Source organism: Allobosea sp. 05T438, from assembly GCF_056396025.1.
This window is the reverse complement of sequence record NZ_JBFTKQ010000017.1, coordinates 1-56,114: the sequence shown is the minus strand read 5'-3', so window position 1 is coordinate 56,114 and position 56,114 is coordinate 1. Positions and strand designations below refer to the sequence as shown.

Below are 56,114 nucleotides of genomic sequence, written 5' to 3'. Positions count from 1 at the left end.
CATATCGCAGCCGGCGAGGCCGACGCGGTTGAACAGGAAGGCGATCTTGCTGCCCGCAGTGCCGAGCCTGAGGTCGGATGCCATCGCGACGATGGCGCCGGCGCCGGCGCAGACGCCGTCGATGGCCGCGACGATCGGCTGCGGGCAGGCCCGCATCGCCTTGACCAGATCGCCGGTCATCCGGGTGAACTTCAGGAGGTCCCTGGTCTCCATCGCGACCAGCGGGCCGATGATCTCGAAGACGTCGCCGCCCGAAGAGAAATTGCCGCCGGCACCCGTCACGACGATCGCCTTGATCTCTTCTTCCTTCTGCGTCGCAAGGAAGAAATCCGTGAGTTCGCGGTAGCTTGCGAAGGTCAGCGGATTCTTCTTCTCAGGCCGGTTCAGCGTCACCGTTGCGACCTTGCCGGAGACGGCGAGGGCGAAATGCTGCGGCGTGAAGCCCGCCAGCGGCAGGGTTGTGGCATTGGCGGTGGTCATCAGGCGTCTCCCTTCGCGGCCCCGTCGGCTGCGTCCTTCGCCCGGCCCGCGATGGCGCGATGCAGCGAGGTCTTGGTCTCTCCGAGCAGCCGGAAGAGCTGCCCGATCTCGGGCTGGTCGAGCCCGGCGAACAACTCGGCGATCCAGCTTTCATGGCGCTCGGCCATGGCCCGGAAGGCCTTGCGGCCCTGCGCCGTCAGAGTGAGGATCTGCACGCGCCGATCCTGCGGCGCGGAGCGCTTGTCGACGAGCCCGTCCGTCACGAGCCCGGCGACGACGGCAGTGACGTTGCCGTTCGAGACCATCAGCCGCTGCGAGACTTCGCCGACCGTCATGCCGACTGCGGTCTTGTCGAGCTGGGCCATCAGATCGAAGCGCGGCAGGGTGGTCTTGAACTCCTCGCGCAGCCTGTTGCGGATCTCGGTCTCGATCAGCGTCGAGCAGGTCAGCATCCGCAGCCACAGGCGCAACTCGTCCTTGTGGTCGCCGGGGCGTTCGCTCGCCTTGGTTTCTCGGTCGAGCATCAATGTGGAGGAGGGCGTCTCCATCTCAGAACTCCCCGCCATTGATCAGAAGCGACTGGCCGGTGACGGCATCGCTGCCCGGCCCGCATAGATAGAGGACGGCAGCTGCGACCTCCTCGGGAGCGATCAGGCGCCCTTGCGGATTGTCCTTGACCATTTCGGCCAGGGCCTGCTCACGGCTCTTGCCGGTCTTGGCCGTGATCGTATCGAGCCCGCCTGCGACCATGTCGGTGTCGGCGTAGCCGGGGCAGACGGCGTTGACGGTGACGCCGCTGCGAGCTGTTTCCAGCGCCAGCGACTTGGTGAGGCCGATCACGGCATGCTTCGCAGCCGCATAGGCGCTGACGTAAGGGTAGCCGCGATGCCCGGCCGTCGAGGCGATGGCGACCAGCCGCCCGCGATGGCGCTCCAGCATGCCCGGCAGCACGGCATGGAACAGGTTGACCGTGCCGATCAGGTTGATCTCGACCATGCGGCGGAAGCGCTCGCTGTCGCTGCGCATGAACGGGCCGGTCTCGACCGCGCCGGCATTGGCGATCGCGATGTCGAAGGCGTGCTCACGGGAAAGCTGGTCCAGAGCGGCCGAAACCGAGATTTCGTCGCGCACGTCGCAGACGGCGAAATCGGCGGCGGCCCCGGCTGCGACAGCGTCCCGCAGCGCGGCTTCGTCACGGCCGAGGATGCTGACCCGCGCCCCGGCCTGCGTCAGTGCGGCGGCGATGGCTCGGCCGATGCCGCGTCCACCCCCCGTCACCAGCGCGTGCTGTCCCTGCAGAGTCATGACCGTTCGACCTCCGTCCTCGAATATATTTTAAACCTCAATCAATTTGCAAGCCTGTTGGCTTTCGCCGGTCGACGGACCGCAGATTTTGCAGCGCGGCACGTAGCTTATGTGAGCGCGTGGCTTTTTCAACGGCGCCTCGCGCTGAGGTCGTCAAAGGCTCTTGAGTTCAAAATCATTTCAGGTTTAAAATATTTTCCAGACCGGATCGGCCGGTTCCCTGATGGAGGCGTCGATGCGTATCGCGGTTGTTGGCGGAGGGCCGGCAGGGCTCTATTTCGCGCTGCTGATGAAGCGGGATTGGCCGGAGATTTCGGTTGACGTCTTCGAGCGCAACCAGGCGGACGACACCTTCGGCTTCGGCGTGGTCTTCTCCGACCAGACGCTCGACACCTTCAAGGCGGCGGATGTCGAGAGCTATGCCGCTATCCGCGACAACTTCGCCTACTGGGACGACATCGAGATCCACTTCAAGGGCGACAGCTACCGCGTGCCCGGCAACGGCTTCTGCGGTTGTTCGCGTCGCTCGCTGCTGATGCTGGTGCAGGCGAGGGCGCGCGAGCTCGGCGTCAACCTGCATTTCGGCGATGACATCGCCGATGTCGAAACACTGAAGCGTGACTACGACCTGGTCGTCGCCGCCGATGGCGTCAACAGCCGCCTGCGCGAGAACTGGCGCGAGCGCTTCCAGCCGGAAACCGACCTGCGCCCCAACAAATTCGCCTGGATGGGCTCGACCCGCCCCTTCGACGCCTTCACCTTCTTCTTCAAGCAGACCGAGCACGGGGTCTTCATCGCCCATTGCTACCAGTATGAGGCCGGGCGCTCGACCTGGGTGCTGGAGACCGACCCGGAGACCTTCGAGAGGGCCGGGCTCGGTGCCATGGATGAGGCGCAGTCGGCCGCTTTCCTCGAGGGCGTCTTCGCCGAGGAGCTTCAGGGCCACAGGCTCGTCACCAACCGCTCGCTCTGGCGTAATTTCCCGATGATCCGCTGCCGCCATTGGGTCGTCGAGAACGTCGTGCTGATCGGCGACGCCAAGGCGACGGCGCATTTCTCGATTGGCTCCGGCACCAAGCTCGCGATGGAAGATGCTATCGCGCTGCACAAGGCGATGGGGCAGGCGAAGCTCGACGTCGCCGCCGGGCTCAAGCTGTTCGAGACGCAGCGCCGCGAGGAGGTCGAGAAGACCCAGCACGCCGCCGATGTCTCGCTCGTCTGGTTCGAGGAGCTCCGGCGCTTCTGGGATTTCGAGCCGTTGCGCTTCGCCTTCGGCCTGATGACCCGCTCCAAGGCGATCACCTACGACAATCTGGCGCTGCGCGCCCCGGAAATGGTCTCAGCCGTCGATAGGCTCGTCGCGGATGGGCTGGGTCCGTTGGCGAAGCGGCGCAAGGACGGCTCGCCCGTCCCGCCGGCCTTCCAGCCCTTCAAGCTGCGCGAGATGCGGGTCGAGAACCGCATGACGGTCTCGCCGATGTGCCAGTATTCCGCGCAGGATGGCATGCCCGGCGACTGGCATCTGATGCATTACGGCTCGCGCGCCATCGGCGGTCCCGGGCTGATCTTCACAGAGATGACCTGCGTCGCCCCGGATGCTCGCATCACCCCCGGCTGCGCCGGCCTCTGGAATGACGAGCAGGAGGCCGCGTGGAAGCGCATCGTCGGCTTCGTCCACGGTCATTCGGCCGCGAAGATCTGCCTCCAGCTCGGCCATGCCGGGCGCAAGGGAGCGACCAAGCTGATGTGGGAGGGCATGGACCGGCCGCTGTCGGAAGGCGCCTGGCCGATCGTCTCCGCCTCAGCCTTGCCCTACTACCCGGAGAGCCAGGTGCCGCGCGAGATGACTCGCGCCGACATGGATCGGGTGACGGCCGAGTTCGTTTCCGCTGCCGAGCGTGGGGAGCGTATCGGCTTCGACATGCTGGAGCTGCACTGCGCCCATGGCTATCTGCTGGCGAGCTTCCTCTCGCCGCTGACCAACAAGCGCACGGACGACTATGGCGGCTCGGTCGAGAACCGGCTGCGCTTCCCGCTGGAGGTCTTCCGGGCACTGCGCGAGTCCTGGCCGCGTGAGAAGCCGATGTCCGTGCGCATCTCCGCGACCGACTGGGTCGAAGGCGGTCTGTCGGCGGCAGATTCCGTCGCGATCGCCGAGGCCTTCGCGGCCGAGGGCTGCGACCTCGTCGACGTCTCGACCGGCCAGACCGCGAGGGAATCGCGCCCCATCTATGGCCGCATGTTCCAGACGCCGTTCTCGGACCGCATCCGCAACGAGGCCGAGGTCGCGACCATGTGCGTCGGCAACATCACCACGGCCGATCAGGTCAACACCATCATCGCCGCCGGCCGTGCCGATCTGGTCGCGCTCGGGCGCCCGCATCTCGCCGATCCGTCCTTCGTGCTGCGTGCGGCGGCCTGGTACGGCGTCGATGTCGCCCAGCCCGTGCAGTACCAGCCCGGCAAGGACCAGCTCATGCGCAACACCCCGCGCGAGCGCGAGGAGCTGCAGGAGCTGAAGCTCAAGGCCAAGCCCAGCCGCCATGCTGTCCAGGCGTAGCGTTCGTTCCGCCTCCCCCGAACAACCGCCGTCATCGCGGGCTTGACCTGGAAGCCATGCCGGAGCGTGTCCGAACCACGCTCAGGCGTGAAACCCGGCCGTCCGCTTCGCTGCGGCCGGATTGACTCGCGTTTCAGCCAGGCGATGGAACGCTGTCCTATTTGCCGCCCTGAGAGCGCCCGGAGGGCGAGACGTCGGGGATGGTCGGCGCAGTGGCCGGGCGCTCCCCGAAGGGATTGGCCGAAGGCGGGTTGCGCCGCAGCCGGAAGGCGAGATAGGCGCCCGCCGCCGCCGAAAGCAGGCCGAGATAGGCGAGCAGTCCGTTCGGTCCGACCACCTGCATGAAGGCGGTCGAGACCAGCGGGCCGATGGCGGAGCCTGTAGCCCAGAGGAACAGGAGCTGCGCCGAGAGGCCGAGCGCCCGCTCGCGGCCGAGCCGGAAATAGGCATGGGCGACGGCGACCGTGTAGATCGGCATCGAGCCCGCGCCGATCAGCGCGAACAGGCCGAACAGCCAGAAGCGGGCATGGGGCAGGGCTAACCAGAGCACTGCGCCCAGCGCCAGCGAGCAGAGCACCACCGAAAGCGTGGCGCTCAGCATGATGATGCGGCTCTCGACCCGGTCCGCCAGCAGGCCGAGCGGCCACTGCAGCACCAGTGCGCCGATCTGGATGCCGGCGGTGAGCAGGATCGCCCAGGCCTGGTCGAGACCGATCAGGATGCCGTAGGCCGGTGCGACATTGGTGAGCGCGCCACCCATCAGGCCGACATAGAGGCAGCCGATGACCGAGGCCGGCGCGTATTGCCAGATCGTGTTGAGCCGGACGGAGACGACCTCGCCCGATTCCGGGCCTTTCGCCTTCGTCATGCCGACGGGGATCAGCGCGATCGAGAAGGCGGCGCTCGCCAGCAGGAAGATGTCGTTCGACTGCAGCGAGACGTAGCCGACGCCGATCTGCGAGCCGATCAGGGCGAGGCGGTTGAGGATCTGGTAGAAGCCGAAGACGCGGCCGCGCTGGCCGGCCTTGGCCTGTCCGCTGATCCAGCTCTCGATGCAGATGGCGTGGCCGGCGCCAGCGAAGCCCATCCCCAGCCGTGAAATGCCCCAGACGTCGAGCGGCGTCACCGAGAAGCCCAGCGTCAGCACGGCCTGCAAGGCCGCGAAGACGGCAAAGGCGCGGATATGCCCGACACGGCGGATGAAGGCGGGGATGACGAAGCAGCCGGCGAGGAAGCCGACGGAATAGGCCGAGCCGACGAGGCCGATCAGCAGCGGGGCCTTCTGCTCCAGCGCCATCTTCAGCGGCACCGCCGTGTTCACGATCGTGGCGGCGACCTGAAGGATGAGCGCGCCGCTGACGATGGCACCCAGCGCCGCGACAGAGCTCGTCCTCGGCTCGGTGGCTGCTTCGGTCACGTCGGTCCCGCCCCCCTGCGCAGCCGCCATGAAGGCCTGAGATTCTCGAGGCGACAAGCCCTGCGGCTGCGATGCTTGCGACATATCCGATTCGAGAGCCGGGTTGGGAGAAATGGACTGACACGCCAGCCTTGCCCGAAAAAAATGGGCCAATCGCGGCGGCCAGGTAAAAATCTTTGTCTCCGTTCCTCCATCCGGCGGCCTTGATCGCGCCGCCTTTGCATCGTCTTGCGGCGCCGCGGCGGCGTGACAACCGCAGCTTCCTCATCCGCAAAATTATCGATGCGGTTCACCGGCGATTAACCAACACAGCGCCTTATCGAAGCAGAAAGAAGTTTGGGTTCTCCCGGCATACTCGGCCACATCGCAACGCACATCGCGCCTCCCTCGACCGGGGCGCGAGCGGCGAAGCCGTGTCCGCCGCGGGGCGTGGCGTAAGCGTATCGAGAGTGCGGCGGATGACCTATGCGACCTATGTGCGGGAAGGCGGCGTGCCCTATGTGCGCTCGCGCCGACGCCGCCGGCCTTTGCTGAAAGGGTTCTTCCTCGCCGCCGCCCTGAGTTGTGGCGCCATGTCCGGCTTCTGGATGTTGGGGCAGGGCGCACCGGCGCCTGACGCCGGTAGTGTTCCTTCTGCAGCTGCCCGCAAGGCGCCTGCCGGCCGCGCCGCGACGCAGCCGGCCCCCGCCTATAGCGGCCTGCTCGATCCCGCATTGTCCGGCGGCAAGGCCGCGTCCTTCGCCCAGGGTACTCCCGCCCGTTCCGCCTTCCAGCCGGCGAAGCCGCCCGCGTCGTCGTCCTCCATCGCGGCCGCCGAGCCGGTGTTACCTCTGCCGCCGCAGCCACCGGTCACGCTGGCTGAGAAGGCGGCGCCGATGCCCATGCCGGTGCCGCGGCCCTTGGACCTGCTGCCGAAGGCTGAACCTCAGCCTCAGCCGCAGCCGCGAGTGGCGCAGCCGACTTCGCCTCGCCGCAACCGCACGGCTGCTGCGGCGCCGACGCCGGAGGACAACCGCAGCTTCTTCGAGAAGCTCTTCGGCGTGCAGAAGCAACAGCCGACAGGCACGGCGCTGGCCTATGCCGCGCCGCAGGACGACGTCATCGACCGCGGCCGCGTCGCCCGGCTCAGCCCCTCGGCCGGCACGCCGCCGCGCACCGCCGAGGCGGGCACCGCGATCTACGACATCAGCGCCAAGATGGTCTACATGCCCAATGGCGAGCGGCTCGAGGCGCATTCCGGCCTCGGCGAGATGATGGACGACCCGAGCTACGCCCACGTCCGGATGAAGGGCGTCACGCCGCCGCACACCTATACGCTGACCGAACGCGAGGCACTGTTCCACGGCGTGCGCGCCATCCGCCTGAACCCGGTCGGTGGCAGCGGCGCCATCCATGGCCGTGCCGGGCTGCTGGCGCACACCTATCTGCTCGGGCCGCGCGGCGATTCGAACGGCTGCATTTCCTTCAAGGATTACGAGCGCTTCCTGCAGGCCTTCCTGCGCGGCGAGGTGCGGCGCATCGTCGTGGTCGCAGGAAACGCCTAACTTCCGGCCGGCGCATCCGCCGCCGGCCGAGACCCGCGTTTTCATCACAACGCTGCATGCCGCAGGGCGTCCGTCTCACGCTACGCCGATAAAATATCCCGAGACCGATCACCGATATCGCATCCGATAGGATGCGCGGCGATCTAGGATGGGTGGCTGAAGCTCGCCAGCCGCGCATCCTTCATCAGGCTGAGGAAGTCGGCACCGCTGACATGCACCAATGTCCGGTGGTCGCCGCCTTCGAAATAGACCTCCTTGGCGTCGCCGAGGCTCTTGTCGAGGATCACCGGTACCTCATAGGCCGACCCGACCGGTGGGACGGCGCCGATGTCGCAATCGGAGAATAGCGAGCCGATCTCGTCCTCGGAGGCGAGGCCGAGCCGCCTCTCCATCACATCCTGCAAGCGCGAGAGCTCGATCCGGTGCGTGCTCGGCACGACAGCGAGGACATAGCCGGTCTCGTGATGGACGACGACCGATTTGGCCAGCTTGCTACCGGGAATATGGGCCGCCTGCGCCGCCTGGCTGCTGGTAGCCGTGCGATTATGGGCGACGGTGTCATAGGCGATGCCTCGGCCGTCGATATAGCTTTGGAGCTTTTTGGCGATGGTCATGATAGGCGCCCCTCTCTTGCGTGGTGACGCATCAGTGTTGCTATCCTCCTCCCATCGCTGGCGAAGTCAACGGCGTCGGGCGAGCCTGTTTAGCCAAATCCTGCCCGCGAAAGTCGCGACGCAGAGGACCGCCCCGCTTCCCAACAGGAGCCAGGTTGCCAGGCGCATGGCTCCGCTCTCCGCCGCCGGTGGCGCAGGTCAGCCCGCAGCCTTGGCCTTGGCCTTGCTCTTGGCTGGCGCCTTTTCTGCCTTCTCGGCCGGCGCCTTCTTGGCGGCCGCCTTCTTCGCCGGAGCCTTGGCTTTCGCGCCGGCGGCGGCCTTGGCCTTGCCCTTGGCGCCGCCCTTCGTCTCGGCCTTGGCGTTCGCCAGCTCGATCGCCTGCTCTAGCGTGATGCTCTCGGCCGCCATCGTCTTGGGCAATGTCGCGAAGATCTTGCCCCAGGCGACATAGGGGCCGTACTTGCCCGCCTTCACTTCGAGCGTGCCGCCGGCCGGATGCTCGCCGAGCGCCCGTCCCGGCGTCGCCGCGCCACCGCGCCGGCCACCTCCGCCGCTCTCCTTGGCGACGATCAGGTCGATGGCGCGGTTGCCGCCGAGTTCGAGGACATCGTCGTCCTTGTCGATATTGGCGTAGGTCTTGCCGTGCTGGACATAAGGTCCGTAGCGGCCGATGCCGACCAGGATCGGCTCGCCCGACTCGGGATGCTTCGCCACCTCGCGCGGCAGGGCGAGCAGCGCCAGCGCCTTCTCCAGCGTCACGCTGGCCGGGCTCATTCCCTTGGGCAGGCTGGAGCGCTTCGGCTTCTCGCCCTCGCCGAGCTGGATATAGGGGCCGAAGCGGCCGTCGCGCAGCGTCACTTCGAGGCCGGTCACCGGATCGGTGCCGAGCACGCGCACGCCGGGCGTGCCCTGGCCGCCCTCGGCGGAAGCCTCTCCCTCAGCCGCGGGGACGGAGAGCGGACGGGTGTAACGGCATTCGGGATAGTTCGAGCAGCCGACGAAGGCGCCGAACTTGCCGAGCTTGAGCGAGAGCTGGCCGTTGCCGCAATTTGGGCAGACGCGCGGATCGGAGCCATCGGCCTTCTGCGGGAAGATATAGTCACCGAGGATGCCGTTCAGCGCCTCCAGCACGTCGCCGACGCGCAGGTCCTTGGTCTCGCCGATGGAGGCGGTGAACTCTTCCCAGAACTGGCGCAGCAGCGCCTTCCAGTCGATCTCGGCGTTGGAGACGCGGTCGAGGTTTTCCTCGAGGTTCGCGGTGAAGTCGAACTCGACATAGCGCTTGAAGAAGCTCTCCAGGAACGCCGTCACCAGCATGCCCTTGTCCTCGGGCACGAGGCGCTTCTTCTCGATGCGGACATATTCGCGGTCGCGCAGGGTCGAGAGGGTCGCGGCATAGGTCGATGGCCGGCCGATGCCGAGCTCTTCCATGCGCTTGACGAGGCTGGCTTCCGAGAAGCGCGGCGGCGGCTCGGTGAAATGCTGGTCGGCGGCGATGGCGCGCTTCTCCAGCTTGTCGCCCGCCTTCATCGCCGGCAGCTTCTTGGAGTCCTCGTCTTCCTCGTCGTCGCGACTCTCCTGATAGAGCGTCAGGAAGCCGTCGAAGAGGACGACCTGTCCGGTGGCGCGCAGATCGAGATGGCGCGCGCCGACCTTCGCCGCGATGTCGACCGTGGTGCGCTCCATCTCGGCGGATTCCATCTGGCTCGCGATGGTGCGCTTCCAGATCAGCTCGTAGAGCTTCGCCTGCTCGGGTTCGAGCTGGCGCGCGACCATCGCCGGCAGCCGGCCGAGATCGGTCGGGCGGATCGCCTCGTGGGCCTCCTGCGCGTTCTTGGCCTTGACCGTGTACTTGCGGGGCACGTTGGGCACGTAGCGGTCGCCGAATTCCTTGCCGATGACGCGGCGGGCGGCGGCGATGGCCGACCCGTCCATGTCGACGCCGTCGGTTCGCATATAGGTGATGAGGCCGACCGTCTCGCCGCCGATGTCGACGCCTTCGTAGAGGCGCTGGGCGAGCTGCATCGTCCGCGCTGGAGCCAGGCCGAGCTTGCGCGAGGCCTCCTGCTGCAGCGTCGAGGTCTGGAAGGGCGGGTAGGGGTGGCGCTTGACCGGCTTGGCCTCGACCTCGCTCACGGTGAAGAGAGCCGTTTCCAGCGCTTCCTTGAAGGCCTTGGCCTCCTCGGCGTTGCCGATGTCGAGCCGGGCGATCTTCTTGCCGTCGGCGCCGACGAGCCGGGCTTCGAAGGTCTGGCCGGATTCTGTGGCGAGCGTCGCCACCAGGGACCAGTATTCGCGCGCCCGGAAGGCCTCGATCTCACGCTCGCGGTCGCAGACGAGGCGCAGGGCCACCGACTGCACGCGGCCGGCCGAACGGGCGCCCGGCAGCTTGCGCCAGAGCACCGGCGAAAGGGTGAAGCCGACGAGATAGTCGAGCGCGCGGCGTGCCAGATAGGCATCGACCAGCGCCTGGTCGATGGCGCGCGGATTGGCCAATGCCTTCTGCACTGCGTCCTTGGTGACGGCGTTGAAGGTGACGCGCTCGACCGGGATGCCCTTCAGCACCTTCTTCTGATTGAGCGCCTCCAGCACGTGCCAGGAGATGGCCTCGCCCTCGCGATCCGGGTCGGTGGCGAGGATGAGCTTCTCGGCGCCCTTCACGGCGCGCGCGATCTCGGAGACCTGCTTGGCGCCGCGGCCCTCGATTTCCCATTTCATGGCGAAATCGTTGTCGGGCTCGACCGAGCCGTCCTTGGCCGGCAGGTCGCGGATATGCCCGAACGAGGCGATGACCTCGTAGTCGGAGCCGAGATATTTATTGATCGTCTTGGCCTTGGCCGGCGACTCGACGACGAGGAGCTTCATGATTTTCGTGTCTCGATAACGGCTCTGATCAGAGCGCGGAGCCGGCCCTAACGGACGGTTCCGCGACCCGCAAGACCGCTGCGGTTCGGATGATGCGCGCGAAAGTGGTTCAGCGGGCGGGCCGTGTCAAACGGCGATTGCGCTTTGCGTGTTGCACGGGACCGTTTAGGGCCATTCTCCGGCTTGGGCTACGAAATGGGGAGGCGAGCGTGTCTTCGCAAGCACAGATCAGGCGCCGGACGGCGTTGGACATCCGCAACCGCAAGGGGGCGGAGCCGATCGTCTCCCTGACCGCCTATACGGCGCCGATGGCGGCGCTGGCCGATCGCCATTGCGATTTCCTGCTGGTCGGGGATTCGCTCGGCATGGTCGTACATGGCCTCGACAGCACCGTGCCGGTCACGCTGGAGATGATGATCCTGCACGGACAGGCGGTGATGCGCGGCTCGCAGCGCGCACTGGTCGTCGTCGACATGCCGTTCGGCAGCTATGAGGAAAGCCCGGAGCAGGCTTTCCGTAACGCAGCCCGCGTCATGCGGGAGACCGGCTGTGGCGCGGTGAAGCTCGAAGGCGGGCAGCGCATGGCGAAGACCATCGCCTTCCTGGTGGAGCGCGGCATCCCCGTGATGGCCCATGTTGGGCTGACTCCGCAGGCGGTCAACGTGCTCGGCGGCTTCAAGGCGCAGGGGCGCAGCCGGGCCGAGTGGCCGGCGATTGCCGCCGATGCCGCGGCGGTGACGGAAGCCGGCGCCTTCGCCGTGGTGCTGGAAGCGGTGGCCGAGCCGCTTGCGGCCGAAATAGCGGCCAGAATCGCGATCCCTACCATCGGCATCGGAGCCTCCGCCGCCTGCGACGGCCAGGTGCTCGTGCTCGACGACATGCTCGGCCTGACCGGGCGCGTGCCGAAATTCGTCAAGCTCTTCGGCAGCCTTGCCGAGGATGTCGACAAGGCCGTGGCGGATTACGCTGCCGAGGTTCGGGCCCGGCGCTTTCCGGGGCCCGAACACGTCTATTCGGTGAAGGATTGAGCGCGAACCAGGCGAACGCGGCGCGCTCTCAGCTTTGCGCCGCCAGCAGGCGGTCGATGAAGCCTTCGGTCGAAGCTCCGTTGATCCAGCGCAGCACGGCGACGATGTCGCGCTCGGGCTCGACCCAGATCACGTTGCTGCCGGCGCCGAGCGCCGAGAAGGCGGTCTCGGGAACCCCCGGTCGCGCGGCCGGGCCGCGCGCCAGCCACCAGAGATAGCCGTAATTGCCCAGCGTCGGGGAGGGGCTCAGCATCCGCTCGACCCAGGCCTGCGAAAGGAGCTGGCGGCCGTTCCACGCGCCCTTGCGGCCGATCAGCAGCCCGAAGCGGGCATGGTCGCGTGCGCCGATGTAGAGCCCGCCGCCCCAATGCCCGCCTCCAGGCACCGACTGGATCTCGCGTCCGTCGATCGTGACGGTGGATGTGCTGTAGCCCTGCCACTGCCAGTCCGGCGAGGCGCCGATCGGGTCCATGATCCGCTCGCGCAGCACCTCCGGCAGCGGCCGGCGGAAGCGCTGGAGCAGGGCGTAGCTCAGCACGTTCACCCGCACGTCGTTGTATTCGTAAAAGCTGCCGGGCTCGCGCAGTTCGCGGCGCTGGCCCTTGCGGCTGTTGTCGGCACCGGGGCCGATCTGGCGGTTGTGATCGACCTGGTCGGACTTGCCGAATAGCTCGCCCTGCCATTCGCTCGACTGCTGCAGCAGATGGCGCCAGGTGATGGCGCCATTGTGGGGGCCAGCGAAGGCGGAATCGTCGACGCTCTTGCCGACCGGCTCCTCGACGTCCCGGATCAGCCCATCGTCGAAGGCGATGCCGGCGAGTACGGACAGATAGCTCTTGGCGATCGAGAAGGTCATGTCGGTGCGGCTGGTGTCGCCCCATTCGGCAACGATGCGCCCACCCTTCAGGATGAGCCCAGCCGGGCCGCCGCGCTCGCGGACCGGCCCGACGATCTCCGTCCAGGGACCCGTCTCATTCCACTCGACATTTCCGACATAGCTGCCGTCCGGATAGTAGAGGCTGCGGGGCCAGGGGCTTTCGTGATCCTGGGCAAAGGCGACCGCTGCCGCGAGCCTGCTGACGTCGAGGCCGGCCTCGGCCGGGGGGAGGGCTTCCCATTCGATGCCGTGAGACGCTGGAACAAAGGCGGTCGTGGAGGCGGACAAGGCTTGATCCCTTCGGCAAAACGTGGGGAGCGAACGGCGAGGCATCTGACCTAGCGCCAATCGGAAGCAAGCTCCACCGCTGCACACGGCATGACTGCCTTTCTCTATTCGGGCGGCTTGCGCCGGGGGCGAGTCGCGCCTAAACAGCGACCTTCAAATGACATCGCCAGCCCCGCTCTATCCGCACCGCCACCTGCTCGGCATCGAGGGGTTGTCCCATCTCGACATAGAGGGGCTGTTGGACCGGGCCGAGGCCTATGTCGCGCTCTCCCGGCAGGTCGAGAAGAAGACGGCGACGCTGCGCGGCCGCACCCAGATCAACCTGTTCTTCGAGCCCTCGACCCGCACGCAGGCCTCCTTCGAGCTTGCGGGAAAGCGACTGGGCGCCGACGTGATGAACATGTCCGTCGCGTCGTCCTCGGTGAAGAAGGGCGAGACGCTGATCGACACTGCCGCGACCCTCAACGCGATGCGGCCGGACATCATCGTGGTGCGGCACCACGCTGCCGGCGCGGTCAACCTGCTCGCCCGCAAGGTGAGCTGCTCGGTGGTCAATGCCGGTGACGGCGCTCACGAGCACCCGACGCAGGCGCTGCTCGACGCACTGACGATCCGCCGCAACAAGGGCCGCATCCAGGGGCTGACCGTGGCGATCTGCGGCGACATCCTGCATTCGCGCGTCGCCCGCTCCAACATCATCCTGCTCAACGCGCTCGGCGCCAAGGTGAGGCTGATCGCGCCTTCCACCCTGATGCCGGCGGGCATCGAGCGCATGGGCGTCGAGCTCTATACCGATATGAGCAAAGGGCTCGAAGGCGCTGATATCGTGATGATGCTGCGTCTGCAGCTCGAGCGGATGCACGGTGCCTTCGTGCCATCCTCGAAGGAGTATTTCCGCTATTACGGCCTCGATCGCGAGAAGCTCGAGCGCGCCGCGCCCGATGCGCTGGTGATGCATCCGGGACCGATGAACCGCGGCGTCGAGATCTCGTCGGAAGTGGCTGATGGCGCGCAGTCGCTGATCCGCGAGCAGGTCGAGATGGGTGTTGCCGTCCGCATGGCCGTGCTCGATGCCCTCGCCCAGCATCTGCCGAATATCTGAGCGTGGCGGGACCGAACATGGCTGAAACGCAGGATATCGCGATCGTCAACGCGCTCCTCATCGACCCGGCGTCCGGGCGCGAGGGCAAGGGTTCCGTCTTGCTGAGCGGCGGCGCCGTCGCCTCGGTCGCATGGGGGGCTGACCCCGCGACGGGCGAGGGCGTGCGCCGCATCGACGCGAAGGGGCAGGTGCTGACGCCGGGCCTGATCGACCTGCGCGCTTTCCTCGGCGAGCCCGGCGCCGAATTCCGCGAGACGCTCGGCTCGGGCTCGCAGGCGGCTGCCGCGGGCGGCGTCACCACCATCGTCTGCCGGCCGGATACGGACCCGCCGATCGACGATCCCGCCATCATCGACTTCCTGAAGCGCCGTGCCCGCGACAAGGCGATCGTCAACGTGCTGCCCTGCGCCGCCTTGACCAAGGGGCTGGAAGGCCGGGAGATCACCGAATTCGGCCTGCTTCTAGAGGCCGGAGCGGTCGCGTTCGGCGACGGCGCCAGGGCCTTGCGCAACCCGCAGGTGATGCGCCGCGCCATGATCTACGCCCGCAACTTCGACGCGCTGATCATGAACCATGTCGAGGACCCGGAACTGCGCGGTTCCGGCGTGATGAACGAGGGCGAATTCGCCAGTCGCAAGGGCCTGCCCGGCATCCCGCTCGAGGCCGAGACGGTGATGCTGGAACGCGACATCCGCCTCGCCCGCGCCACCGGCGCCCGCTATCACGCCGCGATGATCTCCTGCGCGGAATCGGCTGAACTCGTACGCCGCGCCAAGCAGGACGGCGCCCGCATCACCTGCGGCGTCTCCATCAACAATCTCACCCTCAACGAGAACGACGTCGGCGACTACCGGACCTTCTGCAAGGTCTCGCCGCCGCTTCGCCGCGAGGATGATCGCCTCGCTCTGGTCGCCGCGCTCGCCGAAGGCGTGATCGACGCTGTCGTCTCCGACCATGATCCGCAGGACGTCGAGACCAAGCGCCAGCCCTTCGCCGAGGCAGCGGACGGCGCGCTCGGCATCGAGACCATGCTTTCGGCCGCGCAGCGGCTGGTGCAGGCGGGCCATATCGGGCTGCCCCAGCTTCTCGCCGCCCTGTCGGCGCGGCCGGCCGCCTTGCTCGGCCTGCCATCGGGCCGGCTTGCTCCGGGTGCTCCTGCCGACCTCGTCCTGTTCGACCCCGAGGCGCCGTTCGTCGTCGACAAGCGCAAGCTCAAGTCGCGCGCCAAGAACTCGCCCTTCGACGAGGCTCGCCTGGAAGGCATCGTAGCCGCGACGATCGTCGCCGGGCGGGTGGTGTATGAGGGCGAGCCGGGCTAGATCGCCGCGCGTCCTTCCGGACTCAAAGTGGCAATCTATCTCTTTGCCGTAGCATCGGATTTGCCCGAAAAGTGGATTCCACTTTTCGGTCCGATGTTCTAGGCTGCCCGTGGACTGTGGGGAATAGGGCGGTATGACCGATGTTCTGAACTGGAGCCTTTCCGGCTCCGCAACGCTGATCGCGCTCGTCGTCGGCTATCTCTTCGGCTCGATTCCCTTTGGCATCATCCTGACGCGGCTGGCGGGAGGGCCGGATCTGCGCAGCATCGGCTCCGGCAATATCGGCGCGACCAATGTCCTGCGTACCGGCAACAAGAAGCTCGCGGCCGCTACCCTCGTCGGCGACATGCTGAAGGGCACGGCGGCGGTCATCGTCGGCGCGCGCCTGCTCGGCGGGCCGGAAGCGGCGCTGGCGGCGGGCATCGGCGCCTTTCTCGGCCATCTCTTCCCGGTCTGGGTCGGCTTCAAGGGCGGCAAGGGCGTGGCGACCTATCTCGGCGTGCTGATCGGCGTGAAGGCCTCGATTGCGCTCGTCTTCGCCGCGGTCTGGCTGAGCGTCGCCTATCTCTCGCGCTACTCCTCCCTCTCGGCGCTGGTGGCCAGCCTGCTGACGCCGCTGCTGCTCTGGTTCTGGGCTGGCATGCACCAAGCGGCCATCGTCATGGCCATCCTGACCGTGCTGCTCTGGATTATGCACCGAACCAATATCGCCCGGCTTCTGGCCGGGCGCGAAGGCAAGATCGGCCAGAAGGGCTGAGAGCTGAACATGGCTGGCATCGTCCTCTCCGATCGCCAGCGCCTCGATTGGCTGAGGCTGATCCGCAGCGAGAGCATCGGCCCGCGCAGCTTCCGTTCCCTGATGAACCGTTTCGGCGGGGTTGGTGCTGCGCTCGAGGCCTTGCCCGACCTCGCGCGACGAGCAGGCCGTCCAATCCGCATCTGCCAGCCCGCCGAGGCGGAACGCGAGATCGAGGCGCTGCGACGTCTCGGCGGCTGCCTGATCGCGCTCGGCGAAGCGGAGTACCCCGTACCGCTGCGGGCGATCGATTCGGCGCCGCCGCTGATCGCGGTGCTCGGGCAGGTGTAGTCTCTCCAGAGGCCGGCGGTCGCCCTCGTCGGTTCCCGCAATGCCTCCGCGGCAGGAATGAAGTTCACCGGCCGGCTGGCGCGCGAGCTCGGCGAGGCCGATTTCGCCATTGTCTCGGGGCTCGCCCGCGGCATCGACACGGCAGCCCACCAGGCCAGCCTCGATACTGGCACGATCGCCGTGCTCGCTGGCGGGCTCGATGAAATCTATCCGCCGCAAAACATCCCTCTGGCGGAACGCATCGCCGAGCAGGGCGCCATCGTCAGTGAGATGCCGCTCGGCTGGGTCGCAAGGGCGCGCGATTTCCCCCGGCGTAACCGGCTGGTTTCCGGCCTCTCGCTCGGCACTGTGGTGGTCGAGGCGGCACGTCGCTCTGGCTCGTTGATCACGGCGCGCTTCGCCAACGAGCAGGGCAGGTTGGTCTTTGCCGTGCCGGGCTCGCCGCTCGATCCACGTGCCGAAGGCGGGAACCATCTGATTCGGGAGGGAGCGACGCTTTGCGCCGACACGGCGCATGTCATCGAGGCGCTCGCGCCGTTGCGCCGGCAGGACCCGGCCTCCTGGCTGGAGCGCTCGGCGCTGCGGGAGGCCGCCGGCGAACCGGCGAGCGAGGCGATGTGGGATGAACTCGATCTGCCGGAGGTGGCGCCGGCGCCGGGGTTCATCCGACATGAAGGGGATTTCGATCCCCCGCCATCGGCCGAGAAGGTCAAGAGGGCTGCCTTGCAGCCAGGTCTCGGGCGCCTCGTGCTGGAATTGCTGGGACCGACGCCAATCGCGCTCGATGACCTCGTCCGCGCGAGCGGTCATGCCGCGCGCGAGATCAACCGGGTACTGGTCGAACTGGAAATCGAAGGGCAAGTGCGCCGTCACCCCGGAGGGGCGTTGTCGCGGGCGCGCTTCTGACCTGCTTCGTGTTCGGATGGCTGAGGTCTACCGGTCCTTGCCGTTCGATTTGATCAGGCGCTCGATTTCGGCGGACGCCTCGATCCGCGTCATCTCCAGGAAGTAGGACAAGGTCTCGAGCTTCGTGCCGCGCGCCATGCCTCGCAGCTCGGCTGCCATGCTCTCGATGAAGGATGCAGCCTCCAGCGCGGTCATCGGTCGATCGGGAATGGTGTCGTCCTGCTCGTCGAGGTCCGGTTCGGGCGGAACCAGCTTTCGCGCCTTCGGCTTCATGCGCATGGATTCCCTCGTCTGGCAGGCACGGAACTCGTTCGCAGGCGTTCCCTTACGATATGCAATTATAAATTGTATTCTCTTGAAAATTTCAAGCTCTGCTTGCTTACGTCAGCAGGAGTACGGCGACTGGAAGCGTTGCGAGCGCCAGCAGGGTTTGAAGGGTTGTGATCTCGGCCATGAGCGGTGCGTCGCCGCCGAGATCGCGGGCGAGGAAATAGGCGGCTGTCGCGGTAGGGACGGCGCCGGCGACGATCGTCATGGTCAGGGCCGGGCCGGTGACGCCGAACCAGCCGGCATAGAGCCACGCCGCCAGCGGCATCACCGCGAGCTTCAACCCGGCCGCGACCCAATGGGCCAGGCGAGGGCGCGCAAGGCGATTGAGATCGAGCGCAGAGCCTACGACCAGCAGGCCGATGCCGAGGGAAGCCCGCCCCAGGACGTCGAGATAGCCGGTGAAAGCCGAAGGCAGCAGCCACTGGACCTGATTGAGGGCAAGGCCCACGGCAGAGGACCAGATGAAGGGGTTGTACAGGATCGAGCGCACTGTGCCGCCAACGCTCATTGGTTTGCCGTTGGCAAAGCGCGCGAGGACGACGACGCACATGACGTTGAGCAAGGGGATCATCGCGGCGACGGCGATCGCCATCAGAGTCGCGCCGTTGCGGCCTTGCAGACCGGCGGCGAGCGCCAGTGCGACGAAGGTGTTCCAGCGGACCGAGCCTTGGAAAATCGAAGTGAAGGCGGGCCCGCCGATGCCCGCTCGGGCCAGGAGCGGCCGAGTCACGAGCAGAAGCGCAGCGACGCTGAGAATGGCAAGGACGAGGCTCGCCCCCATGGCAACGACCGGGACGCTGCGCAGATCGGCCATGGCGAGGGTATGGATGACGACGGCCGGGAAAAGGACCTGATAAGTCAGGCGCTCGACGCCCAGCCAATGCGAGGGCGAAACGAGGTTACGGACTTTCAGGACCCACCCTGTCGCGATGACAAGGAAAACGGCGATCAGGCTATCGAGCATGGCAGGCCGGCAAAGTGGGGCAGGAACAACGGAACCCGTCATCGGTTGAAGCGACAAGGATCAAACGATCCTGTTCCATGGCGGCCCACAGCCGGCAAGGGTGTTGACGGAGAGGCGTTGTGTCCGTGCCGCAATGCTGCCGCGATTGGTTCAGGTCGCATTCAACCGGATCGAGCGAACCTGTCTTCATGGTTCGGGGCGGTCCCGAGAAAGGAGATGCCGTCATGATCTCTCTGGGTAAGAAGTTCGCCGTCGCGCTGGCTGCCGCAGGTTTGGCGGTGAGCAGTTACGCGGTTCCCGCTATGGCGAAGGAGCAGCGCCTCTTCGATGCGGCGCGGCTCGACAAGGCGCAGGCCGGATATACCCAGTATTACCGCGGCTACCGCGGTGGGTACCGCGGCGGCTACTACGGCTATCGCGGCCCGTCGCGCGGCGCTGCGATCGCGGGGGCCGTTGGCCTCGGTATCCTCGGCGCGGCGGCTGTCGCGGCGAACAACCGGGCCTATGCGGCACCGTACTACGATGAAGGCTACTACGCGGCTCCGCCGCCGCCGGTCTATGCTTATCCGCAGCGCTACTATGCGCCCTACGGCTATTATGCGCCGTATGATTTCCGCGATCATCGCTGAGGTCGCGGCCTGAAGTGCCTTGCAAGGCCCGCGCAATCTGCGCGGGCCTATTTTTGTGGGGTTGTCAGGGAAATCTTCGCGATTGAACGCCAGAACGACAGCGTCACATATGTTTGGAAGGCTGAGGTATCACTGAAATGGCGTCCCTTCGAAATGCTCTGATCGCCGGGCTGGGGTTGGCGATGGTCGGCTGGGCCGGTGTTCAGCCCGCCGCAGCGCAATATTACGCCGGCCCGAACTATGATCGCTCCTATGAGCGTCGATCCGGCGATGGCTATGGGCGCCGTGGCTACGGGCGCAACGACGCTCGCACGGATTGGCGCGACGACCGCCGCGGTTCCGGCCGCGACGATGCCCGCGGAGACTGGGGCAATGATCGCCGGCCCAGCTTCGACGGCGGCCGCCGCCAGCAGGACCCGATGGCGGGCATGACGATGGAAGAGCGGAAGCGCGCCATCAAGAACGAGCGCGAAGCGCAGAAGAAGGCGTTCAAGCGCGGGATTCTGTTCAACTGAGCTGTCCGGGAAGCCGCCTCAGTCTTCGTCGAGGCGGTTTTTCAATGGAGCTCGTCTTGCTCGCCTTCGAGCGGAGCGAGCCGGCCCAGCCTGTCGAGCGCTCCCTGCAGGATGTAGGCGGCTGCCATCTTGTCGACGACCGCCGCGCGCTTGGCGCGCGAGGCGTCGGCATCGAGCAGCGTGCGTGTCACGGCCATCGTCGACATCCGCTCGTCCCAAAACACGATCGGCAGATCGGTGAGGGGGGCGAGGTTGCGCACGAAGGCGCGGGTGGACTGCACGCGCGGCCCCTCCGTGCCGTCCATGTTGAGCGGCAGGCCGATCACCAGCCCCGCGATCTGGTGCTTTTGAGCAATCTTCAGCAGCGCGGCTGCGTCGAGCCCGAACTTCACCCGCTGGATTGTCTCCAGCGGCGTCGCGATCTGCCGCTCCAGATCGGAGAGCGCCAGACCGATCGTCTTGGAGCCGAGATCGAGACCGAGCAGGCGCGCATGCGCCGGCAGGTCGAGGAAGGCTTCGAGTGGGACTACGGCGCTGGTCATGGCATGGCGGTATCACGCGCCGGGCTGTCTCGCGAGCGATACCTGTTTCGATGCATGCGAGGAATGGCGGGTTTCCGCTTCCTGTAGCGCGGAAGTCATCGCGCATCGTCGGCCGTCGCGCTATACGCGCCGGCTATCGGATTTTTCCGAAAAAGGATGCCTCCCGTGCCGGCGCGGATCTCGCTGCAAGTTCCCGACAAGTCCCTGCTCGACGCCTATCAGGCGGCCTTGCGCGGCGGCTGGTCGCCGAACACGACGCGCAACGTCGCACCCGAGCAACTCGCCGCGATCGCTGCCGATCCCGACGCCTTCCTCGCTGAGACTCGTGGAGGCCCCGGCCGCGTCAAGCTGCCGGATGGCCGCGAGGTCGATCGCATTCCCGGCCCGACACGCTGGATCTTCGCCGAGGACCGGCCGGAGCGGCCCTTCATCGGCTCGATCAACCTGCGCTGGCAGGAGGATGCCGAAGGCAGGGCTGTGTTCGCCTTGCCCGAGCATGTGCTCGGGCATATCGGCTACGCCATCCTGCCGGCCTTCGCCGGCCGTGGTTATGCCACCGCCGCGCTCGCTGCGATGCTCAGCGTCGCGCGCGAGGCCGGGCTGCCGGAAATTTCCATCACCTGCGACGTCGAGAACCACGCCTCGCGCCGCATCATCGAGAAGAACGGCGGCCGGCTGGTCGAGACTTTCGTCGCGCCGCTCTATAGCCCCGATCCACGCCTTCGTTTCATCGTCAGCACCGCCCCATGACCGACATCGTCATCACCGAATTCATGGACGACACCGCTGTCGCCAATCTCAAGGCGCGCTTCGCGGTCCACTACGATCCCGAGCTCTATGCCAGCCCGGACGAGATGGCGCGGCTCGTCGCCGACGTCCCGGCCGTGATCGTGCGCAACCAGACTCAGGTCCGCGGCAAGGTGCTGGAGGCGGCGAGGGCGCTGAAGGTGATCGGCCGCCTCGGCGTCGGCCTCGACAATCTCGACATGGAAGCCTGCGCGGCTCGCGGCATCCGCGTCTTCCCGGCGACCGGCGCCAACAGCCTGTCCGTCGTCGAATATGTCATCGGTACGACAATGACCCTGCTGCGCGGCGCATATTTCGCCAATGCCGCGATGGTCTCCGGCGAATTCCCCAAGACCAAGTTGATCGGCCGCGAGATCGCCGGCAAGCTGATGGGCCTCGTCGGCTTCGGCGCCATCGCACGCGACGTCGCTCATCATGCCCGCGCTGTTGGAATGGAGGTCGCCGCCTTTCATCCGCGCCTGCCTGCCGACGACCCGGCCTGGAGCGGCGTCCGGCGGCTGGAACTCGACGAATTGCTGGCAGAGGCCGACGTCATCAGCCTGCATGTCCCGCTGACCTCGGAAACCCGCGGCATGATCGACGCGAAGGCCTTCACCCGCATGAAGCCGGATGCCATCCTGATCAACACCGCGCGCGGCGGCATCATGGACGAGGTGGCTTTGGTCAAGGCCCTTAAGGCCGGCAAGCTCGGCGGCGCGGCGATCGATGTCTATGAGCAGGAGCCGCTCGGCAAGGACGCGGCCAAGGTCTTCGCGGGTGCGCCCAACCTGATCCTGACCCCGCATATCGCCGGCAACACGGTGGAATCGAACGGCCGCGTCTCCGGCCTCGTCGCCGAGAAGGTCATGGCGGCGCTGGAGGAGAGGATCTAGCGGCGGGTTGGTGTCATTCTCGGGCGCAGCGAAGCGCAGACCCGAGAATCTCAGGACGGGAAGACGGCGGTTTCCAAGATGCTCGGGTCAAGCCCGAGCATGACGTCGCGAAGCTTCACACGAAATCGAAGCGATCGACATCGACGAGCCCCTTGTCGGTGATCTTGAGGTGCGGAATCACCGGCAGCGTCAGGAAGGCCACCTGCAGGAAGGGCTCGGCCAGCACGACGCCGAGCGCCTTCGCCGCGGCGCGCAAGTCTTCCAGATCGTGGCGCACAGCCTCGAAGGGCTGCTCGCTCATCAGCCCGGCGACCGGCAGCGCCAGCTCCGCGGTGACCTTGCCATCATCCGCCACGGCGAAGCCGCCGCCGATCTCGATCAGCCGGTTGGCCGCCGCCGCCATCGACGCATCGTCCACCCCAACCACGCAGAGATTGTGGCTGTCATGCCCGACCGAGGAGGCGATGGCGCCGCGCTTCATACCGAAGCCGTGGACGAAGCCGGTGGCGATGCCGCCGTTCTTGCCGTGACGCTCGACGACGGTGACCTTGATCGCATCCAGCGCGAGATCGGGCAGCGCTTCGCCATCGCGCGAGGGCAGGGACATCGACAACCGCTCGGTGATGATCCGCCCCGGCACCACCCCGATCACCGGCGTCTCGCCGTCCCGGGCCTGGGCCCGGAAGGATGCCGGCGTGACAGGCCGGCACTTCACGCTGCCGAGCCCGACCGGCGCGATGCTTCTGCGATCCGCGAACAGCGCCTCCTCCACCAGCCGGCCGCCCGTCAGAACCTGCTTCACCGAGCAGGCGGCGAGGTCTTCGACCAGCACGATATCGGCGCGTTTGCCCGGCCCGATGAAGCCGCGGTCGAACAGCCCGAAATTCCGCGCCGCCGAGAGCGAGGCGATGCGGTAGGTCGCCAGCATATCCGCGCCCTCCGCGATGGCGGTGCGGATCATGTAGTCGAGATGGCCTTCCTCGCCGATGTCGAGCGGGTTGCGATCATCGGTGCAGAAGGCGAGGAAGGGCGAGGCATCGCGCGAGATCAGCGGGATCAACTGATGCAGGTCCTTCGAGACCGAGCCCTCGCGGATCAGGATTGCCATGCCCTTGGCGAGCTTTTCGCGGGCTTCGTCGGCGGTCGTCGTCTCGTGGTCGGTGCGGATGCCGGCGGCGAGATACGCGTTGAGGTCCATGCCGCGCACCAGGGGTGCGTGGCCGTCGATATGGCGATGGGAGAAGGCCTCCAGCTTGGCGAGGCAAGCGGGATCGCGATGGATCACGCCGGGGAAGTTCATGAACTCGGCGAGCCCGATCACCTTCGGATGGTCCATCATCGGTGTCAGATCGCCGGCCTCGAGCCGGGCGCCGGCGGTTTCCAGATGGGTGGCCGGCACGCAGCTCGACAAATTGACGCGCAGATCCATCCGCATCGCCTCGGCGCAGGCGAGGAAATAGCGGATGCCCTCGGCTCCTAGCACGTTCGATATCTCGTGCGGATCGCAGATCGCAGTGGTGACCCCATGCGGCAGGACGCAGCGTTCGAATTCGAGCGGCGTCACCAGCGAGGATTCGATATGCAGATGCGTGTCGATGAAGCCGGGCACGGCGATGAGGCCCTTGGCGTCGATGACGCGCTTGCCTTCGTAGTTGCCATAGGTCCCGACGATGGTGTCGCCGCAGATGGCGATGTCGCTGTCGACCAGCGCACCAGTGACGAGATCGAGAAGCTTCGCGCCCTTGATGACGAGATCGGCCGGCTCGTCGCCATGGCCCTGGGCGATCCGGCGGGCGAGTGTGGCGGCGTCGGTCATGGGGATATTTCTGTCTGGCATCATCGCACGAACCTGCACGGGCTGTTCCAGCTTGTCGATACTTCCTCAACGCGGGTCATCCCGGGCAAGCGGCGAAGCCGCGCCGACCCGGGATCCATGCCGGAACCTTCTGAGTTGTCTGCCGAGCCCGTTCTTGTCAGATTCCGGCATGGATCCCGGGTCTACGCTTCGCTGCGCCCGGGATGACCCGCATGTGGGGTGGGGATGTGGTTCTATATTCTCGCAAGCCAAAAGAACGGCACGCTCTATGTCGGTGTGACCAATCAACTATCCCGCCGCGTCGAGGAGCATCGGGGCGGCCGCGGTTCAGAATTTGCGAGACGTTATGGCGTCACGCGCCTGGTCTATGCTGAGCACTACGACGATCCCGCGGAAGCCATTGCCCAGGAAAAGCGCGTCAAGCATTGGCAGCGGAATTGGAAGGTCGCTCTCATCGAACGTGCCAACCCCGATTGGAATGATCTATATCCGATCACGCATCTTGATTGACCCGTACGTTTCCGGAGCCTTCGCATGAAACTCACCTGGTACGGCCACTCCGCCTTCCGCGTCGACATCGACGGCGCCGCCATCCTGATCGACCCGTTCTTCACGGGGAATCCAGCCTTCGAGGGCGATATCGCCGCGATCTCCAAGGGCGTGAGCCACATCGTCGTCACCCACGGCCATGGCGACCATGTCGGCGATACGCTCGACATCGCCGGCAAGACCGGCGCGACCGTCATCACCAACTACGATCTCGCCATGCATCTGGCCTCGCAAGGGCTGAAGAGCTTCCAGCCGATGAATACCGGCGGCACGGTCGACCTCGGCCCGTTCAGCGTCACGCTTGTCCGCGCCGATCACTCGGCCGGTATGGGCGAGGGCGGCGTCAACGTTCCGGTCGGCAGCGCCAACGGCGCGATCATCAAGGCCAGGGGTGAGAAAGCGCTCTGGCATATGGGCGACACCGACATCTTCTCCGACATGGCCCTGCTCAGCGAGATCCATGGCGTCGAGGCCTGCATCTGCCCGATCGGCGACCGCTTCACCATGGGCGGCAAGGTCGCCGCGCTCGCCATGACCCGCTTCGTCAAGCCGAAGGTGGCGATCCCCAGCCATTACGGCACCTTCCCGATCATCGACCAGAACGCCGACACCTTCGTCGCTGGCATGCAGGGCAGCGGCATCGAGGTCGTCCTGCCGAAGAAGGGCGAGGCTTTCGCGATCTGATCTCGCCGTCGTTCTCCGCCGGAGCGCAACGGAGAGCCAAGAATCTCTGAATAGAGAGATGGTCGGGGCAAGCCCGACCATCACGCGCTTCGTCTTAGCCCTTACTTACGCGCCGCCATCTGCTATAGCGCGGCGAACCGTTTCCGGCGCCAGCAGCGCCTTTGTCAGGAGTCCGCCATGTCGGTCGATCTCGCCACCGTCAAACGCGTCGCGCATCTCGCGCGCATCGCCGTGCCGGAGGCCGATCTGCCCAAGCTGCAAGGCGAGCTCAACGCCATTCTCGGCTTCGTCGAGCAACTCAACGAGGTGAATGTTGACGGCGTCGAGCCGATGACCTCGGTGACGCCGATGGCGATGAAGCAGCGCGAGGACGTGGTGAACGACGGCGAGATCGCCGACATGATCGTCGCCAACGCCCCGGTTTCCGAGGACAACTATTTCATGGTGCCGAAGGTGATCGAATAAGCGCGAGGCGCGCCTGTTCGATCATCCCGGAGGCGAAGCGCCATCCGGGATCGCCATCCGCATGCAGAACGGAATTGAAACCGTGACCGATCTCACCCGCCTGACGCTGACCGAGGCCCGCGACGGCCTGAAAGCCAAGACCTTCTCTGCGACCGAGCTCGCGAAGGCCCATATCGCCGCCGTCGAGAAGGCGCGCGCCCTCAATGCCTATGTGCTGGAGACGCCGGAGCATGCCCTGAAGCAGGCCGCCGCTTCCGACGAGAAGCTTGCCAAGGGGCAGGGCGGACCGCTCGAGGGCCTGCCGCTCGGCATCAAGGACCTGTTCGCGACCGAGGGCGTGCGTACCACCGCCTGCTCGAACATCCTCGGCAATTTCGTACCGGCCTATGAGTCGACCGTCTCCAGCCAGCTCTGGCGCGACGGCGCGGTGATGCTCGGCAAGCTCAACAACGACGAATTCGCCATGGGCTCGTCGAACGAGACCTCGGCTTTCGGCAATGTCGTGAACCCGTGGCGCCGTGAGGGCTCCAATGTCGGAGCCGGGCAGGGTGGGGCCGTCGAGGGCAACCACCTCGTGCCGGGCGGCTCGTCGGGCGGTTCGGCCGCGGCCGTCGCCGCCGATCTCTGCCTTGCCGCGACCGCGACCGACACCGGCGGCTCGATCCGCCAGCCGGCCGCCTTCACCGGTACGGTCGGCATCAAGCCGACCTATGGCCGCTGCTCGCGCTGGGGTATCGTCGCCTTCGCCTCCTCGCTCGACCAGGCTGGGCCGATCGGCAAGAGCGTGCGCGACTGCGCCGTGATGCTGCGTTCGATGGCGGGACATGATCCGAAGGACACGACCTCGGTCAATACGCCTGTGCCTGACTACGAGATGTCTGTCGGCCGCTCTGTGAAGGGCATGAAGATCGGCATTCCCCGTGAATACCGGCTCGAGGGTCTGAACCCCGAGATCGACGCACTCTGGCAGAAGGGCATCGAATGGCTCAAGGCCGCCGGCGCCGAGATCGTCGAGATCTCGCTGCCGCATACGAAATACGCGCTGCCGGCCTACTACATCGTCGCGCCGGCCGAGGCCTCCTCGAACCTCGCCCGCTATGACGGCGTCCGCTACGGCCTGCGCGAGCAGGGCAAGGACATCGTCGAGATGTACGAGAAGACCCGCGCCGCCGGCTTCGGCGCCGAGGTCAAGCGCCGCATCATGATCGGCACCTATGTGCTGTCGGCCGGCTATTACGACGCGTACTACGTCCGCGCCCAGAAGATCCGCACGCTGATCAAGCGCGACTTCGAGACGGTCTATGCGCAGGGCATCGACGCGGTGCTGACGCCTGCGACGCCTTCCGCCGCCTTCGGCATCGGCGAGAAGGGCTCGGCCGATCCGGTCGAGATGTATCTCAACGACGTCTTCACCGTGACCGTGAACATGGCTGGCCTGCCCGGCATCGCCGTGCCCGCCGGCCTCGACGCGCAGGGGTTGCCGCTTGGCCTGCAACTCATCGGCCGCCCCTTCGACGAGGAGACGCTGTTCTCGCTCGGCGAGGTGATCGAGCAGGCTGCCGGCCGCTTCCCGGTTTCCGAGCGCTGGTGGGGCTGAGGGGCGCCGCCGTCATGTTCGGGCTTGACCCGAGCATTTCGGGCCTAAGGAGGCTCTTCGCCGTCTCGTCATGAGATTCTCGGGTCTGCGCTTCGCTCCGCCCGAGAATGACGCCTCAGGAAAAGAAAAAGGGCCGCGCGAGCGGCCCTTTTTCGTGTCTGCCGTCGGGGTAGGGCGGCGGCTGGAAAGCCGCCGCCGTCACCTTCAGCCATGCGCTCTGGTCGGCTGCTGCTGTGCTGCCTGCGCCTTGCGCTTCTTGCCACCCAGCTCCGCCAGCCAGCGCACCATCACGTAGAACACCGGCGTGAAGATCAGGCCGAAGAAGGTGACGCCCAGCATGCCGGAGAACACCGCGATACCCATTGCCTGACGCATCTCCGCGCCGGCGCCGACCGAGATCGTCAGCGGCAGCACGCCGAGGATGAAGGCCATCGAGGTCATCAGGATCGGCCGTAGGCGGGTGCGGGCGGCGGCGATCGCCGCATCGCGGCGATGCATGCCTTCGTCCTCTGCCTGCTTGGCGAACTCAACGATCAGGATCGCGTTCTTGGCGGCGAGGCCGACGAGCACCACGAGGCCGATATCGACCAGGATGTTGCGGTCGAGATTGGCGTAGTTCACCCCGAACATCGCCGCCAGGATACACATCGGCACGATCAGGATGACCGAGAGCGGCAGGAGCCAGCTCTCGTAGAGCGCCGCGAGCAGCAGGAAGACGAACACCACCGCGAGGCCGAAGGCGATGATCGCCGTATTGCCCGCGAGCTTCTCCTGCAGCGCGATCTCCGTCCACTCGAAGCCGAAGCCCGCCGGAAGCCGCTCCGCCGCGATCTTCTCGACCGCCGCGATGCCCTGGCCGGTCGAGAAGCCATGCGCCATCGAGAGCTGCACTTCGGCTGCCGGATAGAGGTTGTAGCGCGGCACGCGATAGGCGCCGGTCGTATCGTGGAAGGATGCGATCGAGCCGATCGGCACCATCTCGCCATCCGCGTTGCGGGTCTTGAGATTGGCGACGTCGCGCGTGGTCAGGCGGAAGGGGTTATCCGCCTGTGCGGTGACGCGATAGGTGCGGCCCAGCAGGTTGAAGTCGTTGATATAGGCCGAGCCCATATAGACCGACAGCGTCTCGAAGATGCGTGTGATCGGCACGCCGAGCATCTCCGCCTTGGTGCGATCGATATCGGCGTAGATCTGCGGCGTCTTGGTCGAGAACAGCGTGAAGGGCTGCTGGATGCCCGGGACCTGCCCGGCCGAGCCGGCGACGATCCAGGCGGCGCCTTCAAGTGCGGCGAGCCCGCGTCCGCCACGATCCTGCACATAGCCCTTCAGGCCGCCGCCGGTGCCGATGCCCGGGATGGCCGGCGGCTCGATCAGCAGGGTGAACGCTTCCGAGATGCCGAACATCTGTTGCCGGAGGTCGGCGAAGATGCCCTGCGTCGTCAGCCCCTGTTTCTCGCGGTCCTTGAACGGCGCGAGTGTGACGAAGGCCACGCCGGTGTTCGGCGCGATGGTGAAGGTCGCGCCGTCGAGACCGGCGAAGGCGACGGTATGGGCGACGCCCGGTCGCGACAGCAGGATCTCGTTGGCCTTGCGCAGCACCGCGTCCGTGCGCTCCAGCGAGGAGCCGGGCGGCAGCTGGATCACGGCGATGAAATAGCCGCGGTCGAGCTGCGGCACGAGGCCGGTCGGCGTCCGGCGGATGTCCCAGACGGTCGCCGCGATCAGGCCGGAATAGACGATCAGCAGGATCACCGCGATGCGGATGAGCCTGGAGGTGACGCGCCCATAGGTGCGCGACAGCCAATCGAAGCCGGCGTTGAAATAGTGGAAGAACCAGCGGACCGGTGCGCCCAGCTTGTAGAGGAAGCCGTGCTGCTCGTGCTCGTCATGCTTCTTGTGCGGCTTGAGCAGCACCGCCGACATCGCCGGCGAGAGCGTCAAAGAGACGAAGCAGGAGATCGCGGTCGAGGCCGCGATCGTCACCGCGAACTGCTGGTAGAAGGTGCCTTGCAGGCCGCTGATGAAGGCGGTCGGGATGAACACCGCGCAGAGCACGAGCGCAATCGCCAGCAGCGCGCCGCCGACCTCGTCCATGGTCTTGTGAGCGGCTTCCTTGGGCGTGAGGCCCTCGGCAAGATAGCGCTCGACATTCTCCACCACCACGATCGCGTCGTCGACGACGATGCCGATGGCCAGAACCAGCGCCAGCAGCGAGATCGTGTTGAAGGAGATGCCGACCGCGCTCATCACCAGGAAGGTGCCGACCAGCGAGACCGGGATCGCGACGATCGGGATGATCGCGGCACGCCAGGTCTGCAGGAACAGGATCACCACGATGACGACGAGCACGATAGCCTCGAGCAGCGTATGCACCACCGCGTCGACGGATTCGCCGATGAACTCGGTCGGGTTGTAGATGATGCGGTGCTCGAGGCCGACGGGGAATTGCTTGGCCATCTCGCCCATCGTCGCGATCAGCTTGTCCGAAGTCGCAAGCGCGTTGGAGCCCGGCCGCTGGAAGACGCCGATGGCGACGGTGTTCTTGTTATCCAGATAGGCGTTGGTGGTGTAGTCCTGCGAGCCGAGTTCGACGCGGGCGATGTCACGCACGCGGATCGTGCCGCCATCGGCATCGGAGCGCACGACGATGTTTTCGAATTCCGAGACGTCGGTCAGGCGGCCGAGCGTGTTGACCGAAAACTGGAAGGCCTCGTCCGACTTCGCGGGAGGCTGGTTGAGCGCGCCGGCCGCGACCTGCACGTTTGCGGCCCTGAGCGCTGCGACGACGTCGCCCGCCGTCAGGTTGCGTGCTGCGACCTTGGCGGGATCGAGCCAGATGCGCATCGAGAAGTCGCGCGCGCCGAAGACCTGCACGTCGCCGACGCCGTCGACGCGGGTGAGCACGTCCTTCACGTAGAGCGAGGCATAGTTCGAGATGTACTGCGCGTCGCGCGACCCGTCCGGCGAGATCATGTTGATGACCATCAGGAAGTCGGGCGAGGCCTTGCGAACCTGGATGCCGAGTGCGCGTACGTCTTGCGGCAGGCGCGCCTCGGCCTGCGAGACGCGGTTCTGCACCAGCACCTGCGCCTGGTCGACATCGACGCCGGCCTTGAACACGATGTTGATCGTCACTCGCCCGTCGCCGGTCGACTGCGACGTGATGTAGAGCATGTCGTCGACGCCGTTGACCTCCTGCTCGATCGGCGTCGCCACCGTGGCGGCGACGACCTCGGCCGAGGCGCCGGGATAGGTCGCGGTGATCGAGACGGTCGGCGGCGCGATCTCGGGATATTCGGAGATCGGCAGCGAGCGCTGGGCGATGGCACCGGCGATCGTCAGCAGCACCGAGAGCACGGTGGCGAAGATCGGCCGGTCGATGAAGAAATGGGCGAAGCGGAACATGGAAATGTCCTGTCCGGATAAAGGCGGGCGGGCGCCCGGTGGCGCCCGTGTTTCAATGTCGGGCGTGGTTGAGGCGCCAGAAGCGGGCGCCGGCTTTCGGGAAAGTCGGCGCGGGAGGCATTCAGTTCGTCGTCGCGACCTTGATCTCGCCCGGCTGCGGCGTCACCGCGACGCCCGGACGGACCATCGGATTGGCGTTGCCGCCGACGATGACCTTGTCCTCGGTCGACAGGCCGGAACGGATCACCCTGAGGCCCTCGCTGATCGGTCCGAGCACGACCGATTTCGGCACGACCTTGTTCTCGGGGCCGACAGTCAGCACGATCTTGTTGGCCTGGTCCGAGGCGATCACGGTGTCGGGCACGAGCAGCGCATCGGATTCACCGGCGAAGAAGCGCAGGCGGCCGAACACGCCGGGCGTCAGGAACTGGTCCTTGTTGTCGAAGACGGCGCGGCCGCGGATCGTGGCCGAACGCGCGTTCACGGCGTTGTCGACGAAGTTGACCTTGCCGCGGCGGCCCCATTTGGTTTCGTCCGACAGCTTCACTTCGACCGGGACGCCGGCATCCTTGCCCGAGCCGTCGCGCAGGCTGGCCATGCGGGAGTAGCGCAGGAAGTCGGCCTCCGAGACGTCGAAGGTGAAGTAGATCGGCGAGACCGCGACGATGGTCGTCAGCAATGTCGCGCCCGACTGGCCGCCGGCGATCAGGTTGCCCGGGTCGACGCGGCGGTTCGAGATGCGGCCGGCCAGCGGCGCGCGCACCTCCGTCCATTCGAGGTTGAGCTCGGCGTTCTTGAGATTGGCCTCGGCGCCCTGAAGCGATCCGACCGCACTGTTGAGGTTGGCGCGGCGCTGGTCGACGTCGCGGGCCGTGATGGTGCGGTTCTGGGTCAGGCCCTCGGCGCGATCGACCTCGTTCTGCGAGAGCTCGACCTGGGCCTTGGCGCGGGTGACGTCGGCGCGGGCCACGTCGACGGCCAGTTTGTAAGGCCGCTGATCGATGGTAAAGAGCAGATCGCCCTTCTGGACGAGCGAGCCGTCAGGGAAGTGCACGCTGTCGATGAAGCCGGACACGCGGGCGCGGACCTCGACCTGCTCGCTCGCTTCGAAGCGGCCGGTGAACTCGTCCCAGTTGGTGATGCGCTTGGCGAGAGGGGTCGCGACCTGAACCGGAGGGGCCGGCGGAGCTCCCTGGGCAGCGACGTCGAACGTGGTGAGGACAGTCGACGTAGCAATAGAGGTAAGCACCAGGCCGATGAAACGGCTGCGTGACATGACGGAACTCCGAATGACAGGCGGCGCAACCATAGCCGGTTTTGCGACCTTTGGCGCTAAAAGGGATGATGGCTGACGAATGTCAAGATCCATCACCCGTCAAGAAATGCGATATTGCGCCAGATAAGCCATATTCCCGCCATCTGGTTGCAGGAGCGCAACGGCGCTGCACCATGCCGCGGGGTTTCAGGGCGGCCATGCGAGGCAACGGATGCTTGCCGCAAGGCCGCCGACATCGTAACGCGTAGGCGACCATTTCAGCCGGAAGACCACAGATGAACGTGCATGCCCGCCCCGCCGACCCGAAGAAGCTGATCAAGGGCGCGACTGGTGATTGGGAAGTTGTGATCGGCATGGAAATCCATGCCCAGGTCACCTCCAACGCCAAGCTGTTCTCCGGCGCCTCGACCGGTTTCGGCGCCGAGCCGAACGAGCATGTCAGCCTCGTCGATGCTGCCATGCCCGGCATGCTGCCCGTGATCAACGCCGAATGCGTTCGCCAGGCGGTGCGCACCGGCCTTGGCCTGAACGCGCAGATCAACAACCGCTCGGTCTTCGACCGCAAGAACTATTTCTACCCCGACCTGCCGCAGGGCTACCAGATCAGCCAGTACAAGAGCCCGATCGTGGGCGAGGGCGAGATCGTCGTCGATCTCTCGCCCACCGAGCAGATCACCGTCGGCATCGAGCGGCTGCACCTGGAGCAGGATGCCGGCAAGTCGATCCACGACCAGCATCCGACGATGAGTTTCGTCGATCTCAACCGCTCGGGCGTGGCGCTGATGGAGATCGTCTCGAAGCCTGACCTGCGTTCATCGGAAGAGGCGAAGGCCTATGTCTCGAAGCTGCGCACCATCCTGCGCTATCTCGGCACCTGTGACGGCGACATGGAGAAGGGCAATCTGCGCGCCGACGTGAACGTCTCGGTGCGCAAGCCCGGCGACGCTCTCGGCACGCGCTGCGAGATCAAGAACGTCAACTCGATCCGCTTCATCGGCCAGGCGGTCGAGACCGAGGCGCGCCGCCAGATCGGCATCATCGAGGATGGCGGCACCATCGACCAGGAGACGCGCCTCTACGATCCCGGCAAGGGTGAGACGCGCTCTATGCGCTCCAAGGAGGAGGCGCACGACTACCGCTACTTCCCAGACCCGGACCTGCTGCCGCTCGAATTCGACGATGCCTTCGTCGAGAGCCTGAAGGGCGCGCTGCCGGAGTTGCCGGATGCCAAGAAGGCCCGCTTCATCGCGACCTACGGGCTCTCGCCCTATGATGCCTCGGTGCTCGTCGCCGAGCGTGACCAGGCCGATTATTTCGAGGCGGTGGCCAAGGGCCGCGACGGCAAGGCTGCGGCCAACTGGGTCATCAACGAGCTGTTCGGCCGCCTCAACAAGGAAGGCAAGGACATCACGACCTCGCCGGTCTCGGCCGCCCAGCTCGGCGGCCTCGTCGACCTGATCGGAGAGGGCGTGATCTCGGGGCGCATCGCCAAGGATCTGTTCGAGATTCTCTGGACCGAGGGGGGCGATCCGCGTGCGATCGTCGAGGCCCGCGGCATGAAGCAGGTCACGGACACCGGCGCCATCGAGAAGGCGGTGGACGACCTGATCGCCGCCAATCCCGACAAGGTCGAGCAGGTCAAGGCCAAGCCGACCATGCTCGGCTGGTTCGTCGGTCAGGCGATGAAGGCCTCGGGCGGCAAGGCCAACCCGCAGGCACTGAACGAGATCCTGAAGAGGAAGCTCGGAATCGAGTGAGCCGCATGCGGGAGCGCCCTAAGGCGCTCCCGCCTTTCCCGATCAGCCGCAATCCGGGCATGTCTGCAGCAGGACGCCGCCGGCCTGCTTGCGCAGCTTGCGGGCGGAGTCCTTCGCGTCTGCGACGATCTTGGCAACGTCATAGCCCACCAGGCGCCCGGCGCGCTTGACGATGCGTCCGTCGACCATGACCGTATCGACATTGGATGGATCGGCCGATTGCACCACCGTGGTCTCGATCTGGCCGAGCGGCGCCATGTTGAGGTCGTTCGCCCGCAGCAGGATGATGTCGGCCCGCTTCCCGGGGGTCAGTGAGCCCGTGACATCGCCCAGGCCGAGGCTGGTCGCGCCGTTGATCGTGGCCATCCGGATCACCTCGGCGAATTCGATCGGCTTCTGGCCGGCCGATGGCGTGCCCTGCCAGGGAACGCCGAGATTCCAGGTCATGCGCATGATCTCGAACATGTTCGGCGTGCCGATCAGGCTCGCGTCGACCGAGAGCGACAGCATCACGCCGGCCTTGCGCATGAGCATGAGAGCAGCGCGGTAGTCACCGGCGCGCCCCAGCCGCATTTCCGATATCGTCGCAAAGCTGAGAGGCGTTTTCGTCCGCGCCAGGACTTCGAAATCCGCCTCGGTGCCGGGCACATAATGGCAGAAGAGGAAGTTGGGCCCGAGATAGCCGCGCTGCTCGAAATCGGCGGCATTGTTGAGGTTCGGCGGCGATTGGCCGGCATGGGTGGCTACGCGCAGGCCGTTCTTCAGCACCCATTGCATCTCTTCGTGGAAGGTCTCGGGCTTGCTCGGACCCATTCCGCGCAGGTTGACCGCGAAATGGACGAGCCCGTCCATCTGTGAGCCGGCGCCGAACCACTTGTCCCGCGTGCGCAGGATATCGTCATAGGCGAAGGGCTTGCTGGCATCCAGCAGATCGGGGTGCCCGTAGGCGAAGCGCGCCCGAAGCAGCGAGTCGCGATGTGCCGTCAGCTCGGCATCGGCATGAGCGGCCGAGCGGGTATTGTTCGACCAGTTATGGACCGTCGTGACGCCGTTGTTGGCGAGCTCGACCAGCCCGAGCATGACGCTGTTGTAGCCGTCCTGCGGCGAGAGGTGCGGAGAAATGGCGTTCTTCGCGGGAAAGTAGCTGAAGCCGTTGTCACCCGGAAAGTTGCGACCGAGCGCGCTCCACATGTGGTAATGCGTATCGATCAGGCCGGGCATCACGATCATATCGCTGGCTTCGATGATCTCGGCTCCGGGTGCCTCGAGCCCCTGGCCGATCCTTTCGATGACGCCCTCACGGACCAGGACGTCTCCTTTCGGCAGCGTGCCGAGCGCGGGGTCGACGGTCATTACCGCGCCGTTGCGGATGAGGTACGTGCCGCGCCGGATATCCGGCCGGTTTGAGGAGATGCTTTGCGCTCGGGCGGACCCGATGATGGCAGGCGATACGATCTCGGTGCAGGTCAAAGCCCCGAGGGTCAGCCCCCGGGTGAATGTGCGTCTCGTCAGCTTCATATTGCGAAATCCCCTCATGGCCATTTGGCCTGTTGCTGTTTCCCTCCTCTGCGCCCTCCCGGCGTCGGATATCCGGCTGGCCGTCCCCGCCCGTTTCCGCGGGCTTGTCGACCATTTATAGCCCGTCATTCTTGCGTGGAGGGGCTAGTGTTGCGGGGCCTTCCGAGCAACTGACGATCTTGTGAAATCGATCAAGAATTGGATTGCGTCATGGACGCGCTCGCATCCTCGATCAGAACCGGGCATTCTCGCCGTCGTCGAGCCAGGTGGCTTCTCCGCGGCCGCGCGTCGCCTGTCGCGTGTGCAGTCCGCCGTCTGACCTATGCGATCGGGATGCTCGAGCGGGATCTCCGCCTGTTGCTGTTCGAGGGCGGGGGCGTCCGAATGCGAAGAGCGCGATTGCTCGTCGACACTCAGTCCGTGCCGATGCGAAAAAGCCGGTTCGCACGTCTTCTCGCGATGCTCTAGGCTCCCGCGGCGCAGGCGATTCCCGCGACATGGCGGGAAGGCCGAGCGCGTCTGCGAAGGAATGCCCCGTGACGCCCGCAGGTCTCGTCATCCGCGACGCCGAAGCCGCCGATGTTCCGGCCGTGAGGGCGCTTTTGGTCGAGACCTGGCATGCCACCTATGATGGCATTTATGGCTGGCAGCGCGTCGCCGAGATCACCAATGCCTGGCATTCGCTGGAGAACCTGCGCAGCCAACTCGGCCGCGACGAGGGAATATTCCTCGTCGCGTTGATCGGCGAGGAGATCGTCGCCACCGCCTCGGCCCGGCAGGAACGCGATGGTGCCGCCCTCCTGACGCGGCTCTATGTCCTGCCGACCTGGCAAGGCGTCGGCATCGGGAGGACATTGCTGCAGGTCGCGCTCGCCTGCTTCCCGAAGGCGCCCGTGGCGCGGCTGGAGGTCGAAAGCCAGAACGAGCCGGCGATCGCCTTCTACGAGCGCATGGGTTTCTTCCTGCAACGCCAGGCCCGCTTCGACGGGCGGGAGGATACCCCGAACACGCTGCTGATGGCGAAGCGGCTCTTCGCCGAGTGACCCTGTCCCCGCCATCACCACTGCCCGAGCCGAAAGCCGAAGCGATGACCCGCACGCCCGTCTCCGCCACCGAAATCACCATTCGCCGCGCCAGGGCGGGCGATGTGGCCCGTATCGTCGAGCTGATGATGCTTGGCGCCCCCACACAGACGATGACGCCGGAGGAAATCAGAGCCGAGGCGCAGAATCCCGGCTATGCAGAGGCCTTCGCCGAGGTCGATGCCAGCAAGGACAGTGAGCTCTTCGTCGCCGAAAGAGCGGGCGCGGTGGTCGGTACCTTCCAGGTCACACTGATCCCCGGGCTGATTTCGCGTGGACGCAAGCGTGGCAAGATCGAGAGCGTTCATGTCGCGCCCGAGAGCCGCAGCCTCGGCATCGGCGCTTTGATGATCAAGCATGCGCTCGCCTTCGCAGCGGAAAACCGCGTCGGCCTGATCGAGCTCAGCTCGCACAAGTCCCGTGTCGACGCCCATCGCTTCTATCGCAACCTCGGCTTCGATCAGAGCCATGAGGGCTTCAAGAAGGTCGTCTCGCCCTGAACGACGCCCGCCGTCACGGCATGGCGAGGTCGCGCTGCAGGCGGGCTCGCGGCACTTCCTGCCGTTCGGTGGGCTGCTTAAGTTCCGGCCGAGGCCTTACGCCAGGAAGGAAGAGACTGATGTCCGAAGCGCCCGCTAACCCGATCGACCTCTATTACTGGCCGACGCCGAACGGCTGGAAGATCACCATCATGCTCGAGGAATGCGGGCTGCCCTACAACATCGTTCCCGTGAACATCGGCAAGGGCGACCAGTTCAAGCCGGAATTCCTCGCGATCTCCCCGAACAACCGCATGCCGGCGATCGTCGATCCCGACGGGCCGGACGGCAAGCCTATCTCCGTCTTCGAGTCAGGCGCCATCCTGCAGTATCTCGGTCGCAAGACCGGCAGGTTCTATCCGAAGGACGAGCGCGCCCGTGTCGCGGTCGATGAATGGCTGTTCTGGCAGATGGGTGGTTTCGGCCCCATGCTCGGCCAGACCCATCATTTCCGCATCTATGCGCCGGAAAAGATTCCCTACGCGATCGAGCGCTACACCAACGAGGCCAACCGCCTCTATGGCGTGCTCAACAAGCGCCTCGAAGGCCGCGATTACATCTGCGGCGAATACTCCATCGCCGACATGGCCTGCATCGGCTGGGCGCGCGGCTGGGAGAAGCAGGGCCAGGATCTCAAGCAGTTCCCGAATGTCGCACGCTGGCTGGAAACGATGCAGGCGCGCCCGGCCGTCCAGCGCGGGCTGAAAGCCGCGGAGGAGCTGCGGAACCCCGCGGGCATCAGCACCCCCGAAGAAAAGGCGATCCTCTTCGGCCAGAGGGCGCGCTAAGGCGAAGCGCGATCCTTTCGTTGAAGCGAAGGCGTCATGGTCGGGCTTGTCCCGGCCATCAACGTCTCGGCAGATCGAAAGCAGCGTTCAAGCGTGGATGCTCGACACAAGGGCGAGCATGACGGCAGAACTCAGTTCGCCCGATTCCACTTCACCGAGCGGCAGATCAGCCCGCCCATGACGCAGCCGGCCGTGGTCAGCGAACTGCCGGTGAGCGTCATCGTGCCGGAATAGGTCTTGCCGTCCTCCGGGTTGAAGGCGCTGCCGCTCCACTTGTTCTCGCCGTTCGGCTTCATGTCGTAGAAGATGCGCTGGCCGACCTTGGCCGGCCCGTTCTGGTCCTTGAGCCAGGAGAGCGAGCCGCAGAGCGCTTCGCCGCATTTGCTGAAGCGCACGCGCGAAGCACCCGTATCCCGCTCCCAGACGCCGACGACCTCCTGGGCGCGTGCCGTCGTGATGCCCGCAAGCATGCCGAGCGCGGCCAGGGCTGCGAGTTTCGATCCGGTCCCGTGATTCATCCGATCCTCCCTTATCCGACCAGCTATGCCTGCATGGTTCAGATATGAACTATATCGACGTTTCGGCGTCGCTCAAGCTGTCGCGAGGGAAGAGGCTGCCCGCGTTTCCCGTGCGCAAGGTGAATCCAATCTCAACGACGGGTGCGAAGCTGATCTACCGGATCGTTGAAATCGCTTCTATTTTCGGGATTATGAAGTGAATCCTTGGTTGCTTTAACCAGGCGATTACGTCTCGTTGAGACTCGATTCATCGCAAAATTTAGCTCGCATTTTAAAGGTCGGGCTCACTCTCGCACTCATCGCCGAGGCCTTGGACGGGTGGTCGGCACAACGACAAGAGGGTGGTGTCATGGCACGCATGGAGATGAGCGCAGTCCCCGCTTCGTTGGTGATCCCGGCGGAGGTTTCGGCCGAGGCCTACTACGAACTCGGCCTGATGCATGCTTCGGGGCGGGCAGGAGCCGTCGATGTCGTCGTGGCGCAGAAATGGTTCAACGTCGCCTTTGCCCGCGGCTGTGCCCGGGCGGCGCCGCACCGCCAGGAGCTGGCGCGGGAGATGAGCCGCGATCAGATCGCCGAAGCGCTGCGCGAGGCTCGTGCCTTCCTGACGCGGCACTGAGAACAGCGCGGCCACGAGCCTTGTGGGGCAGKGAGGCGGCGGCTATAAGCGCGCCGCATTCCCCTTTTTGCACCGCATCCAAGGATCATTCGATGGCTGTCCAGCGTACCTTCTCCATTCTCAAGCCCGACGCGACGAAGCGCAACCTCACCGGCGCGGTCAACGCTGTCATCGAGAAGGCCGGCCTGCGCATCGTCGCGCAGAAGCGCATCCAGATGACCAAGGCTCAGGCCGAAACCTTCTATGCGGTCCACTCGGCGCGCCCCTTCTTCGGCGAGCTCGTCGAGTTCATGACCTCCGGCCCGGTCGTCGTGCAGGTGCTGGAAGGCGAGAATGCCATCGCGGCTTATCGCGACGTGATGGGCGCCACCAACCCGGCGAACGCCGCCGAGGGCACCATCCGCAAGCTCTTCGCCCTGTCGGTCGGCGAGAACACCGTGCACGGCTCGGATGCGCCGGAGACTGCGGCTGTCGAGATCGCCCAGTTCTTCTCGGGTAACGAGATCGTCGGCTGATCCCAGCCGCAAGCTGAGCTGAAAAGCAGCAGGGCGGACCGGTCTCCCGGTCCGCCCTTTTCTTTTGGATCCGCCAGCCATGGCCGGAGCAAGCCCTGCCGTGGCTTGCGGCTTCTCAGAGCCCGAAGGAGTAGTTCGACCCGGTATCGAAGGAGTAGCTCGCCGAAAGGCCGATGGTGATCGAGTCGCGCGAGCCGAACGGCCTGACGATCGGAGAGCGTGCGGCGTCGCCGACGAGGTGCTTGTACTCGACATAGGCGGTGGTCTGGAGCTGATCGGACCAGTGATAGGTCAGCTGCGCCAGGGCGCCGACGGTGTGGACGCCGGCATTGAAGCGCTGCAGGAAGCCGCCGGTGCCGGGCATCGCGCCATAGGTGCCGAAATAGGTCCGCACATAGTCGGCCGAGGCGATCCGCATGCGCGGGCCGACGCCGAGGGTCCAGGGGCCGAGATTGGAGAAGGCGTCGAGCTTGAGATCGGCGACGACGCCGTCATGGGCGACGATGCCGCGGCGCAGATCGGCGCGGGCGCGCAGCCAGGAGGTCGGATAGAACTCGACGAAGCCGCCGGCTTCGGCGCCGAATTTGGTTTCCGGCATGGCGACGAGCGCCGGATTGACCTTGGCGCTGCGCTTCCAAAGCAGATCGCCGGAGAAGCCGATGCGCCAGCCCTGTCCGGAGAAGAAGCCGATGCTGAGCATCGCATCGTCTTCGGCGCTCCACCAGGTGCTCTTCAGGCCCTTGCCGAGCGAGATGATCGGCCGGACGCGGAAGATATAATCATCCGAGCCGGTGTAGTCCGGCTGATAGCGCACGCCGGCGCCGAGCGTCAGGTACCAGTTCTGGGCCGGCTGGGGTGAGGTGAGGGTCGAGTAGTCGCTCGACTGCGCCTGGGCACTGCCGGGCAGCGAGAGGGAGAGGCAGGTCGCCAGACCAGCCAGATACGCAACGCAACGCATAGTCCAGAACTCCGACGCGACGGCGCGTCCGATCGATTGAATGAGGGCAATCTGAGGGAAGGGGATTAATGCACGGTTAAGGTGAGTTTTTCGTTATCGCAGGAATATCAACGTGTTGGATCAAGGTCGGCTTTCTTTTTGCCAGTCTGGTCCCCGTGAGCCCCCTGCGGCCGGGCGGTGGCGCTTTCACGGCACGAGGCCGGGAACCGGTCGTTAATCGATGGTCGCCAGAGTGCGCTTGTGGGCCGGAAGACTCCGGCCGGCGGGGGCGCAGGAGGCGGCGATGATTATGGAAGTGGCGATCGTCTGGCTGCTTTGCGCCGCCATCTTTCTCGAGCTGGCGGACCGGGCTCCGGTCATCGACGAGCCCGGGTTCGGAATCGAACCCGGTGTCCGGTCGGTTACCGGCGACAGCCAGTCGGAAAACGTCACAGCGGAAGCACTATCCTTGAAAACCGCAGTAAGAGACCGCGCGTCCTCTTGACGCTGACCTAGCTCTATGGCCATGCCGAAACGTGGGCGCAGCATGGTGATCGCGATGTGCCCCGTTCTCGAAGGGCAGGCGAAATCATGATGATGCGGCGGATGGGTGCGGTCGTGCTGGCCGGTGGACTGTCGATCCTGGCGAGCGTCTCGGCCTATGCCGCAAGCAGCTCGACGGCGCTGCCGCCGCCGGACCCGACCGCGAAGAACCTCACCCCTTACATGATCCAGCTGCGCGCCTTCGACGCCTGCCTGATCACGCAGTCGCAGCTCCTCGGCACGACGCGCGAAGCCGTGCATACCCCGTGCAGCTGCTACGCCAAGGGCACGGTCAACGCCATGACCAAGGACGAGATCCAGGCGTTCAGGGACACCGGCTATTTCAACGACTCGGCCCGCGAGAAGGGCCTGCGTTTCATCGACCAGTGCAAGCTCAAGCGGCCGTTCTGAACGGCGGTCCGACCCTCTAGAGGCGTCATTCTCGGGCGAAGCGAAGCGCAGACCCGAGAATCTCGATCTGAAGGAGGCGCGGGAGCCTCGTCCGATGAGAGATGCTCGGGGCAAGCCCGAGCATGACGGCCGGTTCCCCGTTCGGCGCTCGTTCCGTCTCCAGCCTTGCTGCTGACACGCTCCTGACAGAAGCTGTCACCCCAGCTGGGCCATGGTGCCTCAGCTACGAGGCCGGGTAGGGAGACGACGCCGTGCAGCGCGCCGAACGATTGCTCGACATGATTCAAAGCCTGCGTCGCCGCAGGCGCCCCGTGACCGCCGAGACGCTGGCCTCCGAGCTCGATGTGTCCGTGCGCACGGTCTATCGCGACATCGGCGCGCTGGTGCGACAGGGCGTTCCCGTGCGCGGCGAGGCTGGCATCGGCTATGTGCTCGACGCCGGGTTCGACCTGCCGCCGCTGATGCTCTCGCCCGACGAGATCGAGGCCGTGCTGGTCGGCATGCGCTGGCTGAGCGAGCGCGCCGATCCTGTGCTTGCACGCGCTGCCGAGGATGTGGTCAGCAAGGTCGCCGCCGTGCTGCCGCCGCATCTGCGGCCGATCCTGCTCGATGGTGCGCTGTTCGCGGCGTCCTATCCCGGCGACGTGCCGGTCGATCAGGTTGACGTCGCCGCCGTGCGTGCCGCCATCCGCAATGGCCGCAAGCTCTCGATCCACTACAGCGACGAGAGCGGCCACGCGACACAGCGCATGATCTGGCCGATCGGCATGACCTTCTACGAGCGCGTGCGCATCGTCATTGCCTGGTGCGAGCTCCGGCAGGCATTCCGCCATTTCCGCACCGACCGCATGACCGGCCTCATAGCGCTGGAAGAGCGCTATCCCGCCCGTCGTGCCGACCTCTTCCGCCGTTGGCAGAAGGAGGAGGAGAGGGCGCGCGAGGAGTGGGAGCGCTGCAAGCGAGAGGGTGGGGAGGATCAGGCCCGGTCGCCGGCCAGCCTGGCACGACCGGAGGCAACCTCCGCCAGCGCCGCCGGATAGAGTTTGTGCTCCTCGACGAGGACGCGCTTGGACAGCGTCTCCTCGTCGTCGCCGGGCAGGACAGGCACCTTCGCCTGCAGGATCACCGGTCCGGCGTCGAGCTCCGGCACGACGAAATGCACCGAACAGCCATGCTCGCTGACGCCGGCTTCAAGGGCTTGCCGATGTGTATGCGTGCCCTTGAACAGCGGCAGCAGCGACGGGTGGATGTTGATCATCCGCCCTTCCCAGCGCTTTACGAACCACGGCGTCAGGATGCGCATGAAGCCGGCGAGGACGACCAGATCGATCTGGTTGACGCGCAGGAGCTCGTCCACCGCGCGCTCGAACGCCTCGCGATCCCTACCGAAGGAGCGATGGTCGATCGTCGCGGTGGCGATGCCGAAGCCTCGCGCCCGGTCGAGCCCTGCGACGTCGGGGATATTGGAGATGACGAGCGCGATCTCGGCCGGGTAGCCGGGCGCCTGCGCCGCTTCTGCCAGCGAGACCATATTGGAGCCGCGCCCGGAGATCAGCACCCCGACGCGCTTGCGGGCGTTGGCCGTGCTCACAGCGAGAGCTTGCCGCGGTAGCTGACCTGCTCCTCGCCGGCCGCGACCGGGACGATTTCGCCGAGCCTCACGGGGACCTCGCCGGCCGCTTCCAGAGCGGCGAGAACCTCATCGGCCTTATCGGCCTGCGCCGCGACGATCATGCCGATGCCGCAGTTGAACGTGCGCAGCATCTCGCGCTCGGCGACGCCGCCGACCTTGGCAAGCCAGCCGAAGACGGGCGGAACCGGGATCGCCGGCAGATCGAGCGCGACGCCGAGTCCCTCCGGCAGCACGCGCGGGATGTTGTCAGGGAAGCCGCCGCCGGTGATGTGCGCCAGTGCCTTGATTCCATCAGTCGCCTTGAGCGCCTGCAGCAGCGGCTTCACATAGATGCGGGTCGGCTCCAGAAGCGCCTCCGCGAGGCTCTTGTCCGGAGCGAAGGGAGCAGGGGCTCCCCAGCCCAGCCCGCTCAGCGCCACGATGCGGCGCACCAGCGAATAGCCGTTGGAGTGCACGCCGGAGGAAGGCAGGCCGAACACCACGTCGCCAGGCTTCAGGTCCTCGCGCGGCAGCAGCGTGCCGCGTTCGGCCGCGCCGACCGCGAAGCCGGCGAGGTCGTAATCCTTCTCGGCGTACATCCCGGGCATCTCGGCGGTCTCGCCGCCGATCAGCGCGCAGCCGGCCTGGCGGCAGCCATCGGCGATGCCGCGCACGATCTCGACGCCGACCTTCGGGTCGAGCTTGCCGGTGGCATAGTAGTCGAGGAAGAGCAGGGGCTCGGCGCCCTGGACGATGAGGTCGTTGACGCACATCGCGACGAGGTCGATGCCGATCGTCGAGTGCAGTCCGCTCTCGATCGCGATCTTCACCTTGGTGCCGACGCCGTCATTGGCGGCGACCAGGATCGGGTCGCTGAAGCCGGCGGCCTTGAGGTCGAACAATCCGCCGAAGCCGCCGATCTCGGCGTCGGCGCCCGGCCGGCGCGTGGCGCGCACCAGCGGCTTGATCTCGTCGACCATGGCGTTGCCGGCGTCGATGTCGACACCCGCCTGCGCATAGGTCAGTCCGTTTGCGCCGGGCTTGCTCATTGGATTTTGCCTTCCTTTGTGCTCGCGCGAGCGATAGGCAAGCGCGCCGCGCCTTGCAAGGCGTATCGGCGTTTTCGCTCTTGCCGATCCACTGTCGGCGATCTTAGCGTCTTCTTCTGTCGAGATGCGCTCGGGCGTTTTGGATGACGATCCCCAATCTGATCACCGTCGGCCGGTTGTTCCTGGTGCCGCTGGTGATCGTCATGATCGTCAATGCGCGCTGGGATATCGCCTTCATTCTTTTTGTGGTGGCCGGAGTCTCGGATGCGATCGACGGCTTCCTCGCCAAGCGCTGCGGCATGGCGAGCGAGCTTGGCGCCTATCTCGATCCGATCGCCGACAAGGCGCTGATCGTCTCGATCTATGTCACGCTCGCGGTCGTCGGTGTGGTGCCCGCCTGGCTCGTCATCCTGGTCGTGGCGCGCGACCTCATGATCGTGGCGGCCGTGATCCTCTCCTGGCTGATGGGGCGGCCGGTGACGATCGCGCCTTTTGTCGTCAGCAAGCTCAACACCGCAGCGCAGATTGCTTTTGCAGCGTTGGCGCTGGGCTCGCGCGCCTTCGGCATCGATCTCGGGTGGGCTGCCGCGGCGGCGGAGTTCATCGTCGCTCTGTTGACGCTCGCCTCGATGACGGCCTATCTCGCCTTCTGGCTCCGCCACATGGCGGGCTGACGAAGTTTTACATGCGGCCGGCGCTTGGAACTGCGGCTTTCCGTGCACATTTGTCCCATTCCGCTGGTCGGATAGGCGAAAGAGGCTGATCCATGACGTTGCAGCGCCAGATCGGCTTTTGGCTGGGTTCCCTCCTGGTCTTCGTTCTCCTGCTCGTGCTCTTGCGCGACGTCCTGCTGCCGTTCATCGCGGCGCTCGCGCTCGCCTATCTCCTCGATCCGCTGGCCGACAGGCTGGAGCGGATGGGCATGAACCGGCTGACGGCGACCATCGTCATCCTCGTCATCTTCCTGATTATTTTCGTGCTGGGGCTCGTGCTGCTGGCGCCGTTGCTGGGGCGGCAGCTCGCCGGGCTGGTCGACAGGCTGCCTTCCGACGCCGCGAAGCTGCAGGCACTCGCGATGGAGAAAGGATTCCCCTGGCTGGAGCGTTTCGGCGGCGGCAACCTGCAGCAGGAGGCGCAGAACTCGCTGGGGAACCTCGTCGGTCAGGCGACGCAATGGGTCGGCGGCCTGCTGAAGTCTCTCTGGAGCGGCGGCACCGCCATCGTCGGCGTGTTCTCGCTGCTCGTGCTGACGCCGGTCATCGCCTTTTATCTCCTGGTCGACTGGGACCGGATGGTCGCGACGGTCGACAGCTGGCTGCCGCTCGATCACCGCGACACCATCCGCGGTCTCCTGCACGAGATGGACATGGCGATTGCCGGCTTCCTGCGCGGCCAGGCTCTCGTCTGCTTGCTGCTCGGCACCTTCTACGCGATCGGATTGAGCATCATCGGCGTCAATTTCGGCGCGCTGATCGGCATCATCAGCGGTTTCCTGTCTTTCATCCCCTATGTCGGCTCGCTGACCGGGCTCGTGCTCTCGGTCGGCGTGGCGATCGTGCAGTTCTGGCCTGACTGGACCTGGCCGCTGGCGACGCTCGGCGTCTTCCTCGCCGGCCAATTCCTCGAAGGAAACATCTTCCAGCCCAAGTTCGTCGGCGATTCGATCGGCGTGCATCCGGTCTGGCTGATGTTCGCGCTGCTTGCATTCGGCTCGCTGTTCGGCTTCGTCGGCCTGCTGCTGGCGGTGCCGCTTGCGGCCGTTATCGGCGTGCTCTGCCGCTTCGCGCTGCGGCAATATCTCGCCAGCAATCTCTACCATGGCATCGGCGCCAGGCGTTCCGCCTCGGCGAAGGCGCGTGCCGACGCCGAGCTTTGAGCCGATCATGTCCGACGTGCCACCACGTCCGCGCCAGCTCGCCCTCGACCTGCCCGTCGACAGCCGCCACGGCGTCGAGGATTTTCTGGTCGGCCCCTCCAACGAGGCGGCCTACGGACTGATCGAACGCTGGCCGCAATGGCCTGACGCCTGGCTGCGGCTGACCGGGCCCGAAGGTGCCGGCAAGACCCACCTTGCCGCGATCTGGGCCCGCGCCGCCCATGCCTGGACGATTCAGGCCACGGAGCTGAGCGAGGCAAAGGTCCCGCACCTTGTCTCCGGCGGCGCCCTGGTGGTCGAGGATTGCGACGCCGGGCCGTTCGACGAGGCCGCGCTCTTTCATCTGATGAACGCGATGAAGGCACGCGGGGGGCATCTGCTGTTGACGGCGCGCACCGAACCCGACCGCTGGGGCCTGCGGGTGCCGGACCTGCTGTCGCGGCTGCGGCTCGCACCGGGCGCCACGATCGAGCCGCCCGATGACGGGCTGCTGCGGGCGCTCCTCGTCAAGCTCTTCATCGACCGCCAGCTCGTGGTCGACACGGCCGTCATCGAGGCGCTGGCGCTCAGGATGGAGCGCTCCTTCGCCGCCGCGCGGCAGGTGGTGGACCGTCTCGATCGCGTCGCGCTGGAGCGCGGTCGGCGCGTCACGCGCCCGCTTGTGCAGGAAGTGCTGTCGGAATTGTTTCCCGAGGAGCCCGCGTGAGAGAGCGCGTGCTTGCAGAGCGGCCATGCTGTCATACGAAATCATGTCGCCCGTCATCGAAACGTCACGCTAGAATGGCTTCAACGGCGCCATGAGCGGAAAGACGATCAGGACACGGGTGAAGCGCATGACTCTCGAGACCGTGACCGACGAGCTGGAGAAGCTCTCCGGCGAGGCTGATGCGGCGCCGCTGCGCCGGCAGACCGAGCGCTTCATGAACCGCGAGCTGTCCTGGCTGCAGTTCAATCGCCGCGTCATGGAGGAGGCCTCGAATCGCAGCCACCCGCTGCTGGAGCAGCTGCGCTTCCTGTCGATCTCGGCGAACAATCTCGACGAGTTCTTCATGGTCCGCGTCTCCGGCTTGCGCGAGCAGCTCAAGGCCGGCGTGGTCACGCCGAGCCAGGACGGTCTCACCCCGGCCGAGCAGCTCGCCGCGATAGGCGAGGCGGTTTCGGCCCTCACCGACGACCAGCAGGCGCGCTGGGCGGAGCTTCGCCACGATCTGCATGAGAATCGCATCCACCTGCTGCAGCCGGGCGACATCGGCTCGCAGGACCGGATCTGGCTGGAAGACTATTTCCTCAATTACGTCTTCCCGGTGCTGACGCCGCTGGCGATCGACCCGGCGCATCCCTTCCCGTTCATCCCCAATCTCGGCTTCACCATCGCGCTGGCGCTGGAGCGCAAGAACGACGGGCGCCAACTCGACGCGCTGATCCGGGTGCCGACCAAGGTCGACCGCTTCATCGAACTGCCCGATCTCGCCCGGGAGGGGCTGCATCGCTTCATCACGCTTGAGGACGCGGTTTCGCTCTTCATCAGCAAGCTTTTCCCCGGCTACGAGGTCAAGGGCACCGGCTCCTTCCGCGTCATCCGGGACTCCGATCTCGACATCGAAGAGGAGGCGGAGGACCTCGTCCGCGTCTTCGAGACCATGCTGAAGCAGCGCCGGCTCGGCGTCGTCATCCGGCTCGAGCTCTCGACCGGCATGCCCGCGCATCTGCGCCGGCTCATCGTGCGCGAGCTTAAGGTCGATGCCGACGAGATCGTCGAAGTCAACGGCATGATCGGCCTGAACGAGCTCTCGCAGCTTGTGGGCGTCGACCGGTCGGACCTGAAGTTCAAGCCCTACAACGCCCGCTTCCCCGAGCGCATCCGCGAGCATGGCGGCGATTGCTTCGGCGCGATCCGCCAGAAGGACCTGCTCGTCCATCACCCCTATGAGAGCTTCGACGTCGTCGTGCAGTTCCTGCAGCAGGCGGCGCGCGATCCCAATGTCGTCGCGATCAAGCAGACGCTCTACCGCACCTCGGCGAATTCGCCGATCGTCAAGGCGCTGACGGAAGCTGCCGAGGCCGGCAAGTCGGTGACGGCGCTGGTCGAGCTGAAGGCGCGCTTCGACGAAGAGGCGAACATCCGCTGGGCGAAGGAGATGGAGCGCGCCGGCGTCCAGGTCGTCTACGGCTTCATCGAGCTCAAGACCCACGCCAAGCTGTCATTGGTGGTGCGGCGCGAGGCCGGCCAGCTCGTCAGCTATTGCCATATCGCGACCGGCAACTACCATCCGATCACGGCCCGCATCTACACCGACGTCTCTTTCTTCACCGCCGACCCGGTGATCGCGCAGGACGTCGCGCGAATCTTCAACTTCATCACCGGCTATGCCGAGCCGGCCGGGCTGGAGCGCATGGCCGTCTCGCCGACAAGCCTCAAGCAGCGCCTGCTCGATGACATCGCCGAGGAAGTCGCCCATGTGAAGGCCGGCCGCAAGGGCGCGATCTGGGGCAAGTGCAATTCGCTGGTCGATCCCGAGATCATCGACGCCCTCTATGACGCCAGCCAGGCCGGCGTCGAGATCGACTTCGTCGTGCGCGGCATCTGCTGCCTGCGGCCGGGCGTGCCCGGCCTCTCGGACAATATCCGGGTCAAATCGATCATCGGCCGCTTCCTCGAGCACACCCGCGTCTATGCCTTCGGGGCCGGCCACGGCATGCCTTCGCCCAAGGCCAAGGTCTACATCTCGTCGGCCGACCTGATGCCGCGCAACCTCGATCGCCGCGTCGAGGCCCTGACGCCGATCCTCAATCCGACCGTGCATCAGCAGTTGCTTGATCAGATCATGTTGGCCAACCTGCTCGACAACGAGCAGAGCTGGACGATATTGCCCGATGGCGGCTCGCGCCGCATTGTCCCTGCGCCGAACGAAGAGCCGTTCAACGCGCATAAGTACTTCATGACGAACCCGAGTCTGTCCGGACGTGGAAAATCGCTCTCGAATTCAAGTCCCCGCTCCCTCTCGCGCCGGGGAGGCCGTAAAGCCTGAGCTCCGGCACGCGCCGGGGCGGCTTGCGCTCGCCGACACCATCGCCATCGTCGACATCGGTTCGAACTCGGTCCGCCTCGTCGTCTACGAGATGCTGGCGCGGGCGCCATCGCAGGTCTTCAACGAGAAGGAGATGGCCGGCCTCGGCCGGCAGGTCGCCACGACCGGCCGGTTGGCGCAGGACGCCATCGAGAAGGCGATCCTGGCGCTGATCCGCTTTCGCATCCTCTGCGAAGCCATGCATGTCGGCGAGCTCCGCGTCATCGCCACGGCCGCCGCACGCTATGCCGAGAACGGGCCGGACTTCATCGCCCGCGCCGAAGAGGCGATAGGCCAGCCGATCGAGCTGATTTCCGGCGGCCGCGAGGCGATTCTCTCGGGCCTCGGCGTGATCTCGGGTTTCGATTCTCCGGACGGTGTCGTGGGCGATCTCGGCGGCGGCAGCCTGGAGCTGATTTCTGTCAAGAACGGCGCTGTGGGGAAGGGCGCCAGCGTCCCGCTCGGGGGCCTCGCGTTGCTCGATCGCTCGAAGGGCTCGATCCGCGCGGCCGAGAAGATCGTGAAGGACGAGCTCGACAAGCTGCCGCAGCTCGCCGCGATGAAGGGGCGCGATTTCTTCGCCGTCGGCGGGACCTGGCGCGCGCTCGCGACGCTGCATCAGCGCCGCGCGAACTACCCGCTCAACGTGATGCATGCCTATGCGATCCCGCCGAAGGATGCCTCCGATTTTGTAAAGCTGGTCGAGCGGGCCGACGCCTCGGTGCTCGACGCCATCGATTCCGTCTCCTCGGCGCGTCGGCCGCTGCTCGCCTATGGCGCGCTGGTGCTGGACGAGCTGATCAAGCGCGGCAAGCCGCGCAACATCGTCATCTCGGCGCAGGGCGTGCGCGAAGGGCTGCTGCATGAGCAGCTCTCGCCGCGGGAACAGACCGCAGACCCGCTGCTGCAGGCCGCGCGCGACTACAATCTCCTGCGTGCCCGCGATCCGCGTCACGCCGCTGACCTGATCGCCTGGGTCCACGGCATTCTCGAAACCGCCGGGTTGGTGCAGGACGAGCCTTCGGGGCGCCTGATCGAGACCGTCTGCCTTCTCTCCGACATCGGCTGGCGCGCCCATCCGGATTATCGCGGCGAGCAGAGCATGAACGTCATCGCCCATGCCTATTTCACAGGCATCGACCATGTCGGGCGGGCCTTCCTGGCGATGACGATCTTCCATCGCTATGCCGGTCTAAAGGCCAGCTCGCCGGCTGCCGAAGGCTTGAAGACCCTGCTTCAGCCGGCGCTCCTGGCGCGTGCGACGCTGATCGCCGCGATCTTCCGCGTCGCCTATCTTTTGTCTGCCGGCATGGCCGGCATCCTGCCGCGCATCCCGGCCACCTGCGTCGACAACCGCCTGGTCCTGCGCTTTCCTGGGGATCTCGCTTCCCTGGCGAGCGAGCGCGTGGAAGGCCGGCTCAAGCAGCTCGCCAAGCTGCTCGGGCGCGACTTCGAGATCGGCCGGGTCTGAAGCAGCTTGTCCGGCGCGTCATGCTCGGGCTTGGTCCGAGCATCTCTTGCAGAAAAGGCCTCCCATCCTGCGGGGGATTCTCGGGTCTGCGCTTCGCTTCGCCCGAGAACGGCGGTGGAAGGGGCCCGGTCCTCGCTCAGCTCGCCGCGCGCAAGCGCGCGAAGCCGGCGTCGAGATCGGCTTTCAGGTCCTCGATATCTTCGAGGCCGATATGGAGGCGGATCGTCGGTCCCTTGAAATCGGGCTTGGTCGCCGTCCGGTAGTCCTTGCAGTCGAAGGGCAGGACGAGGCTCTCATAACCGCCCCAGGAGGCGCCGATGCCGAACAGGGTCAGGCCGTCGAGCATCGCGCCGACAGCCTTCATCGAGACGGGTTTCAGCTCGATGGTGAAGAGCGAGGAGGCGCCGGTGAAGTCGCGCTTCCAGATCTCGTGGCCGGGCGCGCCCGGAAGGGCGGGGTGGAGGACGCGGGCGACCTCGGGGCGTTCGCGCAGCCATTCGGCCATGGCGATGCCCGCTGGCATCTGCTCCTTGAGGCGCACGGCCATCGTCCGCATGCCACGCAGCGTCAGGAAGGCATCCTCCGGCGCCACGATCAGCCCGAGCTGATTCCAGGCTGCGCGCAGCTTCCTGAACTGCTCCGGCGTCCGCGCCGAGATGGTGCCGATCAGCACGTCGGAATGGGCCGCGTAGTATTTGGTGCCGGCCTGCACCGAGTAGTCGACACCGAATTTGTGGGCGTCGAAGAACAGCGGTGTCGCCCAGGTGTTGTCCAGCGCGACCGGGATGTCGTGTTCATGCGCGGCCGCGACGATGGCCGGGATATCCTGCATTTCGAAGGTCTGGGACCCCGGCGCCTCGGTCCAGACGGCCTTCGTGTTCGGCTTGAACAGTTTGACGATGTCGCCGCCGATCAGCGGGTCGTAATAGGTGGTCTCGATCCCCATCCGCTTCAGGAAGGTATCGCAGAAGATGCGAGTCGGGCGGTAGACGCTGTCCGTCACCAGCACGTGGTCCCCGGCGGAGAGCATGGTCAGGAAGGCGAGCGTGCAGGCCATCAACCCCGATGGCGTGACGACCACGCCGGCACCGCCCTCGATCGTGTTGGCGGCCGCGATCAGCGCGTCGAGCGTCGGATTGCCGTCGGTGCCATAGGTGTAGCGCGCCTTGCGGACCAGGAAGTCTTCGGTGTTGGGATAAACGACCGTCGAGCCTCGTACGATAGGCGGATTGACAAAGCCGTAGCTATCGGCCGGGTCGCGTCCGGCCAGCACGAGGCGCGTCCGCTCGCCGAGGCGCGCAAATTCAGGCGAAGACAGCTTTTTCATGGAAACGGCAGGTCTCGGAAGCGGAAAAATGCAGCCGGGCTTGACCACACCCCACAAACTCGCATGTGATGCATGCGGTGAACAAGGGGCGCCGGGGGCGGGTGGCGGTTGCTTGACGCTCATGGGGCACTCTGGCAATCGACTCGGCAACGGGGGCGCCGCACCAAACGCAAAGATAATCGAGCAGCGGAAAGCTGCCGGCGGCGAGACCAGGATGGCGTTCGGCGCAAGCCGGAAACGTGGCTTCAATGGGAGAGTACCGATGAAAAAGTTTGTAGCCGCCGCTCTTGCGGCAGGAATCGGCCTGGCGATTTCCGCAACCGCGGCTTCGGCCCAGGCGACGCTCGCGCAGGTCAAGCAACGCGGTATCCTGAATTGCGGCTCGAACACCGGCCTCGCCGGCTTTGGCGTGCCCGATGCGCAGGGCAACTGGAAGGGACTCGACGTCGATCTCTGCCGCGCGATCGCGGCGACGATCTTCAACGACCCGAACAAGGTCAAGTTCATCCCGCTTTCGGCCAAGGACCGCTTCACCGCGCTCCAGTCGAGCGAGATTGACGTGCTGGTGCGCAACTCGACCTGGACGATGACGCGCGACGCCTCGCTCGGCCTGCTCTTCACCGGCGTCAACTACTATGACGGCCAGGGCTTCATGGTCCGCAAGAAGCTCGGCGTGAACTCGGCCCTGCAGCTCTCGGGCGCTTCTGTCTGCACCCAGCAGGGCACCACCACCGAGCTCAACCTCGCCGACTACTTCCGCGCCAACAACCTGAAGTATGAGGTCGTGGCCTTCGCGACGTCCGACGAGACGGTGAAGGCCTATGACGCCGGCCGCTGCGACGCCTTCACCACCGATGCGTCCGGCCTCTACGCCGAGCGCCTGAAGCTGACGAACCCGGACGACCACATCGTCCTGCCGGAGATCATCTCCAAGGAGCCGCTCGGCCCGTCCGTCCGCAATAACGACCCGCAGTGGTTCAACCTGGTGAAGTGGGTCGGCTTCGCCATGCTGAACGCCGAGGAGCTGGGCGTGACCCAGGCGAATGTCGAACAGCAGCTCAAGTCGGATAACCCCGAGATCAAGCGCCTGCTCGGCACCGAGGGCAAGTTCGGCGAGCAGGTTGGCCTGACGCCGGATTGGGTCGTCCGCATCGTCAAGCACGTCGGCAACTACGGCGAATCGTTCGAGCGCAACGTCGGCCAGGGTTCGCTGCTCAAGATCGCCCGCGGTCAGAACGCGCTCTGGACCAAGGGCGGCCTGCAATACGCTCCGCCGGTTCGCTGATGCATTCGCGGGGCGCCGGCTAGACCGGTGCCCCGTTTGTTCCGCGGCCTGAAGCTGCCGCCCGCGCCGCGAGCCGCTCTCGAAGCGTTTCGCGGCGTTGCTGTATTCGCCGTGGATCAGGGCAATCCAACGGATTGCGAAGCGCCACAGCGCATTGACGGGATTGTTCGTTGACGCGGTGGTTTCCGGCGCGCAGAGATTCAAAATCGGCGCCGGATGGTGGTTGGCGCGGTTGGTCCGGGATTTGCTGATCGGGGTTTTGCTTCAGCAGGGCTTGCCGTATCAGCATTTGCTGCTCAAGATTTGTTCAATCGGGGAGAGCGGGACGAACCCGCTCCGAACAGGGGAACGGCATGAAGACAGAGAGCATCACTGCCGCCAGAGCGGCAGCTGTCGGCGTCGGTATCGCGTCGGGTCCGTGAACGCCGGAAGGGCCCGCATGGCGCGCCCTTCCGGCAAGAAGCTCACAGAAAAAGCGGCACGGACAACAGGACGACCTCGGCGCAACCGCACAGCCGAAGGATCGCCGGCCGCCACAAGCGAAGCAAAAGGGGCGTGACAAGTGTCGAGCATTCCCGACCAAACGGTATCACCCGGCAAGGCGTCGTTGTTCTACGACCCCAGGATCCGCGGCTACGTCTATCAGATCCTGCTGGTCGGGGTGGTCGGCTTCCTGATCTGGTCGGCCGCATCCAATGCCATCGAAAATCTGCGTGCGCAGAAGATCGCCTCGGGTTTCGGCTTCTGGCACAACGCCGCCGGCTTCGACATCAATCAGAAGCTGATCCCGTTCTCGGCCCAGGGCGGCTCGACCTATGGTCAGGCCTTTCTGGTCGGCCTGCTCAACACGCTGCTCGTCGCCGCCCTCGGCATCGTCCTCGCCACCTTCATCGGCTTCGCCGTCGGCGTGGCGCGGCTCTCGAACAACTGGATCGTCGCCAAGCTGGCTATGATCTATGTCGAGGTCATCCGGAACATCCCGCTGCTGCTCCAGCTCTTCTTCTGGTACAACGCGGTGCTGAAGCCTTTGCCGGACGCCCGCAACTCGATCGCGCTGCCCGGCAGCATCTATCTCAACAATCGCGGCATCATCCTGCCGAGCCCGCAATTTGCGCCGGCTTTCGAGGCGGTCGTCATCGCCTTCATCGTCGGCGTCGTGGCGGCGATCGCTTTCTTCATCTGGTCGCGTCGCCAGCAGATGCAGACGGGCAAGCAGTACCATAACGGCTGGGTCGCGCTCGCGCTGATCATCGGGCTGCCGCTTCTGGTCTTCTTCATCACGGGTCGGCCGCTCTCCTTCGACTATCCGCAGCAGGGTCGGTTCAACCTCACCGGCGGCATGCAGATCTTTCCTGAGTTCGTGGCGCTGCTGATCGGCCTCTCGACCTATACCGGCGGCTTCATCGCCGAGGTCGTGCGCGCCGGCATCCTGGCGGTTTCGAAGGGGCAGTCCGAGGCCGCCCATGCGCTCGGCCTGCGCTCCGGCCCGACGCTGAAGCTCGTCGTCATCCCGCAGGCGATGCGCGTCATCATCCCGCCGCTGACCTCGCAATACCTCAACCTGACCAAGAACTCGTCTCTGGCCGTGGCGATCGGCTATCCCGATCTCGTCCAGGTGTTCACCGGCACGGTTCTGAACCAGACCGGCCAGGCGGTCGAGGTCGTCGCCATCACCATGGCGGTCTACCTGACGATCTCGCTGGTGACGTCGTTCTTCATGAACCTCTACAACCGGCGCATGGCGCTGGTCGAACGGTGAGGGCGGATCGATGACCGACGCAACGATCGAAAACGCCCCTTACGCCTTCGTCCGCAAGGAGACGTTGCAGCAGGAGCCTGCGCCCCTCTCCGTGGCCGGCCCCTGGGCCTGGATCAGGACCAACCTGTTTTCCAGCCCGCTCAATGCGATCCTGACCCTGCTCTGCGCCTATCTCGTGTTTGACGCGGTGCCGGGTCTGGTCCGCTTCTACTTCCTCGACGCAGTCTGGACCGGAGAGCATCGCGAGGCTTGCCTCGCCGACAAGGTCGGCCGGCCGGTCGGTGCCTGCTGGGCCTATATCGCCGACCGTTTCCAGTACTTCATATACGGGTCCTATCCGGTGGTGGAGCGCTGGCGGGTCAACATCGTCTTCGCGATGTTCGCGCTTGGCGTGGTCTGGATGCTCTGGACCAAGGCGCCGCTGAAGAAGATAGGCGTCTTCTTCTTCTTCATCATCCTGCCGGCGAGCGCCTTCATCCTGCTACTGGGCGGGGCTCGGGCCGAGAGCTTCCTGCGCTTCCTGATCCTGCTCAGCTTCGCGCTGGCGGTGCTTTATCTGGTCCTGTCCTTCGTGCCCTCGCTGGCCAAATTCTGGCTTGGCGAGGCGCAGTTGGCTGTCGAACAGGAGATGCCGGCCTGGCAGCGCTTCTATCGGCCCAAGCGCCTGATCCTGATCGCGCTGGTCGTCTTCGGCCTGCTGGCGGTGTTGGCCGATAAGGTCGGGTTGCCCCGTGTCGACACCGGGCTCTGGGGCGGCATGACGGTGACGTTCCTGATCTCCGCGGTCGGTATCGTCTTCTCGCTGCCGCTCGGCGTGCTGCTGGCGCTGGGGCGCCGCTCGCGCCTGCCCGCCATCCAGCTGCTCTCGGTGATCTTCATCGAGTTCGTCCGTGGCGTACCGCTCATCACCGTGCTGTTCATGGCCAACACCATGCTGCCGCTCTTCGTGCCGCAGGAATGGTCGCCGGACCGGCTGCTTCGGCCGTTGATCGGCGTCGCGCTCTTCGCCGCCGCCTACATGGCGGAGGTGGTGCGCGGCGGCCTGCAGGCGATCCCGAAGGGCCAGTACGAGGGCGCGATGTCGCTCGGCCTCGGCTACTGGCAGATGATGCGTCTGATCATCCTGCCGCAGGCGCTGCGGATCGTGATCCCCGGCATCGTCAACACCTTCATCGGGCTGTTCAAGGATACGACGCTGGTCACCATCGTCGGCATCTTCGATTTCCTGCGCACGATCGAGGCGACCCTCGTCGACCCCACCTGGGCGACGCCGACTACGCGGTCGACAGCCTACGCTTTCGCCGCGCTCTTCTATTTTCTTTGCTGCTGGGGAATGTCGCGCTACTCGGTAGCTGTCGAGAAGCGCCTAGCCGCCGGCCAAAAACGTTGAGAGGGATGACGACCATGGCAATGGCAGAAACCAAGATGACGGATACCCGGCCTGCGGCGCTGAAGCAGACCTCGTTGAACACGGCGACGGCGGTCGAGATGATCGGCGTGAACAAGTGGTACGGCGAGTTCCACGTGTTGCGGGACATCAACCTCAAGGTTCAGCGCGGCGAGAAGCTGGTCATCTGCGGCCCGTCCGGTTCGGGCA

At 65.9% G+C, this 56,114-nt stretch carries 51 protein-coding genes and 2 pseudogenes (1 of these 53 running past the window's edge); 34 read left to right on the top strand and 19 right to left on the bottom strand.

The window, feature by feature from the left end; translation table 11 throughout:
* The 3 genes in view from AC1DIN_RS24570 to AC1DIN_RS24560 are tightly spaced (at most 1 nt apart) and all read right to left on the bottom strand, a layout consistent with a single transcriptional unit that may run on beyond the window.
* Positions 1-480: the 5' portion of an enoyl-CoA hydratase family protein gene (locus tag AC1DIN_RS24570; protein ID WP_476811650.1), read on the bottom strand. 354 nt of this gene lie to the left of the window's left edge; 480 of the gene's 834 nt are visible here — the first part of the coding sequence; its start codon is at positions 478-480; its stop codon lies off the left edge, out of view.
* A complete protein-coding gene (locus AC1DIN_RS24565) occupies positions 480-1,028 on the bottom strand; it encodes a MarR family winged helix-turn-helix transcriptional regulator (RefSeq protein WP_441472078.1) in 549 nt (182 codons plus the stop codon). Before AC1DIN_RS24565 ends, AC1DIN_RS24570 begins: the two co-directional genes overlap by 1 nt.
* Before the next feature lies 1 nt (position 1,029).
* Entirely contained in the window at positions 1,030-1,785 is a 756-nt protein-coding gene (locus AC1DIN_RS24560) for an SDR family NAD(P)-dependent oxidoreductase (protein ID WP_476811649.1), read from the bottom strand.
* Positions 1,786-2,020: 235 nt separating this feature from the next.
* On the opposite strand from AC1DIN_RS24560, the gene AC1DIN_RS24555 reads away from it, so the two are divergent.
* A complete protein-coding gene (locus AC1DIN_RS24555) occupies positions 2,021-4,345 on the top strand; it encodes a bifunctional salicylyl-CoA 5-hydroxylase/oxidoreductase (protein WP_476811648.1) in 2,325 nt (774 codons plus the stop codon).
* A 157-nt stretch (positions 4,346-4,502) separates the two neighbouring features.
* Here the strand turns inward: AC1DIN_RS24555 and AC1DIN_RS24550 are convergent, their stop codons facing one another.
* Complete coding sequence (locus AC1DIN_RS24550; protein WP_441472081.1) at positions 4,503-5,762, bottom strand: MFS transporter; 1,260 nt, start codon at positions 5,760-5,762, stop codon at positions 4,503-4,505.
* Between the two features lie 458 nt (positions 5,763-6,220).
* Here AC1DIN_RS24550 and AC1DIN_RS24545 point away from each other — a divergent pair, with 458 nt between their 5' ends.
* Positions 6,221-7,306, top strand: a complete 1,086-nt coding sequence (locus AC1DIN_RS24545) for a DUF2778 domain-containing protein (RefSeq protein ID WP_441472082.1) — start codon at positions 6,221-6,223, stop codon at positions 7,304-7,306.
* Between the two features lie 143 nt (positions 7,307-7,449).
* On the opposite strand, the gene AC1DIN_RS24540 is transcribed toward AC1DIN_RS24545, so the two are convergent.
* Entirely contained in the window at positions 7,450-7,920 is a 471-nt protein-coding gene (locus AC1DIN_RS24540; RefSeq protein WP_441472083.1) for an aminoacyl-tRNA deacylase, read from the bottom strand.
* Positions 7,921-8,118: 198 nt separating this feature from the next.
* Positions 8,119-10,785: a type I DNA topoisomerase gene (gene topA / locus AC1DIN_RS24535; protein ID WP_476811647.1), complete on the bottom strand. Its 2,667-nt coding sequence runs from the start codon at positions 10,783-10,785 to the stop codon at positions 8,119-8,121.
* A gap of 209 nt (positions 10,786-10,994) precedes the next feature.
* On the opposite strand from topA, the gene panB reads away from it, so the two are divergent.
* The gene (gene panB / locus AC1DIN_RS24530; RefSeq protein ID WP_476811646.1) at positions 10,995-11,813 is read left to right on the top strand and encodes a 3-methyl-2-oxobutanoate hydroxymethyltransferase; all 819 of its coding nucleotides are present in this window, start codon (positions 10,995-10,997) and stop codon (positions 11,811-11,813) included.
* 28 nt (positions 11,814-11,841) lie between these two features.
* Here panB and AC1DIN_RS24525 read toward each other — a convergent pair whose 3' ends face one another.
* Positions 11,842-12,978, bottom strand: a complete 1,137-nt coding sequence (locus tag AC1DIN_RS24525; RefSeq protein ID WP_476811645.1) for a serine hydrolase domain-containing protein — start codon at positions 12,976-12,978, stop codon at positions 11,842-11,844.
* 157 nt (positions 12,979-13,135) lie between these two features.
* Here AC1DIN_RS24525 and AC1DIN_RS24520 point away from each other — a divergent pair, with 157 nt between their 5' ends.
* From AC1DIN_RS24520 to dprA, 4 genes and pseudogenes are all read left to right on the top strand, one after another.
* Positions 13,136-14,080, top strand: coding sequence for an aspartate carbamoyltransferase catalytic subunit (locus AC1DIN_RS24520; protein WP_476811644.1), 945 nt, complete (start codon positions 13,136-13,138; stop codon positions 14,078-14,080).
* A 17-nt stretch (positions 14,081-14,097) separates the two neighbouring features.
* Entirely contained in the window at positions 14,098-15,399 is a 1,302-nt protein-coding gene (gene pyrC / locus AC1DIN_RS24515) for a dihydroorotase (protein ID WP_476811643.1), read from the top strand.
* Positions 15,400-15,532: 133 nt separating this feature from the next.
* Complete coding sequence (plsY, locus tag AC1DIN_RS24510; protein ID WP_476811642.1) at positions 15,533-16,156, top strand: glycerol-3-phosphate 1-O-acyltransferase PlsY; 624 nt, start codon at positions 15,533-15,535, stop codon at positions 16,154-16,156.
* Positions 16,157-16,165: 9 nt separating this feature from the next.
* Positions 16,166-17,392: pseudogene (gene dprA, locus AC1DIN_RS24505) on the top strand (DNA-processing protein DprA).
* A 27-nt stretch (positions 17,393-17,419) separates the two neighbouring features.
* Here the strand turns inward: dprA and AC1DIN_RS24500 are convergent.
* Both AC1DIN_RS24500 and AC1DIN_RS24495 read right to left on the bottom strand, forming a co-directional pair.
* Positions 17,420-17,671: a hypothetical protein gene (locus AC1DIN_RS24500; protein ID WP_441472090.1), complete on the bottom strand. Its 252-nt coding sequence runs from the start codon at positions 17,669-17,671 to the stop codon at positions 17,420-17,422.
* Positions 17,672-17,771: 100 nt separating this feature from the next.
* Positions 17,772-18,686 (bottom strand): AEC family transporter, encoded by a 915-nt coding sequence (locus AC1DIN_RS24495; RefSeq protein ID WP_476811641.1) that lies wholly within the window; start codon positions 18,684-18,686, stop codon positions 17,772-17,774.
* Between the two features lie 224 nt (positions 18,687-18,910).
* On the opposite strand from AC1DIN_RS24495, the gene AC1DIN_RS24490 reads away from it, so the two are divergent.
* Entirely contained in the window at positions 18,911-19,315 is a 405-nt protein-coding gene (locus AC1DIN_RS24490) for a hypothetical protein (RefSeq protein ID WP_476811640.1), read from the top strand.
* Positions 19,316-19,452: 137 nt separating this feature from the next.
* A complete protein-coding gene (locus AC1DIN_RS24485; RefSeq protein WP_476811639.1) occupies positions 19,453-19,830 on the top strand; it encodes a hypothetical protein in 378 nt (125 codons plus the stop codon).
* A 41-nt stretch (positions 19,831-19,871) separates the two neighbouring features.
* On the opposite strand, the gene ruvX is transcribed toward AC1DIN_RS24485, so the two are convergent.
* Complete coding sequence (gene ruvX, locus AC1DIN_RS24480; RefSeq protein WP_476811638.1) at positions 19,872-20,372, bottom strand: Holliday junction resolvase RuvX; 501 nt, start codon at positions 20,370-20,372, stop codon at positions 19,872-19,874.
* Positions 20,373-20,537: 165 nt separating this feature from the next.
* Between ruvX and AC1DIN_RS24475 the strand changes: the two genes are divergently transcribed.
* Positions 20,538-21,122, top strand: coding sequence for a GNAT family N-acetyltransferase (locus tag AC1DIN_RS24475; RefSeq protein WP_476811637.1), 585 nt, complete (start codon positions 20,538-20,540; stop codon positions 21,120-21,122).
* Positions 21,119-22,051, top strand: coding sequence for a hydroxyacid dehydrogenase (locus tag AC1DIN_RS24470; RefSeq protein WP_476811636.1), 933 nt, complete (start codon positions 21,119-21,121; stop codon positions 22,049-22,051). Before AC1DIN_RS24475 ends, AC1DIN_RS24470 begins: the two co-directional genes overlap by 4 nt.
* 115 nt (positions 22,052-22,166) lie before the next feature.
* On the opposite strand, the gene ade is transcribed toward AC1DIN_RS24470, so the two are convergent.
* Complete coding sequence (gene ade, locus AC1DIN_RS24465; protein WP_476811635.1) at positions 22,167-23,867, bottom strand: adenine deaminase; 1,701 nt, start codon at positions 23,865-23,867, stop codon at positions 22,167-22,169.
* A gap of 225 nt (positions 23,868-24,092) precedes the next feature.
* Between ade and AC1DIN_RS24460 the strand changes: the two genes are divergently transcribed.
* From AC1DIN_RS24460 to gatA, 4 genes are all read left to right on the top strand, one after another.
* Positions 24,093-24,377 carry a GIY-YIG nuclease family protein gene (locus AC1DIN_RS24460; RefSeq protein WP_441472098.1) on the top strand — a complete coding sequence of 95 codons (285 nt, stop codon included), beginning with the start codon at positions 24,093-24,095 and terminating at the stop codon, positions 24,375-24,377.
* Between the two features lie 24 nt (positions 24,378-24,401).
* On the top strand, positions 24,402-25,100 hold the full coding sequence (locus tag AC1DIN_RS24455; RefSeq protein ID WP_476766453.1) for a metal-dependent hydrolase: 699 nt from the start codon (positions 24,402-24,404) through the stop codon (positions 25,098-25,100).
* 177 nt (positions 25,101-25,277) lie between these two features.
* Positions 25,278-25,565, top strand: a complete 288-nt coding sequence (gene gatC, locus AC1DIN_RS24450) for an Asp-tRNA(Asn)/Glu-tRNA(Gln) amidotransferase subunit GatC (RefSeq protein WP_441472100.1) — start codon at positions 25,278-25,280, stop codon at positions 25,563-25,565.
* Positions 25,566-25,647: 82 nt separating this feature from the next.
* Positions 25,648-27,162, top strand: coding sequence for an Asp-tRNA(Asn)/Glu-tRNA(Gln) amidotransferase subunit GatA (gatA, locus tag AC1DIN_RS24445; RefSeq protein ID WP_476811669.1), 1,515 nt, complete (start codon positions 25,648-25,650; stop codon positions 27,160-27,162).
* 204 nt (positions 27,163-27,366) lie between these two features.
* On the opposite strand, the gene AC1DIN_RS24440 is transcribed toward gatA, so the two are convergent.
* Together AC1DIN_RS24440 and AC1DIN_RS24435 are read right to left on the bottom strand one after the other, a co-directional pair.
* Positions 27,367-30,567, bottom strand: coding sequence for an efflux RND transporter permease subunit (locus tag AC1DIN_RS24440; protein WP_441472101.1), 3,201 nt, complete (start codon positions 30,565-30,567; stop codon positions 27,367-27,369).
* Positions 30,568-30,688: 121 nt separating this feature from the next.
* Positions 30,689-31,843: an efflux RND transporter periplasmic adaptor subunit gene (locus AC1DIN_RS24435; RefSeq protein ID WP_476811634.1), complete on the bottom strand. Its 1,155-nt coding sequence runs from the start codon at positions 31,841-31,843 to the stop codon at positions 30,689-30,691.
* 275 nt (positions 31,844-32,118) lie between these two features.
* On the opposite strand from AC1DIN_RS24435, the gene gatB reads away from it, so the two are divergent.
* Positions 32,119-33,600 (top strand): Asp-tRNA(Asn)/Glu-tRNA(Gln) amidotransferase subunit GatB, encoded by a 1,482-nt coding sequence (gene gatB, locus AC1DIN_RS24430; protein ID WP_476811633.1) that lies wholly within the window; start codon positions 32,119-32,121, stop codon positions 33,598-33,600.
* Positions 33,601-33,642: 42 nt separating this feature from the next.
* On the opposite strand, the gene AC1DIN_RS24425 is transcribed toward gatB, so the two are convergent.
* The gene (locus tag AC1DIN_RS24425) at positions 33,643-34,953 is read right to left on the bottom strand and encodes an amidohydrolase family protein (RefSeq protein ID WP_476811632.1); all 1,311 of its coding nucleotides are present in this window, start codon (positions 34,951-34,953) and stop codon (positions 33,643-33,645) included.
* A gap of 701 nt (positions 34,954-35,654) precedes the next feature.
* Here AC1DIN_RS24425 and AC1DIN_RS24420 point away from each other — a divergent pair.
* The 3 genes from AC1DIN_RS24420 to AC1DIN_RS24410 all read left to right on the top strand — a co-directional run bounded on the left by AC1DIN_RS24420 (position 35,655) and on the right by AC1DIN_RS24410 (position 37,527).
* Positions 35,655-36,161: a GNAT family N-acetyltransferase gene (locus AC1DIN_RS24420; protein ID WP_441472106.1), complete on the top strand. Its 507-nt coding sequence runs from the start codon at positions 35,655-35,657 to the stop codon at positions 36,159-36,161.
* Between the two features lie 44 nt (positions 36,162-36,205).
* Positions 36,206-36,700 (top strand): GNAT family N-acetyltransferase, encoded by a 495-nt coding sequence (locus AC1DIN_RS24415; protein ID WP_441472107.1) that lies wholly within the window; start codon positions 36,206-36,208, stop codon positions 36,698-36,700.
* 119 nt (positions 36,701-36,819) lie between these two features.
* Entirely contained in the window at positions 36,820-37,527 is a 708-nt protein-coding gene (locus AC1DIN_RS24410) for a glutathione S-transferase N-terminal domain-containing protein (protein ID WP_476811631.1), read from the top strand.
* 131 nt (positions 37,528-37,658) lie between these two features.
* Here AC1DIN_RS24410 and AC1DIN_RS24405 read toward each other — a convergent pair whose 3' ends face one another.
* The gene (locus tag AC1DIN_RS24405; RefSeq protein WP_476811630.1) at positions 37,659-38,045 is read right to left on the bottom strand and encodes a DUF2147 domain-containing protein; all 387 of its coding nucleotides are present in this window, start codon (positions 38,043-38,045) and stop codon (positions 37,659-37,661) included.
* 44 nt (positions 38,046-38,089) lie between these two features.
* Between AC1DIN_RS24405 and AC1DIN_RS24400 the strand changes: the two genes are divergently transcribed.
* The 3 genes from AC1DIN_RS24400 (at position 38,090) to ndk (ending at position 39,179) form a co-directional block, all read left to right on the top strand.
* The gene (locus tag AC1DIN_RS24400; protein ID WP_476811629.1) at positions 38,090-38,245 is read left to right on the top strand and encodes a hypothetical protein; all 156 of its coding nucleotides are present in this window, start codon (positions 38,090-38,092) and stop codon (positions 38,243-38,245) included.
* 149 nt (positions 38,246-38,394) lie between these two features.
* On the top strand, positions 38,395-38,664 hold the full coding sequence (locus AC1DIN_RS24395; RefSeq protein WP_476811628.1) for a hypothetical protein: 270 nt from the start codon (positions 38,395-38,397) through the stop codon (positions 38,662-38,664).
* Positions 38,665-38,756: 92 nt separating this feature from the next.
* Positions 38,757-39,179: a nucleoside-diphosphate kinase gene (ndk, locus tag AC1DIN_RS24390; RefSeq protein WP_441472111.1), complete on the top strand. Its 423-nt coding sequence runs from the start codon at positions 38,757-38,759 to the stop codon at positions 39,177-39,179.
* A 115-nt stretch (positions 39,180-39,294) separates the two neighbouring features.
* Here the strand turns inward: ndk and AC1DIN_RS24385 are convergent, their stop codons facing one another.
* Positions 39,295-40,137 (bottom strand): MipA/OmpV family protein, encoded by an 843-nt coding sequence (locus AC1DIN_RS24385; RefSeq protein ID WP_441472112.1) that lies wholly within the window; start codon positions 40,135-40,137, stop codon positions 39,295-39,297.
* A 283-nt stretch (positions 40,138-40,420) separates the two neighbouring features.
* On the opposite strand from AC1DIN_RS24385, the gene AC1DIN_RS24380 reads away from it, so the two are divergent.
* The 3 genes from AC1DIN_RS24380 (at position 40,421) to AC1DIN_RS24370 (ending at position 42,110) form a co-directional block, all read left to right on the top strand.
* Complete coding sequence (locus AC1DIN_RS24380; RefSeq protein WP_441472113.1) at positions 40,421-40,621, top strand: hypothetical protein; 201 nt, start codon at positions 40,421-40,423, stop codon at positions 40,619-40,621.
* An 86-nt stretch (positions 40,622-40,707) separates the two neighbouring features.
* Positions 40,708-41,070 carry a hypothetical protein gene (locus tag AC1DIN_RS24375; RefSeq protein WP_441472114.1) on the top strand — a complete coding sequence of 121 codons (363 nt, stop codon included), beginning with the start codon at positions 40,708-40,710 and terminating at the stop codon, positions 41,068-41,070.
* A gap of 251 nt (positions 41,071-41,321) precedes the next feature.
* On the top strand, positions 41,322-42,110 hold the full coding sequence (locus AC1DIN_RS24370; RefSeq protein ID WP_441472115.1) for a helix-turn-helix transcriptional regulator: 789 nt from the start codon (positions 41,322-41,324) through the stop codon (positions 42,108-42,110).
* Here the strand turns inward: AC1DIN_RS24370 and purN are convergent.
* Positions 42,047-42,601 (bottom strand): phosphoribosylglycinamide formyltransferase, encoded by a 555-nt coding sequence (purN, locus tag AC1DIN_RS24365; RefSeq protein ID WP_441472129.1) that lies wholly within the window; start codon positions 42,599-42,601, stop codon positions 42,047-42,049. The two genes, AC1DIN_RS24370 and purN, sit on opposite strands and share 64 nt — an antisense overlap.
* Before the next feature lie 56 nt (positions 42,602-42,657).
* The gene (gene purM / locus AC1DIN_RS24360; protein ID WP_476811627.1) at positions 42,658-43,731 is read right to left on the bottom strand and encodes a phosphoribosylformylglycinamidine cyclo-ligase; all 1,074 of its coding nucleotides are present in this window, start codon (positions 43,729-43,731) and stop codon (positions 42,658-42,660) included.
* Positions 43,732-43,874: 143 nt separating this feature from the next.
* Between purM and AC1DIN_RS24355 the strand changes: the two genes are divergently transcribed.
* The 5 genes from AC1DIN_RS24355 (at position 43,875) to ppx (ending at position 50,146) form a co-directional block, all read left to right on the top strand.
* Positions 43,875-44,405, top strand: coding sequence for a CDP-alcohol phosphatidyltransferase family protein (locus tag AC1DIN_RS24355; RefSeq protein WP_476811626.1), 531 nt, complete (start codon positions 43,875-43,877; stop codon positions 44,403-44,405).
* A 92-nt stretch (positions 44,406-44,497) separates the two neighbouring features.
* Entirely contained in the window at positions 44,498-45,607 is a 1,110-nt protein-coding gene (locus tag AC1DIN_RS24350) for an AI-2E family transporter (protein WP_476811625.1), read from the top strand.
* A 7-nt stretch (positions 45,608-45,614) separates the two neighbouring features.
* Entirely contained in the window at positions 45,615-46,313 is a 699-nt protein-coding gene (locus AC1DIN_RS24345) for an HdaA/DnaA family protein (protein WP_441472119.1), read from the top strand.
* 127 nt (positions 46,314-46,440) lie between these two features.
* Positions 46,441-48,636 (top strand): RNA degradosome polyphosphate kinase, encoded by a 2,196-nt coding sequence (locus tag AC1DIN_RS24340; RefSeq protein ID WP_476811624.1) that lies wholly within the window; start codon positions 46,441-46,443, stop codon positions 48,634-48,636.
* Positions 48,572-50,146: an exopolyphosphatase gene (ppx, locus tag AC1DIN_RS24335; protein WP_441472121.1), complete on the top strand. Its 1,575-nt coding sequence runs from the start codon at positions 48,572-48,574 to the stop codon at positions 50,144-50,146. Before AC1DIN_RS24340 ends, ppx begins: the two co-directional genes overlap by 65 nt.
* 136 nt (positions 50,147-50,282) lie before the next feature.
* On the opposite strand, the gene metC is transcribed toward ppx, so the two are convergent.
* Positions 50,283-51,473, bottom strand: a complete 1,191-nt coding sequence (metC, locus tag AC1DIN_RS24330) for a cystathionine beta-lyase (RefSeq protein WP_476811623.1) — start codon at positions 51,471-51,473, stop codon at positions 50,283-50,285.
* A 262-nt stretch (positions 51,474-51,735) separates the two neighbouring features.
* Between metC and AC1DIN_RS24325 the strand changes: the two genes are divergently transcribed.
* The 4 genes and pseudogenes from AC1DIN_RS24325 to AC1DIN_RS24310 all read left to right on the top strand — a co-directional run.
* The gene (locus AC1DIN_RS24325; RefSeq protein WP_441472123.1) at positions 51,736-52,758 is read left to right on the top strand and encodes an amino acid ABC transporter substrate-binding protein; all 1,023 of its coding nucleotides are present in this window, start codon (positions 51,736-51,738) and stop codon (positions 52,756-52,758) included.
* Positions 52,759-53,320: 562 nt separating this feature from the next.
* On the top strand, positions 53,321-54,517 hold the full coding sequence (locus AC1DIN_RS24320) for an amino acid ABC transporter permease (RefSeq protein ID WP_441472124.1): 1,197 nt from the start codon (positions 53,321-53,323) through the stop codon (positions 54,515-54,517).
* 10 nt (positions 54,518-54,527) lie between these two features.
* Complete coding sequence (locus AC1DIN_RS24315) at positions 54,528-55,907, top strand: amino acid ABC transporter permease (protein ID WP_441472125.1); 1,380 nt, start codon at positions 54,528-54,530, stop codon at positions 55,905-55,907.
* Positions 55,908-55,942: 35 nt separating this feature from the next.
* A pseudogene (locus AC1DIN_RS24310) lies at positions 55,943-56,114 on the top strand (amino acid ABC transporter ATP-binding protein); the annotation flags it as partial.

Excerpts from the sequence above, each read along its gene's own strand:
- AC1DIN_RS24565 (WP_441472078.1), bottom strand. The coding sequence starts at position 1,028 with ATGGAGACGCCCTCCTCCACATTGATGCTCGACCGAGAAACCAAGGCG.
- AC1DIN_RS24560 (WP_476811649.1), bottom strand. The coding sequence starts at position 1,785 with ATGACTCTGCAGGGACAGCACGCGCTGGTGACGGGGGGTGGACGCGGC.
- AC1DIN_RS24555 (WP_476811648.1), top strand. The coding sequence starts at position 2,021 with ATGCGTATCGCGGTTGTTGGCGGAGGGCCGGCAGGGCTCTATTTCGCG.
- AC1DIN_RS24545 (WP_441472082.1), top strand. The coding sequence starts at position 6,221 with ATGACCTATGCGACCTATGTGCGGGAAGGCGGCGTGCCCTATGTGCGC.
- AC1DIN_RS24540 (WP_441472083.1), bottom strand. The coding sequence starts at position 7,920 with ATGACCATCGCCAAAAAGCTCCAAAGCTATATCGACGGCCGAGGCATC.
- topA (WP_476811647.1), bottom strand. The coding sequence starts at position 10,785 with ATGAAGCTCCTCGTCGTCGAGTCGCCGGCCAAGGCCAAGACGATCAAT.
- AC1DIN_RS24520 (WP_476811644.1), top strand. The coding sequence starts at position 13,136 with ATGACATCGCCAGCCCCGCTCTATCCGCACCGCCACCTGCTCGGCATC.
- pyrC (WP_476811643.1), top strand. The coding sequence starts at position 14,098 with ATGGCTGAAACGCAGGATATCGCGATCGTCAACGCGCTCCTCATCGAC.
- plsY (WP_476811642.1), top strand. The coding sequence starts at position 15,533 with ATGACCGATGTTCTGAACTGGAGCCTTTCCGGCTCCGCAACGCTGATC.
- AC1DIN_RS24500 (WP_441472090.1), bottom strand. The coding sequence starts at position 17,671 with ATGCGCATGAAGCCGAAGGCGCGAAAGCTGGTTCCGCCCGAACCGGAC.
- AC1DIN_RS24495 (WP_476811641.1), bottom strand. The coding sequence starts at position 18,686 with ATGCTCGATAGCCTGATCGCCGTTTTCCTTGTCATCGCGACAGGGTGG.
- AC1DIN_RS24490 (WP_476811640.1), top strand. The coding sequence starts at position 18,911 with ATGATCTCTCTGGGTAAGAAGTTCGCCGTCGCGCTGGCTGCCGCAGGT.
- AC1DIN_RS24485 (WP_476811639.1), top strand. The coding sequence starts at position 19,453 with ATGGCGTCCCTTCGAAATGCTCTGATCGCCGGGCTGGGGTTGGCGATG.
- ruvX (WP_476811638.1), bottom strand. The coding sequence starts at position 20,372 with ATGACCAGCGCCGTAGTCCCACTCGAAGCCTTCCTCGACCTGCCGGCG.
- AC1DIN_RS24470 (WP_476811636.1), top strand. The coding sequence starts at position 21,119 with ATGACCGACATCGTCATCACCGAATTCATGGACGACACCGCTGTCGCC.
- ade (WP_476811635.1), bottom strand. The coding sequence starts at position 23,867 with ATGACCGACGCCGCCACACTCGCCCGCCGGATCGCCCAGGGCCATGGC.
- AC1DIN_RS24460 (WP_441472098.1), top strand. The coding sequence starts at position 24,093 with ATGTGGTTCTATATTCTCGCAAGCCAAAAGAACGGCACGCTCTATGTC.
- AC1DIN_RS24455 (WP_476766453.1), top strand. The coding sequence starts at position 24,402 with ATGAAACTCACCTGGTACGGCCACTCCGCCTTCCGCGTCGACATCGAC.
- gatC (WP_441472100.1), top strand. The coding sequence starts at position 25,278 with ATGTCGGTCGATCTCGCCACCGTCAAACGCGTCGCGCATCTCGCGCGC.
- AC1DIN_RS24440 (WP_441472101.1), bottom strand. The coding sequence starts at position 30,567 with ATGTTCCGCTTCGCCCATTTCTTCATCGACCGGCCGATCTTCGCCACC.
- AC1DIN_RS24435 (WP_476811634.1), bottom strand. The coding sequence starts at position 31,843 with ATGTCACGCAGCCGTTTCATCGGCCTGGTGCTTACCTCTATTGCTACG.
- gatB (WP_476811633.1), top strand. The coding sequence starts at position 32,119 with ATGAACGTGCATGCCCGCCCCGCCGACCCGAAGAAGCTGATCAAGGGC.
- AC1DIN_RS24425 (WP_476811632.1), bottom strand. The coding sequence starts at position 34,953 with ATGACCGTCGACCCCGCGCTCGGCACGCTGCCGAAAGGAGACGTCCTG.
- AC1DIN_RS24415 (WP_441472107.1), top strand. The coding sequence starts at position 36,206 with ATGACCCGCACGCCCGTCTCCGCCACCGAAATCACCATTCGCCGCGCC.
- AC1DIN_RS24410 (WP_476811631.1), top strand. The coding sequence starts at position 36,820 with ATGTCCGAAGCGCCCGCTAACCCGATCGACCTCTATTACTGGCCGACG.
- AC1DIN_RS24405 (WP_476811630.1), bottom strand. The coding sequence starts at position 38,045 with ATGAATCACGGGACCGGATCGAAACTCGCAGCCCTGGCCGCGCTCGGC.
- AC1DIN_RS24400 (WP_476811629.1), top strand. The coding sequence starts at position 38,090 with ATGAACTATATCGACGTTTCGGCGTCGCTCAAGCTGTCGCGAGGGAAG.
- AC1DIN_RS24395 (WP_476811628.1), top strand. The coding sequence starts at position 38,395 with ATGGCACGCATGGAGATGAGCGCAGTCCCCGCTTCGTTGGTGATCCCG.
- ndk (WP_441472111.1), top strand. The coding sequence starts at position 38,757 with ATGGCTGTCCAGCGTACCTTCTCCATTCTCAAGCCCGACGCGACGAAG.
- AC1DIN_RS24385 (WP_441472112.1), bottom strand. The coding sequence starts at position 40,137 with ATGCGTTGCGTTGCGTATCTGGCTGGTCTGGCGACCTGCCTCTCCCTC.
- AC1DIN_RS24380 (WP_441472113.1), top strand. The coding sequence starts at position 40,421 with ATGATTATGGAAGTGGCGATCGTCTGGCTGCTTTGCGCCGCCATCTTT.
- AC1DIN_RS24375 (WP_441472114.1), top strand. The coding sequence starts at position 40,708 with ATGATGATGCGGCGGATGGGTGCGGTCGTGCTGGCCGGTGGACTGTCG.
- purN (WP_441472129.1), bottom strand. The coding sequence starts at position 42,601 with ATGGTCTCGCTGGCAGAAGCGGCGCAGGCGCCCGGCTACCCGGCCGAG.
- purM (WP_476811627.1), bottom strand. The coding sequence starts at position 43,731 with ATGAGCAAGCCCGGCGCAAACGGACTGACCTATGCGCAGGCGGGTGTC.
- AC1DIN_RS24355 (WP_476811626.1), top strand. The coding sequence starts at position 43,875 with ATGACGATCCCCAATCTGATCACCGTCGGCCGGTTGTTCCTGGTGCCG.
- AC1DIN_RS24350 (WP_476811625.1), top strand. The coding sequence starts at position 44,498 with ATGACGTTGCAGCGCCAGATCGGCTTTTGGCTGGGTTCCCTCCTGGTC.
- AC1DIN_RS24345 (WP_441472119.1), top strand. The coding sequence starts at position 45,615 with ATGTCCGACGTGCCACCACGTCCGCGCCAGCTCGCCCTCGACCTGCCC.
- AC1DIN_RS24340 (WP_476811624.1), top strand. The coding sequence starts at position 46,441 with ATGACTCTCGAGACCGTGACCGACGAGCTGGAGAAGCTCTCCGGCGAG.
- metC (WP_476811623.1), bottom strand. The coding sequence starts at position 51,473 with ATGAAAAAGCTGTCTTCGCCTGAATTTGCGCGCCTCGGCGAGCGGACG.
- AC1DIN_RS24325 (WP_441472123.1), top strand. The coding sequence starts at position 51,736 with ATGAAAAAGTTTGTAGCCGCCGCTCTTGCGGCAGGAATCGGCCTGGCG.
- AC1DIN_RS24315 (WP_441472125.1), top strand. The coding sequence starts at position 54,528 with ATGACCGACGCAACGATCGAAAACGCCCCTTACGCCTTCGTCCGCAAG.